Here is a 57,671-nt window from a genome sequence, read left to right as displayed (position 1 = left end):
CAAGCTTCGATGCTTCCTCGTCTAAGGCAGCCTTTCGAGTGAGATCCAGAAGTACGCTTAATTCCTCCCTTTTCATTCCAACTAGTCGCTTCAACTCCGCCGATGCTTTTGTATTTACGCGCTGTATCAATAAAGCCGCCCTTTCGAAATCGAGGGATTTCAGCGCCTCCTCAACTGACTCAGTCATTTTCCGCAAACCTGAAACATCAATACCATTATTTCTGAGTACCTGGATTTTCTTCTTGATTTCCTCACATTCTATTATTCTGCGATTCAAAGTCTCGTGTATGGATTTTAGTTCTTCCGAACAAGACATGCCGATGGCGAAAGCTTCTGAGAATGAACCCGCTTTCATCTTCTCCTCTGCATTTCTTAATTTTTCGCTAATGTGATCAACTTTGAGACCTTGTTCCCTTGCTTTGCTTACCTCAATTTTGATTTCTTCAAGGGTCTTCGCAGTCAAATCCCTCTGCTGGCGGAGTCTTTCCATCGTATTTCGAAGGGTGCTGATCATAGATCTTACTTGTTTGAATTGCCAGACGTTTGCAAGCCGGCGTATTTCCTCAATCGATGAGCTCAATGTTTTTGATTCAATCCCCTCCAGACCCTCTTTTCGGAAAAACTCCTCAATCTTTGCGAGTTCGTCCATAACCCATTCGATTGCTTTGCGGGTCGCTTGCTCAGCTGCGTTCTTTGCCAACTCTGATGCAACAACAAATTTTCCTTGATTCATCATTTTTTTGGCCTGATCGATAAGGTTCTTTGATGCCGTTACATCTATCATCGCTTCTACATCCCCAATGATTCTCTCAGCGAGCTGAACGTGCTCTGCTGCCTTCCGCTCTACGACAATTGCTTGATCAATCTCAGCTTTTGCCAGATCAATTGCCTTCAGTGCCTCATTAAAGCGTCCGTCTTTTAGCAGACTTTCAGCCTTTTGGATGACGCCTTCAACGATAGCGACCTCTTGACCTTTTTTCGTTGCTTCTGAGATGCTTGAGCGTATATTTTCAATTCGCATCGAAATTTCTCTGATCAAAGATGTTGTGGCAATCTGCTCTGCTTCCCTCGAAGAATTCAATGCTTCTAAAAATCGTTCGCTTCTCACAGCCTCATCAGCTTCTGCAAGCAATCGTTCCACTTGCCCCCTCTCCAGTCCTATTCTTTTCATTATTGAGAGGAGATCTCTAACTATGGGGATTCTCCTCGTGGCTATGAATGGTGCTACAATCTTCTCCGTAGATGCGTAACACTGGTCAATAAGTTCTTTTGCCTCTTCATATCGCCCGCTTTCAAAATTCCTCTTGGCCTTAAGCAGCAGGGACATTGCATCACTAATGTCCCTGCCTTGCTCCTTCGCCTCTTTGAGGAGATTTGATATCTCAACGATTTTATCATATATTTCAGCGTGGAGCGTCTTCGTCCCTTTGATAAGGTTTTCAATTTGATTGAGAACTTCGTAAGCCTTCATGAATTCTTTTTTTCCGATTGCCAGGGAAGCTTCTTCGATCATTCTTTCTATTTTTCCAACGGCAATTCCAGTTCGCCGCATCGACGATATATCCCTCAGCAATGGAGTTAATCTCCTCGTGAGCTCATCTGCGATTATTGATGCTGATAAATTGATGACTTCAACAACCGACTCAAACGCTTCGGAAAAATTCTCACTTTCTCTAAGTGCTGCAGCTTTTTTCAGTTTCTCGCGGAGTGTTACACTATCCGCTCCAAGATTCTTTGCTATCTCTAATTGCTTCTCTGCTTCCTCGAGCATTCTAGCTATTGCGTTTGTTTCGGATTTTCTAACATTTTCAAGAGCGCTCTTTCCCAGGCTATAAGCCCGCTCATACTCGCCTTTTTCAAGAGCCGCCTTTGCATCATTTAGGATTGAATTTGCCACAGATATGTCTATGTGTTCTGAACGAGTCTCAATGAATTTTAGTGCAGAGGCAATGATTTCTCTCGCAGCAAGCATCATTTTCTCATTGATGATTTCACGGCATTGCCTTATCGAGTCAGCAACTTCCTCGTATCTGCCCTCTTTCGCTGCGTTAATAATATCATCCAAAAGAGCTTGCACTTCGGCGATATCGGCTCCCATCTTTGCTACATCAGCAACCATGAGCTCTAGGTCCATGATATTTTTTGCAAAGTATTGTTGTAACGCTATGTGAGCTTCCCTCTGGGCTTCTTTCAATTCTTCAGCGGCCGCTTTGAAATTGTGAGAGAAAATGAGTCCTTTTAGGTTCTTTATTCTTTCTTTAGCCCTGCCCAAATCCACGGAATACTTGTTTCCTATTATGAGCAGTTGTTTGATTCTTGCAAATTCGGCCTCAATGCTTTCATATTCTTCAAGTGCCTTCTTTAGAGATGCATCGGCCTTGTGAATAAATTCAACGGCGTTTTCAAACTCCCCGCTCTTGTACGACTTTTTTGATGACTCGAGATATCTAGCAACCTCGTCGAGATCAATATTCAGTTTCTTCGCAATAACTAATCTGTGCTGCATTTTCAAAACCGATTGTAGGATAAATTCTCCCACAGCTTTAGACAGAGCTCTTGCAGCTTCTTCGTAGGCAATCTTCGCCTTTTCCAGTTGTTGGCTTTTGAGGAATTCTTGAAAATCACTTAGAATTTTTTCAGCATCGCCGATGTTGATGCTGTTGATCTCTAAAAGTTCTTTTATTTTCTGTAGTCGTATTAAACCATTCCTTAAACCTGATACCAACAGATTCTGAGCTTCTATCTCCGCGATCTTCAAGTTCCTCAGTGCAATTTCGAAATCGTTTTCTTCTACACGCCTCTTTATTTCAAGCAATATCTCATCAATTTTAGACGGGTCAAATCTGAGAGACAAAAGTGATGCTCTCAATTCCAATAGTTTGTTAAATTTCGATTCTATATATGTTCTGAAAAGATCCCGAATTCTGCTGAGGCATGCATGTAGTTCTTTGATCGTTTGGGAATATTGCGCCTCATCAAACCATCTTCTCGCGTGAGATAGCAGTTGCCGCTCCTCTTCAACTTTTAGTCCAACAGAATCTGCAAGCACCAGAAGTGACTGAACTTTCCCGAACAATTCTGCCATCTTTCGATTGACGTACTGTTCCGCTCTATCAGCAATTTTCTTGGCATTCTCGTATGCTTCGGTCAATTTTTTCTCTGAGACCAAGTTTTGCACGTTTCGCACGCTTTCCAAAATGGCTCCGTGATCTGCATCCCCACTTTCGAAGAGATTGACAAGCTCCGTAGCAGATTTCAGCATCTGATCGATCTTTTCACATTTGGCATTTTGGACAGAGTTAATGCACTGCACAGCGAGGCTTAAACTTGCCTCGAAATCTCGGCGAGCTAGTGCATCCTTAGCTTCGATAAAAAGTCGCTGAGATTCGGCAGATGTAATATCAAATTCCTTCATACTAGTGATCGCTAGTTCGGCTTCAGCTATCTTCTCTTCAGCTGCCCTCCGGCTTCTTGCTGCTTCTTTTGCCTTTTGCTCCAGTTGTTTTGCAAGCTGAAGCTGGCTAACGAAATCACCAGGCAAAGTCCTTCATCTCCGCTTTCGAACATGAAATGATGTGTTCTAAATTCAAGTTAATGAGTCTTATTGGCAGTGTAAGTCATTAATTTTTTTCTTTCCTGCATTCAGTTAGATGACTCTGTGGGATCTTGAAGTGTCAATATACGATTTACATTTCACTGGCATTTGCTACTTCGATCATTGAATCATCCTTTGATGAGATCCACGAACGCCACTTGTTCTAAAATTAGATCTTCTAGTTCTGAAGGCTCTAGGGATATTATATCGCGTTCATCAATGCCGAATGCCCTTAATTTCTCAACGGAGAATTCGAGGAGAGAGTCATCGCGTTGAAGTTCGAGAGTGCTTAAAACTTCATCTATGTCAACACAGCCGATAAGGACAATTGCGATCCTTTCATAGCCTGCTTTGATTCCCATTTTTTCCAAAGCATGCGAAATCTGTTTTTCCCCAGAAGCGTACAACAGGATTTCTGTTGCTAGATTGCCAGATACATTTTCCTGACGCTCAAAAGACCTCATGGCATGGTAAACTGAAGAGACTAAATGATCTTTCCCACAAACAAGATCTGCGTTCAACGGAATTCCTATACCATCTTTAAGGCTTTGCAGATATGTAATAACTGTATTGGGATCTTTGATATTACCCCTCGCGCCAATCACAGCGATCTCTTTCACGATCGCATATGATACAGACAGCTCTATAACATTCTTTCTGTCAGGATTCTGCGACTATGTTTTCTTGCAAGACCTTTAAAAAAATGCACAATACTCATCAACACCTATCATTGAATGAAAAGTTGCGTTAGAAAATATAAAGTCCTATCAGTCACGTGAAAATCATAGAATGTTGAGGAATAACCAATACACTGCCATATTAATTGCTGTCAATGGAATTCCTACCTTCGCAAATTCCAAGAATCCAACAGTTTCCCCCCTCTTCTCCGCATTCTGAATGATGATCACATTACTTGCAGCGCCCAATATTAGCAGATTTCCAGCGATCGTACTTCCCGCTGCCAGAGCCATTAATCCTTGCTCAGAGATGCCTGCTTCTACTAACAATGGAAGATACAGCGCTACAAACGGCACATTTGATATTAGTTGGCTTAGAATAACACTGATAATCAAGATTCCATACAAAGATGAAAAATCATAATTCGATTGGGCGATAAGGGACTGAAAGAATTCCGAATCCCATACGCTTTCCATAAGTATGAACATCGATGCAAAGAAAATGAGCGTATGCCAGTCAATATTCTTCAATATTTGAATTCTCTTATCACCTGCAATGAGTATGGGAAGTGACGCGATGATGGCGATATAAGTCAGTCTAAACTCCTCACCCATACCTAGGATTGACAATCCGATTCTTAGCATCACCAGCAATATTATGAGAATGATCGAGATTTTGCAGGCCGTAGCCAACCTAGGATCTGTTATCGATATAACATCATTATTCGAAATTTCTCTTTCAAATTCTTTTCGGTAGAAAAACTTTAGTACCAGATAACAGAGAAAAATATTGATCAGCGTAGGTATACCCAAGTATGTGAAAAAGGTGATGAACGGATTTTCGATTTTCCCGTTGATCGCAATAAGAAGATTCTGGGGATTTCCAATAGGACTCATGACGCTACCTGTGGTAACCGCAAAGGCCAGCGCGAGAAGCATCAGCTTTGGAGAAATCTTGAATTTGGCAGCAAACTGCAAAACAAGTGGTGTTCCGATGATTGCGAGGGTATCGTTCATGAGAAATGCCGACAGAAGACCAATTACGAATAAAACCATCAAGACAAGTTGGTCGGTGTTTTTTGCAGTTCTAAATATTTTATGACCAAGGTAGAATAAATAACCGCTTTGAATTAGCGCTTCTCCAACAACGAACATTCCAAAAAGGAATAACATCACATCGAGGTCGATAGCGAAGATCGCATCAATTGGACTAATCTGGCCTGTTACCAGTACACCTATTGCACCAAATGCCATAATTTGCCAGATCTTCAGGCGAAAGCGGCCTACCTGACGAACTGCGATCAATGCGAAGACGACAAAAAGAATGATTACTGGAATGCTTACTTGAGGCAGAGCGCTCATATCATCAAATTTGCTCGAGAACTTGTAATGGATTATTAAATGATTCTATAGTAGTAGAGTCATGCTCAAGTAGAATTATGGTATTCTTTGTAATTACAATATTTCAATGTGAATGAAGCGTGACTAGGTTTTGATCGCCTTTTCCTCAATTGCGCCATGATCTCATATTTTGAAAATGAGTAAATCGTAATGTGCGCTTGTTACAGAAGAATCGCCACAATAAAATCGACTTCATATACACTTATCGTAGACTCGTTCCTTCTTTTCCTTGCAAAAACACATCCGATGGGAAAATTTTATTTTAGTACATGGTTCTAGGACAGACCAGTTCGGTTAGAAAAGGTTGTTCAGATGCATGAAATGAATGTAGTGGTGGTTTCGCCTGCGACACTTTCGAACATGGGTCCAGGATTCGATGTATTCGGTTTAGCTCTCAGCGAACCGTATGATACAATTGAAGCCCGAAAAATCAAGGAAAAAGATGTTATCATCAAATCAATTACTGGTATTGGCGGAAATCGTATTACGTTCGACCCCTTAAAAAACTCTGCTAGCATCGCAGCCAGTGAAGTGCTTAGAGCTGGAAATGCGGATTTCGGACTTGAACTGACCATAAGAAAGGGGATAAGGCCTGGTAGCGGTATCGGCTCGTCAGGAGCATCGGCTGCGGGAGGAGCATTTGTTGCAAATCTCTTCTTGGAAAATCCTCTGCCACCACCCAAACTCATCGAATGTGCTGCAAGAGCTGAAGAAGTAACTTCCGGAGGCTTTCATGCAGACAACGTTGCTCCTGCAATACTAGGTGGTTTCACTGTGATTGCTTCATATGCTCCTTTAATTGTGGAAAGAGTTGAGCCCAGCATCAATATCGGCATCGTAGTTTCCATGCCAGATGTATTCGTTTCAACCAAGGATGCTAGAAGCATACTTCCCGAAAAGATTGAGCTGAAAAAAATGGTGCATCATGTCAGCCATGCATGTGGCCTTGTACTTGGAATGATCAGTGGGGATATGAATCTAATCGGTTGCAGTGCAACGGATGTTGTTGTAGAGCCAGCGAGGGCACATCTTATCCCCTACCTGAGTGAGGTCAAGCTTGCAGCGGTCCGTAGCGGTGCAAGTGCCGCATTTCTCAGCGGCTCAGGACCCGCTGTCGCCGCAATCTATGACCTGCGCCGATGTGATGGCAATGATATTGCAAAAGCTATGAAAGAGGTGTACATGGATAATGGTATCAGGTGTGATACATGGGTTACTAAGCCAGGTTCGGGATGCAGGAGGATAGGGTGAATGCCATATATTATAAAGTGCTGGGATTGCGACGGGAAAATCGAAGATCCATTCGCGGATCGGTGTCCCAGGTGTGGAGGACTTCTTGATATAGAGATGGATTTATCGTCTCTGGTGGGAATCGATCCTTACGAAATTCGTCGCAAACCACTCGGCGTATGGAGGTATGCAGATTTTCTCCCAGTTAGTGAGGAAAGGGCCATTTCGTTGAAAGAGGGAGGTACCCCCCTCTATGATTGCAGAAACATCGCCAAGATCACAGGTATTCATCGCATATTTGTCAAATACGAGGGTGCCAATCCTACTGGCTCGTTCAAGGACAGAGGTATGACCGTTGGTGTCACTAGGGCCACTGAGCTAGGTGTAAAGGTTGTCGGCTGTGCTTCGACGGGCAACACTTCTGCCTCGCTAGCTGCCTATGCTGCAAAAGCCGGACTCGACTGCGTTGTGATTTTGCCCGCTGGTAAGGTAGCAGCTGGTAAGCTGGCTCAGGCGGTGTTTTTCGGTGCAAAGGTCATTTCGATAGAAGGTAGCTTTGATGACGCTCTTAGGATAGCTCAGGAATTGGCAAGAGAAAAAGAAATATACCTTCTTAATTCAATAAATCCCTTTAGGCCTGAAGGCCAGAAAACAGTCGCTTTTGAGATTATAGACCAGCTTGACTTTCAGATTCCAGATCGAATTTTCTTGCCGGTTGGGAATGCTGGAAACATCTGGTCGGTCTACAAGGCGTTAATAGAATTAAGGGATGTTGGTTTAATCGACAGTATTCCAAAGCTTGTAGGTGTTCAGGCTTCCGGGGCAATGCCAGTCGTTATGGCGTATCGTGAGGGACGGAAGGACATTCTGCCATGTGATAATCCAGAAACCGTTGCCACCGCCATCAGAATCGGCAATCCTGTTAGTGGCAGGAAGGCGCTAAAAGCGATTTATGATACCAATGGGTGTGCAATTGAAGTGACCGATGAAGAAATTCTTGACGCACAAAAAATTCTAGGTCGTTTGCAAGGGATTGGCGTTGAACCCGCCAGTGCAGCATCGATTGCCGGTCTTCTCAAAATGGCTCAGGAAGGAGAAATCGATAGAGACGAGCGGGTTGTATGCATTTGTACCGGCAATCTGCTCAAAGACCCTGATTCAGTCATAAGATCGTTTGGTCCCACATCTACGGTTCCAGCAAATGTGGAGTCTGTAAGGAAAGTGATTCGGAGAGCTGTGATCTGAGAAATTCTATCTAGTTTCAAGTGATATCATTATTGAGGATTTCAAATGAATACCTCCGAAAATGAGATCAGGTACAGAACCTACATTCAAGGATTCGACGAGAACATTGGTGGCGGCATCCCAAAGGGTCACGTTGTTCTCGTTGCTGGAGAAACTGGCTCTATGAAATCTTCCATTGCATACTACATTCTTTTCATGAATGCAGAAAATGATGGTATCAGTGGTCTCTACATCTCACTTGAACAAAGCAAGAAAAGCATTTTGAGGCAGATGGAAAAGATGGGGTTCTGTGGTGAGACGAAAGGACTTATCGAAATCCTTGATATGGGTGAAATTCGCAAAAGGGCAGAGGGACCAAATTGGTTCGATACTTTTAGATTCGCAATCAACGAAACAAAACGCCGGTTAAACTATGAGTTACTCGTTATCGATTCTCTTGGCGCCCTCGAAATCATATCAAATTTCACGAGACCAAGAGAAGATATGTTTAGGCTTTTTGAGTGGTTGAGGTCGCTTGATATCACATCGCTTATCATTTCTGAAATGCCTTCGGGACAGTTTTCGTATTATGCCCCACATGAAGCCGACTTTCTTGCTGACGGTATCATACACTTGAGGATGAGTGAAGGGAAGTCAAACGAGGTGACGAGGCAGATCAGGTGTGTTAAAATGAGGGAAGTGGATCACGCTACTAGTTTCTTTACTTTGCTGAAAAAAGAAAAATATTTCCTTGTTACCCGAGCTTTGATCGATTTTTAGAAGTCAGTGAGCCTTTTCTGGCACTCCTGGCCGGTGTTAATTGAACGAGATTCCGCGCCTTTTGAAATGTGAGTATCGGGCATCTTGATTGATTCCAATTGCTCTTTTATGCTGCGGGCAAGTGATTCTCCTATGCGCGGTACTCTTGCAAGCTTTCCTAGGTCGGCATTTCTCAAATCATCAAGAGCCTTGAATCCGCTGTTATATAACATCCTCGCCCTTATTCTTCCAACACCGCGCAAAACAACGAGATCGAGGAGCTCTTTTCTTACGCCATACCTGACCCTCATCACCAAATCATTAAGTGCGGGGTATGCATCTTTATTGAAAATGTTTGCAATTTCTCTCATAGAGTATAAAAGCCACTCCGCAAGTTCCACCTTACTTCTGAGGTCTCCAGGTCCCATATTATACTTTTCCAATATGTCTTCCTCGCTTACCTCATCGATCCACTCTTCCAGTGCACAGGTAGTTTTCAATTCAGAGAGAAAGAACTCGTACTCGGCAAGGTCATCCGGAGCAGGGAGCAGCAGCTCTTTCTTTCTTAGATGATAAACCTCTTCGAGTGCCTCGTATTCTCCACGGCGGAGATACATATGTCTCATATCTGGAGTTGCGCATATGGCATGAATGAGTCCAAAGTCTGATGCTCCTTGTTTGAACGCCCTTATGGCGTCTCTCATCCTTACCGCTGAGAGTGGGTCGATATATAGATCAGAAACACGTCTTCCGAAAAAAGTCGGCAGGAGCTCGCCGTTCTCTCTAATCATTCCTTCCTTTGTGAGAAAATCAAGAATATTTTCGATCGCATCTTCCAGGGTGTTAATTGTCGTCTGGTGCGCATAAAAAGTCATGTCAAAGAAATCGAATAGGGCATCCTTGGAGTTTGCAAGTCCAGTGGCAATTGTCGACAAAATATGACTACGAAGAACCGTCTCGTTCCCAAGCTTCGAAAAGATTTCTTCGGGTTCATTAAGCAGATAACTCTCCATTAGAAGCGATTTCTCATCTTCATTACGGGCTATGAGTATAGCCTCGCCAAAGGAATCATATCGCGGCCGCCCAGCACGACCACACATCTGCTTGATTTCGAGTACTGGTATAGATACAAAGCCTATGTCTGATTCATATCGATGGACGTCCTTAATTATGACCATCCTAGCAGGAAGGTTAATCCCGGCCGCCAGTGTCGGCGTAGCAATAATGCACTTGATTGTGCCCATCTTAAAGTTCTTCTCAACGAGTCTTCTTTGCTCATTTGTCAGACCAGCATGGTGGAACGCAATCCCTTTCTTCATACAATTTCTCAGGCGTTTCGCTACGGATGTCGCCTCATCTTCTTCTATGACAAACTCTAGTTCCTCTATCTCCAAAGAATCTTTCAGAATTTCCCTCATTCTGGGTGCATATCGGATTGCCATGGATTCTGCGGACTTTCTCGTGTTGACGAAAATTAGGCACTGCCCACCTGAGAGGATGGAATCACAGATGAGACTCCAGACGACGTCTCCTCTGTCAGCAATTTCTCTCGTTGAATTGTCGGTGAAATGAATAACATTGTTGCACAACACACCCTCCTTTAAAGGTACTGGCCTCCAATTGCTCGCGATATGAACTGCGTCAAGCCACTCAGCGATTTCCTTTGAATTTTTTATTGTTGCAGAAAGAGCAATGAGTTGGATTGATGGATTGAATTTTCTAAATTTGGTTAGCGTGATTTCGAGTGTAGGTCCCCTTTCAGGGTCGTGTATCAGGTGAATCTCATCAGCGACGACAAGCGAAATTCTGTCGAGCCACTTGCTTCTATGGCGAAGCAGAGAGTCTGCTTTTTCAGATGTTGCAACAATGATGTCGAATTTCTCGAGTTCTGGATCGGGCGTATCGAAGTCCCCTATCGACATTTCCACCTTGATTCCTAATTCCTCGAACTTCTTCAAATCCTCATATTTCTCTGAGGCCAGCGCTCGCAAAGGTACTATGTAAAGCACCTTCCCCCTCTTTTCTATTACATGCTTCAGTGCTGCCAAGTATGCCACCAGAGATTTGCCACTGGCAGTAGGAACTGCTAGAACAATATTATCGCCCCTGAGCGCGTAAGGTATGGCCTGCTCCTGCGGCGGATAAAGTGTGCTGATACCTTCTTTTCTTAAGATGTCAACGACACGAGTATCTATCTCAATTTTTTCGATTCCCATTTCTCACCGACCTATTGCCTGGGGGATTGTATTGTGCAATCGCGACACCCGTAACAATAACTGCTCCAAAGAATATCATTTCTAAGGTAATACTTTCGTGAAGCAGTGGAATTGCCATCAATGTGGAGAAAAGAGGGATGAGATACAGGAAATATGAAACTGAGCTCAGCTCCTCGTCTTTAAGGATATAGTAGTAGAAAAGAAAAGCCAAACAGCCTGGAAAGATACCTAAATAGAGGATCAGAACTGCCACATCCAGTGATATCGAAATAGGTTCATGCACTTCGAGCGGTATTGCGAAGCAGAGCATCAACGAACCAGTAATGAGTCCCCAACAGGTGATAATAATAGGCTCGTTAACGGCAAGTTCCCTTTTCGAAATAACCCCTGATAGCGAATAAGAAACTGCAGAAAGAAGAACAAGTATGTTACCTGCCACCAAATCGTCGTTCACATTCCCTCCTTGTGAGAGAACAAGAAGTATTGTCCCGATAAGTGCGATTACCATACCAATCCATTTACGTATCGTTAGTCTCTCGTGAAGAATGACAACGGCTAAGAGAATTGTAAATGCCGGACCTGAGGCTTGTATGACCGACGATGTGGCAGCGGTCGTGAGCTCAAGGCCCAAGTTCAGAGCAGCATTTGGCAAAGTGAAGCCAACGAGTCCAATGACGGCCAGTCGTTTCCAACTGAGTAAGAATGAATTCATAACATGATCAAACCCTCTCATCACGATCGCAAGGACGAACATAAAAAGAGCTGCAATGATATAGCGTATGGCCGCAAGAGTGACTGGCGGAACATGAAGAATACCGAATTTCAGCAGAGGAAATGATGAAGCCCACATCAAGACCGCGGAAAGCACCGCGACGACCCCCAGTGCTTTTCTTTTCATTTTCATTAGGAATCAGATGAAAGGTACTTAACAACCTCCTTTTATCATAGCTTGCAGGCAAGATTCCTGTTTCATCTGTCTGGCTCTACACCAAAAATCTGTAAAGTTGGGGAAATGCTTAATTAGGGGTTGCGGATATGAGTGATGCGAGCTAAGTTGCCATGACAGACGAGAATGTTGTTGGTCAAGTTCCTGAGGTTGACGAATGGATTAAGACACAAAATTTCACGACAACAGCAGATATAAAAATTCCAGAGAAATTGGTCGATCAGGTCATTGGTCAAGATGCAGCAGTGGAAGTCATTAAGAAGGCAGCCGAGCAAAAGCGCCACGTGATGCTGATTGGAGAGCCTGGTACAGGAAAGAGCATGCTTGCTCGATCCATGACGGAGTTTCTTCCAAAGGGCGAATTGCAGGACGTCATCGCATATCATAATCCCGAGGATCCAAACGAACCTAAGATTCGTGTGGTGCCTGCTGGTAAGGGAAAGGAAATCGTGGCAGCGCAGAAGAGAGAGGCGATGCAGAGGAGACAGCAAAGGGCATCGATGGTCACGGGAATAGTCTTCATGATCATCATGCTCACGGTGCTACTTTACATCCAATCAGGCATGCACGATCCTGGTATTATACTCGTGGGAATCGTTGCAGCAGCGATCATTTTCTTCGCGATGAGGTATTCTGGCACGAGGCAAGAGAACATTATGGTTCCCAAGCTCCTAATATCGCATGAAGAAGGCGAAATGCCCCCGTTCATAGACGCAACAGGGGCGCATGCTGGTGCACTTCTGGGAGACGTCAAGCACGATCCTTTCCAGAGTGGCGGTCTAGAAACCCCCGCTCACGAAAGACTTGAGGTAGGGGCGATTCACAAAGCGTCGAAGGGTGTTTTATTCATCGACGAAATAAATATGTTGAGGATAGAATCACAGCAAAGTCTTCTCACAGCGCTTCAGGAAGGAAAGTTTCCGATCACCGGTCAGAGCGAAAGAAGCTCAGGGGCGATGGTGAAAAGCGAACCAGTTCCATGCGATTTCATTCTCGTGTGTGCGGGAAATCTAGATGCCGTTCAGGGTATGCATCCAGCGCTGCGCTCCAGGATTCGCGGATATGGTTACGAAGTTTACATGAAGTCTACTATGGACGATACGCCCGAGAACAGGGAAAAGCTCGTGAGATTTGTAGCGCAGGAAGTTGCAAAGGACAAGAAGATACCCCACTTTGACAAGAGCGCTGTTGCTGAGATCGTCAAAGAAGCGCAGCGCAGAGCTGGTCGCCGCGGTCAGTTGACTCTCCGGCTGAGAGAATTGGGCGGACTTATCCGAGTAGCAGGGGACATCGCACGAGAGGAAAACAAGCCGATAGTAACCGCCGACCATGTGGTCCGTGCAAAGAGAATCGCTAGGAGCCTTGAGCAACAGGTAGCAGATCGGTATATTGAGATCCGCAAGATGTATAAGACTTTCGTAACTGAAGGATCCGCGGTGGGAATTGTCAACGGTCTTGCAGCGCTGAATACGGAATCGAGTATGGCTGAGTATTCCGGCGTTGTGCTGCCGATTGTGGCTGAAGTCACTCCTGCGCAGACGAAGAACGGAGGAAAGATCATCGCTACAGGTAGGCTCGGTGAGATAGCGAAAGAGGCCGTTCAAAACGTGTCAGCTTTGATCAAGAAGTATACGGGCGAAGACATTAGCAACCATGATGTCCACGTGCAATTCGTAGGTTCATATGAGGGGGTAGAAGGTGACAGCGCTTCGATATCGGTGGCTACTGCAGTCATTTCAGCTTTCGAGGAGGTTCCCGTGGATCAATCGGTTGCGATGACGGGCAGCCTCAGCGTGAGAGGCAAGGTGCTACCTGTTGGTGGCGTTACTGCGAAGATTGAAGCGGCCGCCGAAGCCGGCATAAAAAAAGTTCTCATTCCTAAAGAAAACATGAAAGACGTTGTCCTGGAGGAAAAGTACATCGGGAAAATCGAAGTGATACCAGTGGAAAACCTCAGCGATGTGCTGAAGTATGCATTAGTGAGTGGGACAAAGAAGGAAGGTCTTCTAAGGAAACTTGCTTCGATGGTCGAATCGGCTACGGTTCCGAGTGGTCGCCCAACAACTCAATAACTTTTCTACCCGCTTTCCTTTTTGTTTTTATTTCTCTTGAAAAGATTGAATAATTCGAATCTTGATTACTGACCGTTCCGAGGAGATTTACGTGGAGAATGATGATTTCAACAGCCTCATCATAGGGCGCTTCCAGCCTTTTCATAAAGGACATCTTGAAGTCATTAAATCGATAGCGCGGGAATCCGATTATGTAACAATCGGCATCGGCAGTGCGCAGTATTCGCACACTTTTGAGAATCCATTTACTGCGGGTGAACGCCATCTTATGATCTCACGCGCTCTCAAAGAGGAAAAGATCGAGAACTATTTTCTTGTTCCAGTTATAGATATCAACAGATACGCTGTCTGGGTAGCCCATGTTGTTTCAATGGTTCCCCCTTTCAAAGCTGTCTACACGAATAATCCGCTTACCAGACGGTTATTCCAGGAGGCAGGATATGAAGTGAGGGCATCACCACTTTTCAATATTGAACTTTACTCAGGAACGGAAATTCGAAAGAGAATGCTCGAAGATAGAGAATGGCGTCATCTCGTGCCACCAGCAGTTGCGAGAGTAATCGATGAGATCAAAGGAGTTGAAAGACTTAAGGATCTCATGAAGGGACTGCATTAGTGATCCCATGACGGTGGGAGAAGATCTAGGAAGACTTCTGAAAGAACGCGGGAAATCTATTGCATTAGCCGAGTCAATGACGGGCGGTCTTGCATCTTCTTTGATAACAGATATCCCAGGCAGTTCGGAATACTTTCTTGGAAGCATCGTTGCCTACTCCAACGATCTCAAAATCAAGCTGCTAGGTGTCAGGCGATCAACCCTGGAAGCACACGGTGCTGTGAGCAAAGAAACTTCGATCGAAATGGCGCAGGGAATCAGGGACATGACGGGCGCAGATATAGGAGCGTCCCTAACGGGTATAGCCGGACCAAGTGGTGCAACTGATGAAAAACCAATCGGTTTGGTTTATTTTGCAGTGACCACGAAGGACGGAATTCTCCAATCTGCGCGGTGCGTGTTTAGTGGCGATAGACGTGAAATAAAGAAAAGTGCTTCGGAGTATTTACTGAGAATGATTATCGATCTCTTGCGCAACCAAGAATTTTCCTGAAATTCTTTGTCGTCGGTTCTATATTTTTAAAATCGAAGAAAATGAGCACTATCAAGAAGTCTCATTCACTTTATTTTTCTCGTTGAACCTTCCTATCGTGATATCATTTCATATGGAATTATCAGAGGTGAATTAGAATCATAAAAAACATAATTTGTCTTCTTGAGGTGCGAGAAGTCCTCAATAGGTCGATTATAATAAGCTTCTAAGTTAATCGTATTGCGCTACCTTAGAATGCCAAAAACAAAGGAAGCAGTAGACTTCCTAGAACACGTGGTATGGCCTTATTGCCGTAATCGTGGCTTTCCATGACTCTTCTTAAGGAGGTGATCAAACATTTTGAATAGTAAGTTCTTTATGCCGGTATATAAATACACACTCTGTCAGGTGTAGGGGATGGGTGCGCTCGTCAAGAGGATTCCTACTGGTGTATCTGATTTTGATTCGATCGTAAAAGGAGGCTTTCCCGCGGGCTCTGTGGTATTGCTACTCGGAGAGCTCGGTGCAGGGCAGCAGGAATTTGCCCTCACTTCCGCCGCAAAACTCGCGCTCGTGAGAGAGTTTCCTGACACTGCGAATTTCTTTTTAGGACGGAATGTGCGGATTGAGGATCTACCAGATCGTCTGTGCTACATAACCTTCTCGAGATCTCGAGAGGAGATATTGCAGGAAATTGCCGTTTCCTTTAACGAAGACTTCTATAAGGCTTTTGCGAAGCACGTTCTTTTCAAGGACTTTTCAGGTGCCTATTTTAGGCACACAGTGGTTCCCCCAGGTTGGGCGGGCGAAGAAGCGTCGCTTTTCAAGAGTCAGGCCGAAGATAATTTGCTGGAAGGCCTTGTGACATTCCTTGATGAAAACGCGCCTAACAGTCTGATCATAATCGACTCAATAACTGACCTTGCCGTTAATGCAAAGATCGATATCACAGACTTGGTATCTGTTTTGAGGGGAATGCAGAGGATATCAAAAAAATGGGGAGGGATCATTTACCTAATTCTCACCCAGGATATACTTGAGCCACGAAAGCAGAAGATGGTCATGGACAGTGTAGATGGTGCTCTCGTCTTTGAATGGAGTAAATTTAGTAAATCGTCGAAAAGGCAGAGGTATCTTTATGTTGAGAAATTCATGAGCATCTTACCGCACCTCGACAAGGAAAGGATAGCAAGATTTGCAACGGTTGTAACCGCGCAGAGCGGATTGGTGGTAATTGATACTGAGAGAGTCGGGTGATGAACTTGCCTCAGAATGATAGAGTTAAAACGGGTATAGTTGGCCTTGATGAAATGCTCAACGGCGGTTTTCCACGCGCTCATACAATTGTTGTGATGGGATCATTTGGAACTGGTAAGACTACTTTTTGCCTTCAATTCATATATGAGGGTTTAAAAAATGGAGAGAAAGGAATCTACATCACCTTGGAAGAAGATGAGCGATCCATCATCGAGGATGCTAAGGGGTTTGGATGGGATCTAACACCAGCGATCGAATCAAAGAATCTCGTTGTGGTAAAGCTAGAGCCGACCGATGCGAAAACAACTGTGACTCGGATAAAGAGCGAACTTCCTGAGTTTATCAAATCCTTCGGTGCAAAGAGGATCGTAATTGATTCTATTTCTTTGCTCAATATGCTTTTCGAATCTGAACACGAAAAAAGAACAAATCTCTTCAACCTTTCTCAAATGATCAAGAAGACCGGTGCGACTTGCATCATGACCGCGGAGGTAAAAGATAACAATCCCCTTGCCTCCCGTGATGGTCTAATCGAATACACTGCAGACGGTGTCATTTCTCTCCAGTACGAAGAGTCGCAAGAAAAAGGGGAAATTCGATTGACGCTGAGGATACTTAAGATGAGGAGGATCAGCCACTCGCGAAGGGTGAAGCCTTATTCGATAACAAACAAAGGAATCGAGGTACACGCCGGTGCGGAGGTCTTTTGAAAGGATGATTTCATCATTTTCCCCTTCATCTCAAAGAAGACACGGCGAAATTCTGGCTTTGCCTCATAAGTCAAACATTCCACTGTGCTTATTTGGCATCCGCACAGTTATACGGGCTAGGAGTATTACGATAATATGAAATAGCTGCGGATGAACAAATGATTATGCGCATTCGCGAAGACGATCTCTGGATATATGACTCTCGAGTTCTCACATGATGCGAGCGAATGAGGTATGTTTCAGACATCCGTCGACGAACCAAATGGGCGACCGTAAATAATAAGTGCATCAATCCGATTACTTAGCCGGTGGCTCGATGAAATTGGTACGTGTGGGTAAAGTCAAACAGGTTTATGAGGTTGATGAGCATACTCTTGAATTCGTTTTCACGGACAACATCTCAGTATTTGACAAAATCATACCCACACAAATTCCGTATAAAGGAGAGACGCTTTGCAGGACAGCGGTCTTCTGGTTTCAGGTTCTTAAAAAGAACGGTTTCAGATCTCACTTCAAAGAATTTGTCCCACCCAACCGGATGAGAGTCAAAAAGGTGGAAGTCATCAGCGACTACAGCAAGCTGAACTGCGCCAGTGCTAATTACCTCATTCCGCTCGAATTTATCAGTCGTAGCTATGTTGCGGGATCCCTGTACGATAGGGTAAAGGCGGGCCGGGTCCAGCCAGAGGAACTTGGATTTTCAAAAGGTCACAACGTCAAATATGGGGAAAAACTTCCGAAGCCCTATTTCGAAGTGACGACAAAACTTGAAAAATATGATAGGGAACTGAAAAGGGAGGAAGCGCTCCAGATTTCCGGTCTGACCGAAGAAGAGTTCGAAAGAATACTGGAAATCATCGCGAAGATTGATGAGATAATAAATGCTGAGGCCGAAGAGCGCATGCTCATACATGTCGATGGCAAGAAGGAATTTGCATTCGACGAAAAAAGGCGTCTGATGATCGTGGATACATTCGGCACGGCAGATGAAGACAGATGGTGGGATCAGGACGCCTATGCCGGTGGAAAATTCATAGAGCTGAGCAAGGAGGCTGTGCGACAGTACTATCGGGATATAGGTTATTACGACAAACTGATGGAAGCACGTCGCAATGGTCTGCCCGAGCCCGATATACCCCCGCTTCCCCAAGACAAGGTGGAAGAGATCAGCGAGATGTATATCGAGATGTTCGAGAAAATCACAGGCGAGAGCTTTCGCTGAGCGTCCGCCATATTCATTTACCGCGCAACAATAAGCCACAAACCCTTTGTATGTTGTTTATGCTACCAACCGAAACACTTATCATGGGGCGGCGAAAATGCTAATGAGGCTATCGAGGCGATCGCGTGAAGATAAAGATCAAATTTTTTGCAGCTTATCGCGATGTCGTGGGCAGACAGGAAATAATAATGGATGTCGAAGAAGGATCGAAGTTGCGCGATGTTGTAGAAGAGCTGAAACGCATTTACCCACGGCTGAGCGGATTCTCTGATAGTATTATCGCTTCCGTTAACAAGAAATATGCTGGGGAAGAAGTCCTACTCAATGAGGGCGATGAGATTGCGCTGCTTCCCCCCGTGAGCGGAGGATAGAGGAGAAGGATTTCATGATCGTCTTATCGAGGGAAGATTTTTCTGTCGGCGAGACTCTGAGCAGGATAAAGAGAGAGAACACTGGTGCTGTGGTTAGCTTTGTCGGAGTGGTGAGAGGCGAATACAATGGAAAGCGTTTGTTGAGGATGGAAATAGAAGTGTATGAAGATATGGCAAGAAATGAATTGACGCATTTGAGAGAGATCGCTTTAAGCAAATTCGATATTCAAGATGCAATCATATGGCACCGCTACGGCACGCTTTTTCCAGGCGATAACATCGTTATGATAGTCGTAGCGAGTGCTCACAGAAAACCTGCATTCGAAGCGGCTCAGTTCATCATCGATGAAATAAAAAGAATCGTGCCCATATGGAAGAAAGAATTTTACGAGGACGGCGAGATCTGGGTGGAGGGCAGTAGATGAGCGGTATGGTAGATATCAGCGAAAAACCCATAGTACGGAGAAAGGCAGTAGCATGTGGCAAAATAGTTCTTACATCGAAGTCCCTCGAGATGATCGTTTCTGGAAAAATCAAAAAGGGAGATGTTTTTGAGACTGCGAAAATTTCGGCTATACAGGCGGCCAAGGATACTTGGCACTCGATTCCATACTGCCATCCAATCCCAATAGAATCCATAGATGTATCCTTTGAGATCGGTGAGAATTCAGTATCGTGCTGTGTTGAAGTTCAGGCGCATTACAAAACAGGGGTTGAGATGGAAGCGCTTGCCGGCGTAACGGGAGCTCTTCTTACCATTTGGGACATGGTAAAATACATCGAAAAGGACGAAAAAGGGCAGTATCCCTTCACTCGAATAACTGATATCAGAGTTTTGGCAAAGGAAAAGGAGGAATGATTCTTGGGCTATGAAGATCACGAGAAACATGCGGTTTCCAATGTCCCGTGCGCTGTGCTTACGGTTAGCGACACGAGGACGAATGAGTCTGATGAATCAGGAAAGATCATCATCGGGATGTTGCAGTCATCAGGTCATCGCGTGACGGATTACCGGATCGTGAAGGACAACATAGCGGAGATCAAGAGTGCAATCACGGCAGACCTTGAAAACGATGATGTAAAAGTCATCATTATTAACGGCGGCACAGGTCTTTCGAAAAGAGATGTAACGATCGAGGCTGTAACTCCGTTCTTAGAAAAACGCATGGACGGATTCGGTGAAATGTTCAGATACCTAAGTTTTCAGGAAATCGGAAGCGCTGCTATGCTGAGCCGAGCGCTTGGAGGTGTCGCATTCAGAAAGATCATCTTGTGCATTCCTGGTTCTCCCCACGCCGTGAGGTTGGCAATGGATAAATTAATACTCCCACAGCTTGGTCACATGGTTTGGGAGGTGGATCGTTGAGACCGCTTGCTTCCTTGATCCCGCTTGAGGAAGCTAAGAGGCTTATCGAAGCAAACGTAAAGCCGATTTCGAAGAAGGAAACAGTATCACTTTCAAATGCCCCTTTCAGGGTGCTTGCAAAAGACGTCTTCTCTAATTTTGACGTCCCTCCATATGATCGATCCGCCGTGGATGGATACGCAGTTCGAGCTGAGGATACATTCAAGGCTGGAAAATTTGAGCCCGTCGAGCTTAGGTGTATCGGCGCAGTTCATGCTGGTGAACTTCCTCAGAGGTTGGTTAGGTCTGGAGAATGCATGCAGATTGCCACAGGTGCAATGATACCTGAAGGGGCGGATGCTGTAGTAATGGTCGAAAATACTGAAAGATCAAATAACACGGTCCAGATATTTAGATCACTTCCGCCAGGATCAAATATTTCAAGAAAAGGTGAAGACATTAAAGCAGGAACGGTTGTGTTAAAGGAAGGGGAGTTGCTGACCCCTTCTAAGGTAGGTGTTCTTGCTGCTATTGGAATGATCGAAGTTGAAGTCTACGCTAGGCCAAAAGTTCTCGTTGTGCCGACAGGGAATGAAGTTGCCGAGGTGGGGAAACCCTTACGGCCTGGACAGGTGTACGATATTAATTCCCACACGCTTTCATCAATCCTTATGGAAAACGGCTGTATCTATGTTCGCCACAGCATCGTCGAGGACACAGCGGATGCGTTGACCCGCGTTTTAGGGAGGGCGGGTGAATATGATATGATCGTTCTCTCGGGCGGGAGTTCTGCAGGAGACCGGGATGTACTTGAAGGAGTGATTAGTGATTTGGGAAGGGTAATATTCCACGGGGTTCAGATCAAACCTGGAAAACCCACTATTTTCGGAGTTATCGGCGACACCCCTGTATTTGGTATGCCTGGATATCCAACAGCATGTTTGACGAACGGATATGTGTTTCTGGCTCCAGCTGTCAGGAAAATGGCGAGACTGCCTAAAAAGCAAGAGACTATCGGAATCTATCCCATGGCAAAAAAGTATGCGGCGACGCTTGGAAGACACCAATTCCTTACGGTCAAAGTCATCGATGGCTATGTTTATCCAGCATTCAAGGAATCTGGAGCAATAACGAGCATGGCACATGCAGATGGATGGGTTGAGGTACCCCCAAATGTCGATATCTTGGAAAAGGGAACCAAAGTTGAGGTGCATTTCTTCTAGGAATTTTAGAAAGTATGGAATTTCAAGAAATATGGATCGGCTATAAAAGTTTTTCAAGATAATTCAATTTCAACAAGCTTATGCCCCTCAGGACATGCAATTTCGCCGATGATCTTTAGAATTTTCCCTTTACCATTTTTTTCCATTCCTATAGGATGGCAAACCCTATATCGGTCGCAACCGATATTCGAGCACTTGATCTCTTCAAGCGTGACAATGGAACCCTCCAAAGCGTACTTCTGAAGAACAGCACACCTGAGTGGAAGTTTTTCCACCTCAACTACTCTCACACCTTCCTCGTGTATTCTGCATTCGTGATGCACATCCCTGAGAGCCGTAATTTTATAAATTCCACCGGCATCAAGGTTAAAGCAGACAGCTTTCAGTTTGCAATCTCTGCAGTCTGTGATCGGTCCCCTATAGGCGAATTGAGCTCCCTCCTTTGCCAAGCGTTCTCCGATTAGTGTTATGATCACCATCATTTCACCTCTATCATGATTTTCCATAGACATCAAATTACACCAGTGATTCTCGCGAGTTTCTCAGCCGCTTCATATGTCAATCCAGAAGTTCCTAAGATCGTGAAACGATCAGGCCTGATCTTGTGAGCATTGACAAGGGCCTCAATGATTTCCTCTTTTGTAACTCCTAGCTGCGACGCATTTGTTGGTGCGCCAATTTTTGAAAGAGCACTCTTTATCCTCATCCAGTCTCCGCCATGAAGGTACATCATCATGATGCAACCTACACCGCACTGTTCTCCATGCAGCGCTTTGCCAGGCGCGATCATGTCAAGCGCGTGCGAAAACATGTGCTCGGACCCGCTCGTGGGGCGGGAACTGCCCGCAACGCTCATGGAGATTCCTGAGATGATTATAGGCCTTATGGCAATCCACACACTTTCTTCGAGATTTGGTCTTATCAAATCAGCATTTTCAATGAGCGTTTGAGCAGTGTAGCTTGCCAAAGCGTAAGCGGATCTGCTTACTTCCTCATTCCTGAGCCTCCTCGCAAATTCCCAATCCATTAGAGCCGTTGAATTCGAGATTACGTCAGCGCATCCCGATGCAAGAAGCCTATAGGGCGCCTGGAGAATTACCGAGGTATCTGCAACCACACCAAGAGGGACCCTTGCATCCACTGATACGTGACCATTCTTATCGTGAAGTGAAGCCCGCCCTGATGCTATACCGTCGTGTGAGGCTGATGTCGGAATGCTGATGAATTCAATGTTCATCTCTTTCGCAGTCATTTTAGCAAGGTCTATTTTGCTTCCACCGCCGATGCCAAGAATAAACGATGCTTTTATCTCTTTTGCTATGTCGATGACTTTTTCTAAATTCTCCTGGGTCGCCTCACCAACAATGGCGAACTGCACCTCAAAACCATTATCCATCAACTGATCTGCGACGCGATTGCCAGCAATCTTTCGTGTCCTTTCGCCCGCAACGATGAGGGCCGTGCCACTCAATCCAAAATCTTCGCACACCTGTGGAACGTTGTCGATCACTCCGTGACCCGCAAGGACATTCCTCGGAAAAATCATAGACCGGGCTTTCGTGAAAAGACCCTCATCCATCCAAGCACCTGAACGAAGCCTCATATACACCTTTTTCCTTTTCAATTTATCGGTGAAATCATCATTTTTTGGGTTGCTGGCAACTCTTAGTGGTCGTAGGAAGTTTCTTTTACTATTTGTGATCTGCTTATTTATTATTATTTTGATAATAATATTATCTCTGCAGTTTTATTTTATTATCTGGAATGACATATTTTACAAATATTTTTGGGGGCCAATAGAGGCTGACAAGGAAGGTCATCCAATTGACAACATAGTAGAAGGCTACAACTTCTTGAATACGATCGTTTATGCTGCACTCCTCATTTCATGCATTTTTCTCATGTACAAGGTTGTGAATAAATTCGGCATTGAAATTAACAATGCTTTTATTTATGTCTCGCTTCCTTTTTTTATATTTGGTGGCGTATCTAGATCACTAGAAGACGCTCTTTTGTTCGACGGCGCGCTTCAATACCTATTCATTTCACCGATCATCTATATTTTTATGATTTTCCTGTTCTCTGTTACGGCTGCAGTCGGGATTATCTCGGTGAAGACCAAATCAAAGTATGAGAAGTTCGCAAGCATTCCTTTTGTGATATTTCTTTTGTCAATTTTGGCTGCGACCATCCTGGTTTCCAACTTTTCATCGAACTATCTGAATTATAGCCTTCCCATGATTTTCCCTATCGCTTTTGCCTTATTTTCCATAATAGGCTTTGCGATTTTCTTTCACAAGAAATTCAATCCTTTTACAATCTCTATTTTCTTTACTGGCACATTCCTGCTGTCAATGTCAATGGCATATGCCTTGTCGTTCTTTGCCTCTACAGAATGGCAAAGCTTCTATCGTTCTGAGACCCTGGATACCATTGTGACCCAACCTGCTGAATTATTAATAATCCCCGCTATAGCCTTCTCATTCACACTGGGTCTGTATGTCGTTGATAGATTGTGCGATAAAAAACATGCGCTCCTTTCTACCCCAGTCAACATTGTTCTTGCTTTTTCTCAATTGCTTGACGGCGTAGCTACATATAGAGGAATTGATTTTTATGGCTATGGTGAAAAGCACGTTCTGCCAGAACTTGCGATAAATCTTTTTGGCAGTGCATTCGTTCTAATAATAATCAAACTGGTACTCATCATCATAATCGTATGGCTTATCGACGTTGCGTTTCGCTCGGAATTTGTGAAATATCCGAATTTGTCTAACATAGTAAAATTCGTGTTGATCTTTCTGGGTCTCGCGCCTGGCGTGAGAGATTCACTGCGCATAGCAATGGGAGTCTGACAAATTCTTCATCGATTGAGTGAGCAACAAATAACTCGCAGGAATTTGAATTTTCTATCAGCTTCGATCTTATCTTCATGTCTCTTGACTGTGGATCACTGTTGCTGGCATCGCACCTTATATTGGCAGAAATGTCCGCAAATCTTCCAAACATTTTTCAGTCCGCTTCCATTTCAATCAGGTTGAGTGAAAAAATTATTAGGTTAGAGATCTCCGGGAAGGCTAGTAGTAGAAGTCAAAAAACATCAAACTACTCAGGAGGAGATTTGGGGGTGATCCTCCCCGGGATCTCTTGGAGGGTGTGCAATTCTATTATTATATTTGAAATTTACGATCTGCTTGAGGGCGGCGTATCTAAAAAAATGCTTTTACAAAAGACGCAGAGCCTCCTGGAACAATACAAATCCTATTCCTCTTAATAAATTTTGGGAAATACTAAATTCTCATTTGTGGAAGAAGTAATGCCGAGATTTTTTTATGTGGTGTTATCCAATTCACAATATATCGTTTTGACTGGAAGTCACATATAATATGAAGTGGTACCGCTTTTCTTTTGCCGTTGAAAAGAAATTTAACCGCCTTATGATCACTTTTCTTAATAAAAAAATAGATTTACTAAAAAGGATAATACTTAAAAAATATACATTGCAAGTGAAAAGATTTGAAAGGTGAATATCATTGGAAAATAAGCCACAGCCGTTGAGAATTCTAATGGTCGATGACAATTCCGAGCATATAGCGCTGTGCGAAGAATTTTTGCCAAAAGATCAGTTCGTTATGGACAAAGCACTCGATGCGGCGGAAGCACTCAGAAAGATCGGTCGAAAGACTTACGATCTGATAGTTCTTGATTATTCACTTCCAGATATGAATGGTATCGAACTCCTCAAGAAAGTGAAGCCCCTCGTAAACGCTCCTGTGATCTTCACAACAGCCTACGACGATCCTAAGCTGAGTTTCGAAGCAAGACAACTTGGAGTCAAGGACTATGTCGTTAAGACTTTTGGATATTACAAAACACTTGGAAAAAGAATTTTGGACATTTTGGAACAATAAGCTTACTTATATGGATAAATGAGCAATTATACAGTGGATTTTATGCAATATGCGATGGCCTCATGGGGTGGAACAGTTGGTGAGAGTAGTCGGCATTATGGGTAGCCCTAGAATTGGCGGGAATTCGGATCTGTTGCTCGATGCCGCACTGGAGGGAGCAAGAGAAAACGGTGGATCGATTACCGAACTGGTTCTGGAAACAATGGATATAACTGGGTGCAAAGAATGCGATAACTGCATGTCTTCTGGAAAATGTGCGGTCAAAGATGACATGAAACAAATATATGAGCTATTGGAAACGCTTGATGTATTAATAGTGTCATCGCCCGTATTCTTTTCTGGAATTCCGGGGAAATTCAAGATTATGATCGACCGATGCCAGAGCATCTGGGCGCGCAAATTCATTAAAGGTGAATCGATCGGTGGTGGAAAGAAAAGAGTGGGTGGCGCTATTCTCGTTGGAGGCAGAGAACATTCGAATTTTGAAGGATCCCTCATTACACTGAGGGCTTTTTTTGTATCCGTGAATGTGAAATTTGTGTCTCAATTGACATTTCCAGGTGTTGATCGCAAGGCAGCCATTCTAAATCACCCGAGTGCGTTAAAGGACGCAAGACAAATGGGCGGGTATTTGGTGGAAGTTGCCTCGAGGGGATAAGATAATTTGCCGACTGAGAGATTGATGAGGAGGAGCAATTAATGCGGGGTATTTTTACCAGAATTTCCGCCAGACATATATATTGAGGAAATGATAGGTTAATGAGATCCTATGGTTGTCGTCAGTATCTCGATTTCGGCGAAGGAACTGCGGGAATTTGACGAAATTGCAAAAAAATTAGGCTTTACGAGCAGATCAGATGCTATCAGATCTGCCATTCATAAATTTGTTTCTCTTAGCAAATTGACGAGTGAAAATGAAGGAGAAGACTTGTACGTTGTATCGATAGCATACGAACATAAGAAAAAACACCAGGTAGCTGATGTGATGCACAAGTATTCCGAAATGATCAAGAGCTCGCTCCATAGCCATTTTAATGACAGATGTATAGAACAGATTATAGCAGTGGGGGAATACTCAAAGGTGAGGCTGTTTACACAGGAACTCTCATCGATAAGAGATGTGAGATATTCTATAAGCATCGTGTGAGGCCTGGGAACCGTTTATCGCTTGCGTGTATGTTGAATTATTAATTTATGAACTGGCTTTTAGCAAAAGTCAAAAGTGTTTGATAATGATTACTGGTTGCTCGTGGAAGAAAGAGAATCGCAACAGCTCGTCTGCAAAATTGATGGCATGGATTGCATTGAGTGCGCGAAAAAAATCGAAAAAGCTGTCAGTGAGATCGAGGGAGTCAAGCGAGTCCGTGTTTCCTACGCTCTTGGAAGGATGTCAGTTGAGGTGGAAAGGGGGAAAGTCTCTCATGAGAAATTGCAGGAATCGGTCGGACTCCTTGGCTATCGTCTTGAGCCTTTTGACTTGCGATCGGCCGATGAATTTTTCACTTTCAAGAACCGGAGGCTGTTAGCAACAGCTACCTCTGGCATTTTCCTTCTCTTTGGAATTTTGTGCGAAGTTATTTTAGCAATTGAAATTCTCTATCTCTTATTTTACGCCATCGCGATTGTAGTCGGTGGATATTACATTGCAAGGAGAGGCGTCGCTGCTGCTATCAAGAAATATCTGGATATCAACATGCTTATGGTCATTGCAATCGCGGGTTCAGTTCTCATAGGTTCATATGCTGAAGGTGCTGCAATCGTGTTTCTCTTCTCCCTGGCTGAAATGCTTGAATCATTCGCTATAGCCCGTACTCGCCGTTCCATTCATGAATTGATGGAATTTGCCCCGAATCTTGCCCTCGTTAAAAAAAATGGCAAAGAAGAGTACTACGATGTCAATGACGTCGAGATCGGAGATCTTGTCTTGATTAGACCTGGTGAAAGGATACCAATCGATGGTGTGGTTGTATCCGGCCAATCATCAGTTGATGAATCGACCGTCACCGGCGAATCAATTCCAGTGACAAAAAGAATTGGCGATCAAGTGTTCGCAGGGACGCTGAATTCATCGGGATATCTTGAGATTAAGGTCACGAAGAAATTTAAAGACACGGTGATCTCAAGAATTGTCCAGCTCGTTGAGGAGGCGGAAAGCGAGAAGGCCCCGACTGAGCGCTTAGTTGACAGATTTGCGAAGTACTATACGCCTGTCATCATTATTGCAGCTGTTCTCACCGTAATTATCCCAACTGTCATATTCGGCGAGCGATTTGAAATCTGGTTTTACAGGGGTTTGGTACTGCTTGTTATTTCTTGTCCCTGTGCGCTCGTCATCTCAACGCCAGTCACTGTGGTATCCGCAATTACTGGTGGGACCAGAAAGGGTATTCTATTCAAAGGTGGCATTTACCTCGAGCGAATGGGCCAGATCTCTACTATCGCCTTTGACAAGACTGGGACGATCACAAAGGGGAAACCCGAAGTTGATGAGATCATTCCGACCGGCAGCCAATCATTGAGCGAGCTCATCGCCACTGCAGCCTCCGCGGAGTTGCGGTCGGAGCACCACTTGGCCAAAGCAATAGTTTCAAAAGCAAAAGAAATGAATGTCCCAATTGGGTATGCGGAGACATTTGAGAGTTTTTCTGGTAAAGGAGTTGTGGCGGTTGTTGAGGGACATGAGATCTTGTGCGGGAATTATGATTTCTTAAGGGAAAGGGGAGTCGATCTTTCGTGTTGTGCAGATATCATTGTTCAGAAGAGCGCTGAGGGTAAGACGATTGTTGTTGTTGCAGTAGATGGTAAACTCGCAGGTATCATCTCAATTAGAGATAAGGTAAGACCAGAGGTTACAGAAGTTGTTTCGGACCTCAGACGCCTCGGCTTCATGAGAATTATCATGCTGACGGGAGATAATGAGAATGTTGCTGCAAAGGTCGCTGGTGAGATCGGCACCGATGAATACATGGCGAATCTGTTACCAGAGGACAAAGCAAAGGCTATTGAAAACTACCGGGAAAAATATGGTGCAATAATCATGGTTGGTGATGGGGTGAACGATGCTCCAGCGCTCGCGAAAGCGGATATTGGAGTTGCAATGGCTGCTGCAGGTACAGATGTGGCGATAGAAGCCGCTGATGTCGCACTCATGGGCGATGATCTGCGTGCATTGTCTTATGGTGTTAGGCTGAGCAAGAGGGCTTCAAGGGTGATCAAACAGAACATTTCAATTTCTCTAGTTGTTAAATCGCTATTCTTCGTTCTCGCATTTCCAGGTTTCATTACGCTCTGGTTAGCAATACTTATAGGCGATCTTGGAACCTCTTTTGTGGTCATTACGAATGCCATGAGGCTGGTGAAATAATCATTCCCTGCAGTTACATTGGAATCTTGATCTCACAGTCTCGTAATTGGAAATGGTATTGGATTGCGCGATTTGCCAGGCTCGATGCATCGCAATGAAGCCGATTATTTTATCGCAGTCTAAGATCGTTCGACGCAGCCTAGGATGTGCGTAGAAGAGATTTTTACGATCATCTAAACGAACTTCTAATCGCATTTCATCTCTTGTTTATGACAATTCTGCATATAGGGTCTCCATTTGCAAGCGCTTCCTTCAAGGCCACATTCTTATTATCGAGCGCCCTCTTAGCAAACCTTATGATGATACCTTTTGTTAAGGCACAAAGCACTGGATTTTTTCTGCGCTCATTGTCCCAGGGACACTTCGTTCCAATAATCTCAATCTTGTTTTCATCGTTTGTATAACTGAATCTTCCGCCAATATCTGCAAACAATCGAACGATCCCCGTGGCAAGAACTTCCGCTGATACGTCCTTTTCGCTTTGTATATATTTTGGATAAAGCGCTTTTTCAATTCTTTGTGAAATGATATTGATATACTCGTCTTTGTCCTCATCAGGAATGTTCCTCTTCAAGAGCAATGAAATTAGGTCCATCAGGGCTTCCCATGCAGTTTCATGTATGTGGGCGGTATGTGCATCGATATTGATCAATTCATCCAATAAAATAGATGTTCCGAGCGACATTGAAATCATAGCTGGTCCACTGGCGGACGAAATCACAGGCCAGAAACGCACTTCTGCTGCAGCTGTCGTTCCGTCTTTTCTTTCTATGAGCTCAATAACGGAAATTGGTCCTTCAATTGCTCTTTTGAAGTTATCTAGAATCTTATTGTGGCGGCTGGTCAGGAAGGGAATGAGATATGATCCTTTGGCCTCTTCTTGAGAGTAACCGCACTTCCTTTCGGCTTCATGACTCCAGTACTTTACTTTCCCTTCGAGATCGTATAATATCATTACTTGAGGAATATTGCCTAAGTCTTCTACAGCGGCAATCTCTCTTTCATCTACTGCTCGAGGGAAACATGAAGAATCAATGGCATTGTTGAAATCCCTCATGATTGATCGCAGGAATTCTAAATCATTGCTTGTAAGCGATATCATATTGTTGCTTACCAGTATGAGAGCGCCTCTTATTCGTTCACCGGCAAAAAGCGGAACGACAAGCCATGATCGCTTAACGTCTTGTTTTCGATCAGCAACGAACAAAAGAGGCGCCTTCTTTTTAGTCAATTCTAGGATGAGTGGATGTTGATCGCTCAAACTTGAAAAGCTCTTAACGAATTTCTCTGAAACATTGCGATATCTTTTCAAAATCCATTTTTCGCCGTCATTCAGATAAGCTGCACCCATATCGACATTGAAATGTTTGCGAATTTCTTCCAGCGCGTTTCCAAGCATATCGTCAACAACTTCCGTCTTCGAAATGTGATTCTGTGTAACACGTGCTTGAGGCATGCGCTCCGAAATATTTACCTCCCTTACTCCATGTTGAATTGATAAGAAACTTTCGATTGCCTGGGGAAAGTCTTCAATATTCACGCGTTCAATTTTGAATCCCGTGAATCTTACTCTTTCGGAACCTTGAAATTTCTGCAATGTATGATCAAAAATGATTATTTTGATTCTGTCTGGAAACTGCAATAGCACTGTTGGCAATTGATTCCCCCACAACTCAAAACTTTCCCTATCGACGGCGATAATGTCGAAAGTCAATCGTTTCTGTAACTCGATCGTCTCTTCCAGCGATTTTGCCACGAACACCGCATAATTCTTTTCATGGAGGATTCGGACGAGTTCAGAAGAGACTTCCCCATTGCAATTGATTACTAGTGCTTTCATCATCGGATTGCTTTCTTGAACAGTCATATTCTCTTCTGCATTGTGCATTATGAAAAACCACCGTATAAATATGGCGAGTTATTTCATGGCTGTACTTACAAAAACATTTGCGGAGAGTTTGATGAAGATAGGAAATTAAAAATGCCGCAGGATCATCGATAATAGGTATCTCTGAATTCTTGTTTTCAGGTCATCTGCAAATTTAAGGATTTGATGAAATCAGAAAAATCAAATTAGGAGCCGATGAAATTGAATTTCGCATCCAATTTTTCATCCGCGATAGTTGATCAGTTTCATTTTACACCTCGACCATCGAACCAAAAGAGAAAGTCATGCCATTGTTGCACGATCGTTAAGGTTTCCATAGTGTTCCTCATAATATTTTCTAAAATCGCCTGATTTGATCTCCTTCCACCATTTCTCATTGTCTATGTACCATTTTACAGTCTTCTCCATGCCCTCCTCAAAACGAAATCTTGGTTTCCATCTCAATAGGCTCCTGATTTTTCGTGAATCCACCGCATGTCTTTTGACATGCCCGGGTCTATCTGGGATGTGAACAATGAGATCAAGGGGTTTTTCAAGAAGCTCGAGCACGATTTCTGCAATCTCGAGCACACTCTTTTCCTCGCCTGTCCCGATATTGAATATCTCGCCGTTGAACTCATTTGTATGGAGAATAGTATCGATCGCTTGACAGTGGTCTTCAACATATATCCACTCACGCGTATTTTCGCCCGTGCCGTATATTGGAAGCAGTTCGTTTTCAATGGCATTTGTGACAAAAAGGGGAATCAATTTTTCGGGATACTGAAATGGACCATAATTGTTCACGCATCTCGTGATGATGACGGGAAGTCCATAGGTGCAGTAGTAGGAATATGCTAGCCGATCTGCACCTGCTTTGCTCGCCGCATAAGGACTTTTTGGCATAAGCGGATCGGTCTCTTTCGACGGTTGTTTAAGCGCCTCACCATATACTTCATCTGTTGAAATATGTACGAATTTCTTGATTCCGTGCTTTCTTGCTGCCTCAAGTAGGACATATGTTCCGTAAACGTCAGTTGTGATAAAATCTCCTGCGGATATAATCGACCTGTCTACGTGGGTTTCGGCGGCAAAATGCACAATTGCATCACACTTGGAAACCACATCTTCAACGAGCCTCTTATCGCATATATCGCCGTGGACAAATTTCATGCGATCGCCCTTTATATCCGCCAGATTTCGGAGATTACCTGCATATGTAAGTTTGTCTAGATTGATTATTTCCGTACGGGGATGTTTTTCCAGCATCCACCTTACAAAATTGCTACCAATGAATCCCATTCCACCGGTGACTAATACTCTGCGAAACATTGAAAAGTCAGTAATGTTCGTCAATAAATATACCTTCTGACTGCATGCCATGAGTGAAAAAATAGAATATTGTGGTGCGCGAGAGTTTGTCGGCGTATCACTAGGACAATTTTACCTTTTCCAGAACTTCAGGATTTACGCAGTTCAGAGGCTTTTTTCCAGATAGAACTCGTACAACTTCTTCTGCAGCAATTCTCTTCACTTCCTTTAGAGACCCCTCGCTGTAGAATGAGGCGTGGGGCGTTAAAACAACATTCTCGAATTTCAACAGCGGAAAGTCAGCTGGGGGAGGTTCGGACTCAAGAACATCCAAGGCTGCGCAACTTATCAGTTCTTCTTCAAGTGCTCTGATGAGGTCTTCGGTTTTGATAACCGCTCCCCTAGAAGTGTTTATAAGTACTGCTCCACGCTTCATTGTCTTAATTTTTTCGTAATCGATCATGTGTCTGGTTTCCTTCGTTAGAGGCGTGTGAATCGATATTACGTCAGAATTTTTCAAAAGATAATTGAGGCTAACCGGCTCGATTCCCAACTCTCTCAGTTTGTTCTCTGGTACATAAGGATCAAATGCGATGATTTTCATGCCTATTGGTTTCACTCTTTCTGCAACTGCTCTTCCGATTTTTCCAACGGCTATGAGACCCAGTGTAAGCTCTTTCAGTCTGTTTATCGGTCTTGCATCTCGCCAATCCCATTTCCCCCTCCTAATGGCGCGGTCATAAACAGTAATTTTTCTGAGAGCACAGAGCATTAACGCAAGGGTATGATCGGCTACTTCCTCGATGCAGTAGGATGGTATATTCACGACAACGATGCTTTTCTCTGTAGCAGCTTCTGTGTCAATGGTATCGTATCCGATTCCGTAACGGACTATGACTTTGCATCTCTCCAAATTTTCAATGACTTTTCTTGAGACGGGCGCATAGGTGTTCAGTATGGCATCAGCATCTTTAGCGGTTTCAATGACCTCCTTTTCTGTCTTACATTGGTGCATCTCGACCTCAGCACCAATCGTTTTCAGGATCTCGATTTCTTCAGTTGGCTCTCCATAGATGTAATCCGTAATGACAACCTTAAATGCCATGATCTCACATCTAATGCGACCTAGATTGAAGTCTCTACTAATTTTCATTTTGCAGGCAGACTAAAACACCTTTTTTATCTTTTTCGATTTTCATTTGATTGCATCAATCAATGTGCATGGTTCGCAGCAATGAATTGACATTTTTTTGGAGATCCTATGCGACTATGATGTAAACGCGGAAAGCCGAGATAATGTTTTTTGGCGTTATTCGTGAATGTCACATTGAGAAGCCTTTGGTTTTCTGCGCTTCAAACTTCTATAACGACAAGGCGTGAAGGTCTATGCAACGGAATTTTGCTTTTGCATTCATTCCGTTGGTAATCAATGGTGCGCTTTCAACTTGTTCTACAAGGAAAATGTCGACGGATGCAGTTTTTCGTCGTCGTTTTCAAGCAGGCTCCTGATCATTGGCGTATGCGGATCGATGAGTGCGCCAGTAGCACCTTCCTTTTCTAGCAGGTCCAGATCCGTTTCTACAACTCCTCCGCCTATGTAAACTTTCAAGTCGTTTGCAAGGGCTTTTTTGACAAAATCTTTCGAAACACCCTTACTGCTTCCAAGATGATTAATGTCAATGACCGCCATTTCCTCATAACCGATTTTCTTGAGCATATTAGCCATAGTCTTAAGATCTGCTGGACCTGAATTCCTCTTCGCCCATCTTATCTCCTTATCGAAGTAAATACACGGCATGCATCTATCTGAAAGTTCAAACGCCTCTTCAAAGATCCTCAAGCCATTGGCCGTTGATGTGTTGATGATAGCTCTTGAAACCTCCATTGCATAGGAATCAAACAAGTCTTGGAGTGTATGCATGCCAATGTCTAGCCAGATTTCTCGATTCTTTCTCGTCAATTCTTTAAGAACTTTGAAGTTAGGTTTTCCTTCATTGATCCCGGCAAGATCCATGAGCAAGATTGCGTTCGCACTATAATTCTTGCCAAATACCGTCTTCAAATATATGTCAAATGGAATACCCTCATTGATAGACGCCAACGCATTTCCCCGCCATACAATATTTGACACGCGAGCAACCTTTCCGATGGGAAACTCAATTCTGCCGATGGATAGAAAGGGTACGGTATCGATTGGAAGAACGGGTATTCGAAAGAAAGCTGACCCACTCTCGGAAGAAATGCCTACTCCCCCAAAGAATGAACTCCACTCCTCAAAAGTCCTGAAATGGAGCGGGACGGCTTCCTTTTCACATTTCTCGCACACATAAGTACCGTTCTTCGCATCGATTCCAGGCAGAGGTCCTCCGAAAATCACCTTCGGCACTATCTCAACGCTCCCGCAGTAAGGACATGCCAAGATTTTCTTTTCTTTCTTCATCTGCCATGCAGTAATGCAAAGAGTGATATTATAGTTCGGATGTCCGTTTTAGACTTTGAGTACCATAGCACAGTCGAGAAAGATGGCGTTGAAAGGGTATCCTACTTGTATCGTGTGTGTCTCTCAGTGTGTCCGTCCTTTACTATCCTCAATGAACCTCGAAGTCTCTTCGAACATTTGGCTCAGTGGAGTAGTTTTTGATACTTTCATTGGTTCTTGATCAATGCAAAAAACTGGAATGATGAACGAGCGCATATCTTCGCAAGCAAGTAGCTTTACGAAGATGTGGAAATATCTTACATTGAGGTGGTTGTACACAATATCGCCGTCCTTTCGCCCACAAGTGAAGACAATGATAGCTTTCTTCCCCTTGTTCAGACTGCTTTCAAATAATCCCTTTTCATTTGTGAATCTGAGAAATGCGTACAGTCGATCGATAAACGATTTGAATCTACCAGTCTCTGCACCCATATAAATTGGCGAGCCTAGTACTAAAAAATCTGACATCTGGATTTTATCATACAGCAGTTGCATGTCATCCTTTACGCAACATCTGTTACTGTCCTTGCAGACAAGGCAGCCTCGGCAGTCTTCAATCTCCAAAGATCCCAAATCAACCCATTCATATTCAATCAAATGATGTTCAAACATCCCGGCAATCTTCCGAAGTATTTTAGCAGTATTTCCATTCGTTCTGTAGCTTCCATTGAAAATGATTGCTTTCATCGACTGAGTATTCGATTCTGGATATAAATATCATCGTGGATCGCGATTTTTTGTTGTAGGATTAGGAATGCCTATGCATTTCAGGTGATCGAGGAGTTGATCAAAGATTATGCAGTTAATTTCTCATAAAGGATTTGCAGGATTATGCTGATTCCATTTTTTTTTCTGACATTTTGAAATCGAGGAGACCAATATATCATCTGTCATTGGCTATGAATTGGCATCATCTAGATCTTTGGTCGTATCCGAGATTCCACCAGGATTCGAGTATCCGCCAAGAGGTTTTTTGATCACAATGCTCTTTCGTATATCGCTTCGACATCGCTATGCATCAACCGCTTCGGATTTGTTATCATGCACGGATCCTTTAAAGCTGCATCTGCGAGATCAGGGATCTCAGATTTCTTCATACCAAGATCGCGAAGCTTTTGAACGATTCCGAGGCGCGATCGGAGTTTCGACAAAGCTTCGATCAAAGTGCGTTTCTTGTCTGGAAAATACATGCCCTCTAAATCGATTCCCATGAACTTGCCTATTTGCTCATACCTGTGTGGCGCTGCATCGAAATTGTAAGCAACAACATGTTCGAGAAGAATTGCGTTGCATTCCCCATGAGGTATGTCAAAGAAACCCCCGAGTACATGCGATATAGCATGAATGGCTCCCAACCCTGCATTAGAAAATGCGATGCCAGCGTGTAGGCTTCCGAGCATCATCTTGCTCCTCGCCTCGAGATTATCGCCTGTTTCAACGGCGAGCGGCAGAGTCTTACAAATTATACTTACCGCTTCTCTGGCATGAATATCAGTAATAGGTGAGCGGCCAGTCGAAACATATGCTTCAATTGCGTGGGACAATGCATCTAATCCTGTTTCGGCTGTTAATCGCGGAGGCATTGTTGTCGTTGTTACTGGATCGATAAGCGATACCCGAGGGATCAAATACTTGCTTATAACGCAGAATTTCCGCCTCTTTTCCAGCTCCATATAAACTGCAAACTGCGAGATATCCGCGGCCGTGCCGGCCGTTGTTGGTACGCATATGAGCGGGGGGAGTGGATTTACAACTCGGTTGGTTCCCTCATAATCTTGGATAATTCCACCATTTCTCGAGAGGATGCCGATTCCTTTCGCGCAGTCGATTACACTACCACCACCTATTGCAAGAAGAGAATCGCATTTCTCCTCGGCGAAGAATGTTGCGCCTTCCACTATCTCGTCAGTTCGCGGGTTTGGTGTGACGTTCGAATATTCTACGAAGCAGATCTTCGCGTTATTCAGCGTTTCCTTGATGTCTTCAACCCATCCGGCCCCTTTTATTCCCTCATCCGTCACTATAAGGACTTTTTTCGCAACAATTACTTTTGCATATTCTGAAGCAAGAAATCTCGAATCAAGCCCGAAAACAATTTCTGGGAGCAGAAATTTTCTAAAGTGAATTTCAGACGATGTATTATTCATCACCCCTCCTTCTTGTCGCTCAATTATTCTGAAGAATCGAGCAACATTAACGCCTTTAATTTTCCCACACCTACTATTTAATACTTTTCTATTATGCGATAATGTACTCGTAAGTCAAATTGCTCATCCCTTCCGTGTTGGCAGCAAAATGCCGTATTTAGAGCAGAACAAATTTTGAATTTTACTCTTGAGAAACTTCTCTTGGATCAGTTTGCATATTTGTTTGCCGAGAAATAGCGTTGTATGAGAAGCGATTCCAATGAAAGCACCGCAATTCAAGAAAAGCGCCTTTTTCGCAAATAGTAGGGCTATTTTGGCCGTTATCAAACCCTTGTAAATTGAGGGTTTTGTGCAAAATATGGTTGTGCGTTATTTGTTTTTGATTTCCCTTCAATCATCATCTGTTTTTTGGAGCCCAATCGTACGGAATCTCTTTCGAATCAAATGGTAATCTGTGTTCATCAGGGTTTATGTAGTCATAAACCTCAGTTGGAATATTCAGGACCCACGCTTCATCCCCACCGATTGCAGTGAAGCCGTGATAGACATTTGGAGGAATTTTCACTATGATGAAATTCCGCTCCCCCATAAAGAACTCATTGATAAGTCCTCTCGTTACAGAGCTTTCCCTGGAATCATAAAGAACGACCTTCGCCATTCCTTTAATACACACGAAATTATCTGTTTGCTTTTTGTGATAGTGCCAGCCTTTCACGATTCCCGGATAACAGACGGTGATGTATAACTGACCAAATCGTTCGAATTCTTCCCAATCGCTTCTGAATAATTCCATCAACCATCCCCGATCGTCGGGAATTGGATGTAACCTTCTGACGACGACGCCGTCGATCAACTTCTTGTCCATCTAGATTCCCCTAGGGAAAATTACATCATATCATTTTATAATTTTGACTTATATTTTTAATTAGGCATTCGACTCGATCGAAGAACTTTTAGAACACCTATTCAATCGTTCTTTTCATGAACAGAATTGCGGTCATCGGTGCCTCGGGACTTCTTGGGCAATATCTCGTGGAAGAAGCTGTCAAAAATGGGCACGAGGTTCTTGGCACGTTTAGAAATGTTCCTGTAAGTTTCCGCAATGCCGAAACGGAGTTCCTTGATATAAGAGACGCATTACAAGTCGAACAATTGCTTGGAAAGTTTGAGCCTGATGGCATCGCACTCGCAGCAGCAGTAACAAATGTCGACCTCTGTGAAAAGAACCCTTCTGAAGCGTGGAACATCAATGCCGAGGGAACACTCAATGTGGCAACCTCTGCTAGAAATCTTAGCGCGAAGTTGCTTTACGTATCAACGGATTACGTTTTCAATGGGCTAAAGTGTGGGAAATACGTCGAAACGGATATCCCAGATCCTTTAAATATCTACGCGCAGACGAAACTTGAAGGTGAAAAAATCACGCTCGATGCATCGGAAGCCAACTTAGTCTGCCGCGTATCGACGCTTTACGGATGGAATAGAATTTCACAGAAGGAAAACTTCGTGACTTGGATCATCAACTCCCTGAGGAGAGGCAATCCTATTTCACTCTTCACAGATCAGTTCGTTTCTCCTACATATGCACCGCACTGCGCCCATATTTTGTTAAGACTTTTGGAAAGTCGAGCAAATGGAATCTATCACACATCGGGTCCTGACTGTCTAAGTCGTTACCACATCGGCTTAAAGGTATCGGATGTTTTCAACCTGGATAAATCTCTGATACATTCGATGACTTCAAGGGATTCAAACCTTATAGCAAAGAGGCCACCACGTCCATGCCTCAGTGTTATGAAAACCGAAGTTGATTTGATGATGAAGACGCTCACCTTAGAGGAAGGATTGGAGGATATGCGGAGGAGTGAAGTGAAATGAAAGGACTGATTTTAGCGGGCGGTACGGGAACCCGGTTGAGGCCTCTTACCCATACGGGGCCAAAACAGCTGATTCCGATAGCCAATAAACCGAACATCATGTACTGCCTTGAAGATCTGCGCGATGCCGGAATCACTGATATAGGGGTTATTCTCGGTAACAACATGCCTGAGAAAGTGAGAGAACTTCTCGGCGATGGTTCAAGGTATGGAGTGAAAATCACGTACATATTTCAAGGAGATCCGAAAGGCATAGCGCATGCGGTGGGATGCGCTCAAGAATTCATCGGCGATGACCCGTTCGTAGTCTATTTAGGCGATAACATTCTCACTGGTGGAATTAAGTATATGGTCGAAGAATTTGCATCTTTAGACTGCGAAGCAATGATTGCTCTGTGTCCCGTTGAAAATCCAGAAAAATTCGGAATCGCGGAACTCGATGAGCAGGGGAATATCGTGCGGCTGGTTGAAAAGCCAAAAAACCCAAAAAGCAATCTAGCAATGATTGGCATTTATTTTCTGAAAAAGAGCATTTTCTCGATTATAAAGAACCTTAAACCTTCGTGGCGCAATGAAATTGAAATCACTGATGCAATAGATCAACTTAACAGGCAAACTGGTAAGGTGATTGCAAGAATCGTCCGAGGCTGGTGGAAGGATACTGGAAAACCTGAGGATATACTTGCAGCTAACCACTTGATGCTTGAAATGATCGAAAGCAGGAATGATGGAATCGTTGAGGATGATGTTAAGTTGATAGGCAGGGTCAATATTGGAAAGGGTACTTTGATCAAAAAACATAGCGTCGTCCGAGGTCCTACGATCATCGGGAAGAATTGCATAATAGGTCCAGACACCTATGTGGGACCCTATACATCAATCGGTGACAATACAACACTCATTGGATGCGAAATTGAATCGTCAATTATCATCGGCGATGTCTATATTGAGTGCAAAAAGAAGATCATCGACAGTCTCGTCGGTGCTGGGTGCAGGATATGTTCCGCCGAGAATGCGATTCCTAAGGGTTGCAGATTCATCATCGGCGAGAATTCTCAGCTGATTCTCTAATTTCAGCCATTAGTCATTCGGTTAATTCGAATCTCTCGATAATTTCTCAGCAAATTTAAAATAATGCTGTAAAGAAAACAATTGCCAGTATAGTCAGACTCAGAGAGTGTGAATCAAAGGGGTTGAACGTGATGATGAAGGCAAAGATGTTTAAATGTGCCCAGTGCGGGGAAACTATAGAGATCCCTTTCGGAATGCCTAAACCCACCTCATGTCCGAAATGTAAGGCACCTGCTGAATCGATACATCGCATGAATCCAGGCCCTCCAAATCAATCTCAGTAAACAGTAGGTTACAAGTGTCTGTGCTTAGCCCATATTGATGCAGCATCGATTCTGATGACACAAGATTAAAACGCAGAACCGTAACAAGTGAGACATAGATCTGATTAAATCTCTGGCATAGTCGCGAACAGTCCTAGTAAATGATAGCATTTGTACGAGTTTGAACGGGATAATGAATTTTCTTAAGCGCGGATAAATCTGAAAAATTCACGATCTTCCGAAAATGGAACAATTTTGTACGCTTATCGCCTTGCATTCAGATTCATCTCTAATTCCCTTTCTCTATCATCGACGCGATGCGCTTAGTCAGCCCACAATAAAATTAGGTGGAGTCCCGATTCATCGCTCAATTGTGTACCAGTCTTTCAATCATCATTGCGCGGAAATTCTCCAGCATAGCGGTTCTCGAATTAAAAATGCGATTAGAATGTACCATTCGCAATTCTCTCAGAAATGTACTAATAATTAAAAAATTAAAAAGACCATACGCTGATAGAACGGTGACACCCGATGACGAGCGAAACCATCTCAACTGGTACAATTTCACAGTGCGATCGGGACGATGATAAGAATAAGGGTGCAAGTCAAGATCATAGGGGAGCCGATCGAACATTGCAGAGAATAGGTATTTATCTATGCACCTGTGATGGTTGCATTAGCGGCATCATTGATCTAAATTCTATAGCAGAAGGAATCCGGCATTTGAAAGCTGTCAGAAGACTCGAGATTATGAACCACCTCTGTTCGAAACAATCGCTCAAATCAATTAAGAAAGATGCGCAGAGAAATGCTCTCAACCGTATTGTTATAGGGGCATGTTCGCCCCGAACCTATCTGAGGTATTTCCAATCGGAGTTGTCGCAGAACGGTACAGGAAGCGCAATAGTCGAAATAGCAAATATAAGGGAGCAGTGTGCGTGGATACACTGGGATGATCCGGCTGCAGCAACGGAGAAGGCCGCCACAATGATAAGCATGGCAGCGGCTAAGCTCCTCGCTTCTGAGCAGTCAGAAAGAGGATATATGGCAACTGTAAACGAGAAATTGTGCGACGGTTGTGGGATCTGTGCGTCGATATGCAGATTAAAGGCGATCAGCGTCGTCAACGATCCGAAAAGACCTGGCAAGAAGATAGTATCAATCAATGAAGACGTGTGCGATGGATGTGGTGCCTGTGTTGCATCGTGTCCGAGTGGAGCACTAGACCAAAGATACTTCTCAAATAGACAGATCATGGCGCAGATAGAAGCGGCGACTAAGGGAAGGATCATCGAGGACTTCTCTTCGCCGAACATTCTGGTATTTTCGTGCAATTGGTGTTCGTATGCAGCTGCCGATCTCGCGGGGCTTAAGAAACTCAGCATTCCACCCAATTTCCTGACGATAAGAACAATGTGTTCTGCGAGAATCGATCCTGAGTGGGTCTTAAGCGCTTTCTCTAAGGGAGCCGACGGGGTCCTTGTACTCCCAGGTAAACTTGGACACTGCCATTACGAGATTGGGAATTTCAGGACGACGAGGAGGATTGCTTTGCTGAGGCGTGTTTTATCACAACTTGGATTTGATGAGAATAGGCTCATGCTGAGTTTCATCGACTCAGAAGATGCCGAAGGCTATCAGCACGAAGTTTCATCGTTCATTTCAACAATAAGAAGTCTCGGTCCAAATCCACTGCGGGATTTGGATATGACTAAGAAACGTACCTATTAATGGGATTCTCCAGTAATCTTTTTCGACGCGGACAGCAGGAGATTTTGAAATCGCAAGTCGCCCGCCACTGAATTTAATTAAATAAACTTATTTCTGCTATTAGATCACGGAGTGTGCACCATGAGAATCATCGCGGTTGATATTGGTGTCGGAACCATGGATGTCATGTTAATCGATACTTCAAAGATTTTGGAGAACGGCACCAAACTTGTCTTGCCATCGCCAGCGCAGCTGCACAGGGCAGCGGTGTTAAGAGCTGCGAAAGCGAGAAAGAATCTCTATATCGATGGCGATACGGTTGGTGGAGGACCGTTCGCCAGTGCCGTCAAAGCACACATTTCTGCTGGTTTGAAGGTGAAAATGACTCCTGGGGCGGCGTATTCGATTAGAAACGATCTTTCAGAAGTGGAAGCACTTGGTATCGAGATCGTTGATTGTATAGACGCTTGGGATACTGATTTTCTTACTCTTTGGCTGCAGGAAGTTAGATTGAAGGAAGTTCTTCGGTTCTTGAGCGAATATGGCGAGAACGAGCAGGTTGATTGCGTTACAATCGCCGTTCAAGATCACGGCATCTCACCGAAGGGTGTTTCGAACCGAATGACGAGGATTGGCCGTTTTGAAACAGCTCTCTCGGAAAATCCATACCTTGAATTCCTTTTGTATTCTGAAAACTCAGTTCCAGATGAATTCTTAAGGATGAGATCTGCAGCTAGAAGAGCGCATGAGGAACTGCCCGATGCCGATGTGTATGTGATGGACACTTCGCCAGCAGCGGTGCTTGGCTGTTTGATGGATCCTTGCGTTCAGGATAGTGAAAAGGTCCTCGCAATCAATTTTGGCAACGGACATACTTTAGGTGTTCTGCTTGATGGTGGTGTCGTTCTGAGGGGATTTGAAGCCCACACCAGGCAGTTCGCCGATGCAAAATTGTTAAAATCATATCTTTGCGATCTTCTCAAAGGCAAGCTATCAAATGAAAGGGTTTTCAACGATGGTGGTCATGGCCTTTTCGAGGTGAGTCAAGTTCCTGTGGAGCCTGATAAGATTCTCGTGACGGGACCGAGAAGGTCTCTTATGAACGAATTAGAATTGGGATTTAGGTATGCAGCACCAGCTGGTGATATGATGATGACTGGACCTCTCGGCCTCTACCGTGCGTTGAAATCGCGATTCTTGTGATTAAATTTGAATTGCATGACGTTCTGGCTAGAATTCCCATTCACCTCGAACTCGAATCAACTTGTAAAGCTCAAATAATTGAATTTTGGGTATGGATTGACAATCCTCCAAACGAGATTTTAGAACCGCAAATGTATTGCTGGTTGAGGAATATATCTAGAAAAAGCGATCAGAGTGGTGCAAACGCCATTTCTGCCTCAGAAAACCTATTGGCAGTATGATCTTTCATTTCTATTTCGCTACCAATCTGTGATTCCTCTATCCTTATCCATTTCGAGAGACCTTCCATCATTTGCCACAGTTCGTATCGCTCCTCGGTCTCCTTGTACCCCAATTTTCTGAGGATATGCTTCGTCGCATCAAACGGACTTTCAATCCAGATGACCCTACTATCACTCATTGAAATGAAGTCCAGCATCATGAAGGTGCAGATGCCGAGACGTCTGAGATCTGGGATAACATAGATCTGGTGGAGTGTCAAGGGAAATACCACTTTCATTTCTGAGTACTTCGTCTCTTGAACACCCATCTCACTGTACATGTAGTATCCCGCCGGCACCCACACATTATCCTTATTTATCCAGGCAATCTTGCTTTTCCAATTTGCCTTTACATTCTTGAAACCTGGACATTCAACAAAAGCCTCTTTTTGAAGGATCTGAAGAATGAAACGATCCTTGTAATCATGAACTCTTGATATCCTCAAATCGCCTTCAGAAATCTTAACATTCAAATCATACCAACAAGCAGCGCCTTCACTGTCCAAAGAACAGTAATTATCTCCCTTTATTCCACCAATGAGTTTCATTGAATGGTGGAGGTGTTTTACCATGAAATTCCTCCGTCGGACGATTGTCGGACAATTGCTATTACAAAGAAGCCTTTATAATTTTTTCTTTCACGACGGAGGTGCAATGAAATGACGCTTGCGTTTTGGCTGCTTTTCCACTCACCATGCAGAAATGATATGATTTCTCATATATCAATGGCCCTTGGTTTTCCTTCGCACGGTTTCCCGCTCTTCTCTTTTTTTCAAATATCGCTCGATGGCCGATCTCACAGTGCCCTCAATCCCCTCAACAATCTCGATACCAGCATCTCTGAGAATGCGCTTTGCGTGCGGTCCCACGAATCCTGTCAGGACGACATCCACACCGAGACCAACAACGCTCTGAGCTGCCATGGCGCCTGTCCCATGGGGAGATCTTGAAGCCTCGTTCGGAATCGCCTTATAGTCCATTGTGTCGGAGTCCACTATGATGAAGTAGTCGCACATTCCAAATTCATCATCAACAATAGAATCGAGATCGTCGCCGATAGAAGATACGCAGATTCTCATGAAAGCAAATTAGGAACACCGTTCTATATAACCAATATGTTATTCGAGCCCTACCTCATCAAGTGCCAGATTCTATCGCTTTTCTTCACGATGAATAGATCGGCCTTAACCCACTCTGCACGCCTCATTTTTTAAGTGCCTATCACTAGATACATCCCCTCTCAACGAAGATTTTTGGGAAAACGTTTTTGGCTATATACGAGCCACACATCGTATCAAAAACTCTCCTTTAGTTGCAACAAAGAGCAGGAAATCGTGATCTATATAGTTCATTACGCTATGGAATGCTAATCGGCAGTAACATGATTCTCGGTGGGTTGAGGTTCTTTGCGAAGAGATTTTTGCAAAGGTATCTGATCGGCAGAATCCATGCAATTTTTTCCTTGTTGCCCGACCCAGTTCTATGGAATTAATTATTTTGTTTTCGAAAAATATCATCAAGCATACTCATATTTATGATCTAGAGGCGGAATTCAATTCCTAAATAGGTAATCCTGCATATTTGCTTACATGCCTCTTGGCGACCCAATGGGTGGTAATGAGGACTACCGCGAAAGGGGAAAGATCACAGGATTAGAAATGGTAATGATACCAGTAAGCGATATCGAAGAGGGCGTGGAATTTTACAACGGGGTTCTTGGGTTTGAGATCGTATCTGATCTGAGACGAGCTAACTGGATTGAACTCAAGGTTCCTGGTTGCGGAGGAAAAATTGCGCTGTATGGACCTCCTGATGGCAAGGAGCGAACACATGGAATCCATACTGGAATCGTGTTGGGGACCGATAGCATCTACGAACTGCACAGAAGGCTTGTCGATGAGGGAGTCAATTTTGTCATGAAACCCACGAGACAACCGTGGGGCGGATTGATGGCAGCATTTTTAGATCAGGATGGTAATGAGATCGCTATCCTGGAGACAGCCATTTCGTTAGCAAAAAATAAGTAATCCACTCTTGCGAAGTGCCTGACAGCACGGCAAAAGATAGGACACCGAAAATAGTAGATTTCCCGCACTGAGCGCAACTGGTCTCGAAATTTCAATGTGCTTTGAATGGGAATCTTAAAAAGAAGTTAGGATCAAAATCCTCCGAGGATCTCTTCTGATGCCTCAATGATCTCGTTGACTTTGTACTCTGGCAAGAGTTCTAGAAGGAGATCTCTTTCCATCACGGCGTCTTTCAGTGTGATTATCCCTTTGCTCAATAGAGCGTTCTTGATGTCCTTTCTGATTTGCAGAGTTGTGAGAGGATATAACTTGTAATTTTCTAGGAGACATTCGAGTCCTTTTGCTTGTGGAAACCCCCATCCTATGAGATTTAAGCCCACGCATTCTGCATACTTGACGACGTCGTTAGAGAATTTTGTATTTGTGACAAGCCATGGGGTAGAGGCTGCTGAAGTTTCCCTGAGATCGAGGAATCGGGCATATGTGTAGAGGGCAGTTTGAATTCCACACCTAGTGCCCGCGCGGTTGTGGAACTTGCATTCGACCATGTGTTTCACGCCCTCCTTTTCTACGAGAATGTCGACTTCGTGTGATACACACCGTCCTTTCGCACACTCTCTCACTCTGACAGAGTACCCAAGCTCCTCAAAAAGTCTACTGATGAGATCTTCAAAATAATAGCCTTCAGGTCCAAGTGAGAAGATGGCATCCTTCAAACTGTATCGCACTCGCCTTTTCCTGTCAAGCATCTGCCGTACGAGCCTGTAGATCTCTCTGGTGGGGATTCCGTCATATATTTTTGGCTGCAGCCTCAAGATGATGAGATTTGCTTCCTCGGGACTGGCGCCGGATCGTAAGAGAGCACTCATCACCTTTCTTTCGTCATAATCTTCCCTTTCTCCAGATTGCTTGATTACCCGCATAAGAGTCACTCCTATCTGATGCGATACTTAGTTCTTCATGCTTTCTCTTTTTTGTAAACAGAATGCTCCAATTGTGTGTGGAATTTTCGACGGTGTTTATCAACTCTCTAGTCTCTCAGTGTGCTAGCAAATAGATTCGATTCTTAACCTTGACAGTACAGCATCAAATTTCTGTTAAAGATGTCAATCCGCTTAGGCAGTCACCGCATTTTAACACTATTTTCAATTGATAACGAGATCATCAGTTGTATATACGATAACCGAAATTCCATGATCAAAATGAAGCGCATTATTAATTCGTAAGGCACCATACATATCTTGCTCGTCGAGGATGAAGTTCCCTTTTCTGAAATTGCAGAAGAGTTTCTTGAATTCGATTGCATTTCAGAGCTGATGCCGTCAAATCAGTTGAAGAAGCCCTCTGCGCAATCCGCAGAGGAAGATATAACGTTGGTGTTAAGGATTATCAAATGGGTGATAAGAACCGGCATCTCGGTTATCGCCTGCGGAATCGGCATAACTAGTTGAAGAGAAGTGATGGCAGAGTTCTAGAGGATAAACAAGAAACTTCGGCTCACAAGCCATCTTTCAAGGCACGATATTCGCAATGAGTTTTTCATAATATCCAGGTGCATTGAACTTGTGATGGGAGCATCTATCGATGCATGATGCATGTATGAAGAGTCATTTGAGTAGGATGCAGATTGCATGTAAGAATATTGAAAAAAATCCTCAATTCCACACGGGACTATGAGCGTCTTGGGTCTGCGGAGTTGCAATGGCAGCATGCAAGCTATCTTTTTGCATATGCTCTTGAAGCACTTGATGTAACGGTGATCAAATTTGACTTGCGCCTCGACGGATTGATGCTTTGCGTCGATCCTATCTTTGAGGAGGTTTTCTACAATCTCGTCGATACTTCTATAAGTCATGGAAAGCGCGTGAAGACAATATTTGGGAGTTATTAAATGATAGGTACCAGACTTGTTGTGAGATATGATAATGATAGCGTCGGTATACCGCTAGATATGAAAGACAAGCTCTTCGAAAATACGGGAGATAAAGGACCGCTCCTCATCAGAGAAGTATTGACGATAACTGATATGGACATTAAGGAAATGGGCGAATGTGAAAAAGGGGTTGTATTTCTTATCCACGTCCCTCCTAGTCGTTTCAAAATAGACACATCGCGAATGCAGAGAAATGGATCAGAATTTCTCGACTTTATCAGATTGTTCTATAAAACATGTAAAGTTAATTCGAAGGAATTTATCAAATCACTTAACCAGCAAGATAAAGCGGAAATTCATATTATTCGCTCGATTCCTTTTGAATATCGTGCAGTATTTCTATCAAAGAGATCTGAGTCGAGACGAATGTGTTTCCTCAGCTTTATCCGCCACCGAGCTCAGCAGCCGAAATTGCCTTATCAATTTCCATTTTGAGCTCCTCTGGAATACCCCTGATGCCGACCTCGAGGAACCCCCTCACAATGATACCAACGGCTTCTGCCTCACTCAACCCCCTCGACATGATGTATTCTACTTGATCCTTTGCGATTTTTCCGACAGCGGCTTCGTGTGTCATCTCAACATCAGGAACGCTTGCCTCGAGCTCAGGAATCGCGATTTGAATACCCTTCTCGCTGAGAATGAGGCCTTTGCACTCAAGGTGTGCCCTGATCCCAGGTGCTTCTCCGACGAGTTTTCCCCTTGCAATCGATTTTCCGCCAGTAGTAATGCTCCTAGATACAATTTCTGCTCTCGCCCCTGTTGCCGATAGGATAACCTTTGAACCAATGTCGAGCTCCGAGCCTGGATGAGCGATTGCAACGGTATTGAAACGGCCAAAAGACTCTTTACCTCTGAGCACCGCTGTTGGGTACATTTGGACGGATTTTACGGGTTTGAGGCATACATAATTATTCACGTAGGTCGCACCCTCGTCAACCATCACAACGGTTCTCGGCCTCACTCCTATTTGTTCAGCCCAGTTGTGAATCATCGTAAATATGAGCTTCCCGCCCTTTTTAATGTAAAATTCAGAGATTCCGAGGTGCAATGCTCTTTCCACGCCGGGTTTCGCGGCGCAGCCAGTAATGACTTCTAGTTCCGCATCCTCTTCAACAATGACGATATTGTGCACCGTCTGCGCCGCATTCCTGCTTCCGAGAAGGAGGCATGTCTGCACTGGCATCACAGCTTTCTTTCCTTGCAGAGCTCTGATAAAATACCCATCGGCATTCTCAAGAAATGTCGTAGCGGTGTATTTGTCCGCATCGGGCTGAACTGCCTTCCAGTAGTATTCTTTTACCCAGTCATACTTCGCTAGCGCCTGTTGCGTCGACATGACCTCGACGTTTTCCTCTCTTTGAGACCTGTGAACGACGGCATTATCAAGCAGAAGAAAACTTCCAGACCTCCCCTCGCCTGTTGGAATTACGCCAGCATTCAAAAGGGTCTGTTTGATATCTCCGCCAAGATCTTCAAGATTGTCGGTTTCTGAGGCATTTTTCGGCGCGATATCGAACTCGTCTAGGTCAAAATCTTCACCGTATGGTGCCTTTTTCTTCCGCGCCACTTCGGCCCTCTTTTTCAATCCACTCGAATCATCTTGCATTTTACGCACTCCTCGTATCCCTTTCTTCTTATTTCCTGCAACAATTCTCTTGGATTTCCGGAGCAAAGGATTGTGCCGTTGCACATCACATATCCCCTGTCTGCCTCGATATAATCGAGTATCTGCCCTGTGTGCGTGATGATAAGCGCCGATTTACCGTCAAGAGATTTCTTCCCAGCACATTCAAGGGCTCCGCTCAGCAACATCCTTATCGCGTTGCCGACAACCTCGATACTCTCGAGGTCAACGCCAGATTCGGGCTCATCGAGCAGGTACAAACATGGATTTTGAGCCGTTAGCTGTAAGAGTTCAGACCTCTTTATCTCCCCTCCTGAAAATCCGACATTGACATCCCTGCTCAGAAAGTTTGACATGTTGAGAGTAGACGCCAAAGAGTCGACGTCGATTGAGTTTTTGCCGACGACGCGAACAAAATCACCCAGTTTGACTCCTACCAAGTTGGGAGGTCTCTGCATCATGATGCCGATCCCTCGTTTTGCCCTTTCGTGCATTGGCAAATGCGTGACATCTTCACCTTTGAAAATAATCTTTCCTTCTTTTACCTTGTACTGGCTATATCCCATAATCGTCATAAGAAGTGAAGACTTGCCAGATCCGTTCGGTCCAAAGAGTACGCTGGTATATCCCGACATGAGACTTAAATTAACATCTCTTAGTATGGTATGTCCTCCGACCTCCACGGTAAGATTTTGTATTTCAAGCATGCGGCTACCCCATATAGATCGTGGAGAGGAGGCATAAAGATTTAATTGTATCGCTGACTGCTGTATTGCCGATTTTAAATGCAAGCATGTAGTTTTTTCGCCGTATCGAGGAGCCTTTTAATTCGTTGTTTCATGCTCGTCTTATTTGATCATCATATTTCACTTCTTCTTTTAGTTCCTGTTTTAGCACCGCAAATCATCGAACTGTTTTTATCGTAGCGAATGAATCCTAGTGCTCGCAAAAGGGATGGGATTGCATAGTTGAACTCAGACGCATCATCTGGTAGCTCAATTGCCAGTCCGAAAAGAGGAGCCTTCAGATTCATATTGCTACTCAGTCTTATCGGTCTCTCAGCCGATGTAGTTTATGAAGGAGCAAGAAGCATCTCTGGGAATTATTTGGCATTTCTAGGAGCAGGTGCTGCGGCAATCGCCTTTATTATAGGATTTGGTGAACTCGTCGGCTATACTCCAAGACTGTTAACAGGCAGCATGGCTGATCGCACAGGCAGGCACTGGAGTTTTCTCTTCCTGGGTTATGGTATTAACGCTTTTGTTGTTCCGCTAATGGCATTATGCGGAAACTGGACTACTGCGGCAGTTCTCATAATACTCGAGAGGGCAAGTAAGGCAATAAGGGCGCCAGCGAGAGACGCTCTTCTCTCATACGCAGGCGTGGAGGTCGGTCGAGGATGGGCCTTCGGTCTCAATGAAGCAATAACCTCTATTGGGGCTGTATTGGGGCCCGTAATCGTCTCTATTGTCATGATGGTTCAGGGCGATTACCAAGACGCTTTTCTCGTTCTCATGCTACCAGGCGTCATCGCTGTCATTCTTCTCCTTTTTGCGTGGAAATATTACCCGTCTCCTAAAGAAATGGAAAGAAAAACGCCTAGTGCGTCGGAAAATTCGCTGCCAAGGATTTTTTGGATTTACGTCGTGGGCGCATGCTGTGTCGCCATTGCCTATATAGATTTTCCGTTCCTTTCGTATCACTTTGATAGAATCGATTCTGTTCCCACAGTGTTGATTCCCGTCTTCTATGCAACAGCCAATGTTATCGATGCGTTCGGAGCGCTTTTCATCGGCAAATTTTACGACACCGCGGGCATGATGGTTCTTATAATTATCACTTTGATTTCCTCATTATTCGTATGTTTCGTCTTCCTCGATAATACCTTTCTTGTTTTGCTTGGAGTAGCGCTTTGGGGATTGGGTGCAGCCTCCCAGGAGTCGATCATGCGGGCTATTATCGCTGATATGGTACCAGCGAATAAGAGGGCATCAGCTTTCGGCATCTTCAGCCTTCTCTTTGGCATTTGCTGGTTCATCGGAACTGCGGCGATGGGGGTTATTTATAATTCATCGATCATTGCTGTTATCGTTTTGTCAATCACCGTCCAGCTGATAGCAGTTTGTGTATTCGCGTATGTTATGTTTCTGTTGAAGGGTTATTCAGGAAACCAGAAGAATACATCTTGAAGCACGGACAAGCGATATGTTACCGCAGTTTAGAGTATTGCGCTTCACATCAGTACATTCTCTTGATAAGAGTGCTGTCAACTCATTCCAGTAGTGCAAGGCTGAGGATCAAAAGCACCCCTATGATGATTGAAATCATTTGAATGACTGACTTCTTAATATTCGTTTCCTTGTGCATTTCTGGAACAAGATCGCTGCCTGCGATGTAAATGAAGCCGCCCGCAGCAAGCGGCAGCATGATCGTCGTGTACCCGCTGACGGTTTCACCGAGAATAAGAGATGCTACTGCACCGGCAATGGCCATGGTTGCAGCCAGGAAATTGAACATCAGCGCTTTCCACTTAGAAAATCCCGCATATATCAGTATGCCGAAATCACCTATTTCCTGTGGAATTTCATGCAAAATAATGGCAATTGTTGTTGCCACACCAACTTCGAAACTCGCGAGATATGATACGCCGATAAGTACGCCATCAATGAGGTTGTGAATTCCGTCGGAAACAAGATTGATATATCCTACTGGCTTCTTGCATATTTCCTGAAACTCGCACGTGTGTTCATGTCGCCAGTGCAGGAATTTCTCGAGTACAAAAAAAGCGAATATGCCAACTATTATGTACACAGAAATCCAAGGCTCCATACCATAGGTCTCAAAAGTCTCTGGTATCAAATGTACGAAAGCGTCGGTAAAAAGGGCGCCAACTGCAAGACCAACTAAAACAAAAACTGAGGTCTTGAGCACTTTATCGTTCATGATAAGAAACAGTATCCCAATGATTGAAATGACACTTACAAGAACAACACTGGCAATTGCGTAAAGCCATGCGGACATGTTTTATCCCCTTTGGTACTTTCAACGGCTTGATTTTTGAACAGAGTTAGTCGTATTTTGCCTCATTGTTTATTAATTTTTTCTTAATTTATTATTAACAATTATAATTTACACGGACCAAATCAAATCATTCAGGAATCTTAAATATGATTAAGGCGCAGGATTCATTGACAGAAAATCAATGCGTTCCTGCTCATTCCCGGCTATGCTAATGATTCATGGATTTGGCGGAACTTGCGTGCATATTAGCAATTAATTTCAGCGTAATTGATGGTGAAGAAACATTTGTCGGGACTGCACGAAATTCACTAAATGTGCGCCTCATCTAATTCTTTCGACAATCTCGATAAATTCTCTCTCTGTCAGCAATCCTTTTTTGCGTATCGATAGGTTTTTCACCTCAGTAAGAATCTTTTTTGCGTCCTCTTCACTAATCTTGAACCCAAGTTTCTCTGCCCAGTAAATAACAGATGCGAGTCCGCTCTTCTTGCCCAATACGATCCTAGGGGGATTCTGCCCCACAAGTGTCCAGCGGTATGGAAACATGGTCAGGGGCCTTTCTTTACCTTCCAGCACTTTCCACCAGCCAGCAACAATTCCTGATTCAACGGTAAATAGTTCGTTTCCCACTATAGGCTTGTTTGAAGGCTTTCTCATACCGCTCGCCTTTTCCACAGCATCTGAAAGTTCCTTAAACCTTGAGAAATTGAGATTTATTTCCTGTCCGTAAAGGAGTTTCAAACACATCGCCGTTTCTTCAAAAGATGCATTTCCCGAGCGCTCACCAATACCGTTGACAGTCGTGTGTGCAACCTCAGCGCCTGCCTTTATAGCTGCAAGCGTATTTGCGACTGCGAGACCAAAGTCATTGTGAGTGTGCACCTCAATCGGCACCCTGAACTCGCTTTTAAGTATGGTCACGAGATCAGCTATTCCCTCAGGCGTAAGAACTCCAAAGGTATCGACGACATTCAATGAATCCATATGTCCCTCCTTTGCAACCGCACTTATGATTTCAAACGCCCAGCTCGCATCTGCCCTTGAAAGATCAATGCAAAAGAACGAGACATAAAGACCGTGATCGTGAGCATATGCTGTAGCTTCAGTGGCTAGCTTTTTGGCCCTTTCCACCGACCATTCATAAGCATCTCCTATGAGGTGTGCGCTCGATGGGATTTCCATAATCACACCGTCAACATCGCAATCGACCGAAGTCTCGACGTCTTCCTTCATGCATCGGGTAAATGCAAAGATCTCAGCCTCCAATCCAGCATTTGCAAGTAGCTTCACAGCCTTCCTATCATCTTCGGATACGAGAGGCATCCCTCCCTCGATCCTATCGATTCCCACCTCACTCATAAGAGAACCGATTCTAAGTTTCTCTTCGCTGGTAAAAACCACGCCAGGCTGCTGCTCACCGTCACGGAAGGTCGTGTCATGGAATTTTATTTTCGGAAACCTGATTTCGTTCCTGAAATTGTAATGGCTCACCCAATAGTCATCGGTTTTCCACTTCATCATCTCACAAATGTATCGTACGCACCTCCAACGCTAAAAGCCTATGGATTTACTCGTGTTTTCCACTTTGTCCCAGAGGCATTACTCAATGCACAATTGGTTAAAGTGGAAATGAATAAAACCACCTCAAGACTCAGCGGTCAAAATTAATGTATGTGTGATTTTCACCATGAAAAAGCCTTTATCCATTCGTCTCTTTGCTCACATGATCAATATTTCCTTATCTTCGCATCAGGAGGGATCTTGTGGAGAAGTGTGACGATCAAAGAAAGCACTGGGATGAGGTGTACAACACCAAGCCTGAGTACTTTGGAGAGTTACCTAGCGAGTTTGCAAGAAGATCTCTCGAAGTTTTGAAAAAGAATCATGCGCAGCGTATTATCGAGTTGGGGTGCGGTGAAGGCAGGGATACTCTGCTCTTCTTAAAGGAGGGACTTGAAGTTATCGCTCTTGATTATTCCCCTGTAGCGATTAATCATCTGTTTCATAAAGCCAGGTACATGGGCCTTGCAGAAAATCTTACAGTGATGGTTCATGACGCAAGAAACGGACTTCCCCTTCAACGTGAATGTGTTGATGGCGTCTACTCCCACATGTTTTTCACCATGCAACTGTTTGAAAGAGAATTGGATTTCATCTTTCAGGAGTGTCTCAGGGTGATGAAAAGAGGCGCTCTCAATATTTATTCAGTAAGGAATATCAATGACCCTCATTACGGAAAAGGAATTCACAGAGGAGAGGATATGTGGGAGAGCCCGCAGAAATTTGTTGTTCACTTCTTCTCACCTGAAAAAGTGAGGCGTCTCGCGAGGGGATACGAGCTTCTCTGCGTGAATGAGTTCGACGACCCCTCGCCGACATATACAAAAAAGCTTTACGAAGTCGTTTTGAGAAAGTTATGAACAGAACTTCTGATGCGATGCACGAAGCCCTACTTAGCTAAACCGATTCAAACAACTAGGTTCTTTAAAAAATAAAAAAAGAATGATTTTATGAATCGTTTCTCAGTTATTTCACTGCTTTCTGCCCTTTTTAGACAATGCGACTGCGGCGCCTATCACAATCCCCACTCCGACCAGACCCGCAACGATCCAGGCGTAAGGAATCGGTGCAGATGGGAGGAATGCAATGTCGATGGTGTGCTCAGAAAAGTGGGGGACATAGACGAGGAGGTACTGCACACCATCGGCTTCCAAATGATAGTAACTTGCATCAGAGTCTGCGCTTCCAGTCTTATCGAGAATGTCATCGAGATTTCCAGCTCTCGTCATCTCATTGTTGTCGAGGGTGACCCTTATTTGATTCGTCGTTGTAGCGGTTTCATTATCGATCGCGAAAAGGAACAGACGCCCCTCGTGATTCTCAGAAGATACTTGAATTCTCAGCCTGTTCTCCTCAGCTGATACCAATCGCATGGTATATCTGTGATCATATACCTGGGCATCATATACAGCATCGCCATTGTGCATCATCACTCTCATTTCCGCACTGATGCGACCGTGCATAATTGCGTTCATGATCTTCTCATGCAGAGCTAGTCCCGTTTGTTGGAAATACGGTCGCATTCTAAAGAAAACATGCATGTCGAAACCGCTGATCATCATGTGAGTTGCGTTATTGATTTCCGCAAGTTCAACGGTGCCATTAGCCACGCCTATGATAGCGGAAAAAGATTCAGTTGAAATCTTGTAAGTGGCATCAAGGCAAGAATCATCGCAGTTTACTTGCTCCACATCAAGGTCTTTAGCTAGTGCCATGGAGATATTACCTGATCCATTAACCAGGATGTGAAGCATGGCAGTGGGATTGTTATGTGCGATGATGCGGTGTAATTCGTCATTCGCCATGAAAATTGAGCCAACAACCTTGACATTGCCTGATGAGAAGTTCTGGATGTTTACCTCATCAAAGACCTGAAGCATCGAGCTGATGCCATTGCGCACTGAGTAGTTCGTGATTGTCCCATCGGATTCGTTGAATTTGAATGCGATGAAGTATCCCTCAATAGAGCCGTTTGCGTAATTGAGGGGACCAAAAATCTTGCGCTGTAGTCCCATCTGGCACATTGCCCTTATTCTTTCGTTGATCTGCTCCTGCGTCATGTGTTTACCGCTTTCGAATCCATAGTAGTAGTTTTGATTGCCTTGAGGAGGCTGTCCCGCTTGATTGCTGATAACGTCTGAAATCCCCAGAGCCTGCACACCTGTCATTGCGAGCGACGTCGCAATGAGGCAGGCAATCGCAGCGACGAAAGCGCTTTTTGCAAAGCCTATTCTCATTTTTCTCACCATGAGTAGTAGACTATAGGGGTGATTTGAAGAGATTTTTGGTTCAAGAATCGAACTCTTTCGGACAAGTATCGAACAGCATCTGCGTATATATTGAGAAGCATGGGAATTTTATGGTGCATCTACTTTCACGCTTTCCCTGCTCGGCCAATGTATATGGTGCCATCTTTGATATCATTGACTTTATCCAGTACGCGAATTCACCATGAAATATGGAATTTTCAAGTTACATTGAAAATGAATATATGCAATATCCGATTGATCGCACAAGAGTAGATTTGAGTGGGCATGATGCTGGCATGAGCCTACAGGACTGTTCTAGCGTTACGAAGCAATTCTCACTAATCCGGGGTCGACATTTTTATATTATCAACTGTTGAGTTAGGGTACGGCATCGAAAAAATAGTGATATAGCATGAAAGGCGAAACGAAAAATGTTGAAGATAATAAGATCAGAAGTGCTGTGATTGACAGATACAAAACTGTGGCGAGAAAAGGCAAGTCATGCTGCGACGCATCATCTGGTCCGAGAGAAATCATTAAGATCTATTCATCAGAAGAGTTATCATCAGTGCCTGATGACGTGAAGGAATCGAACTGTGCATGTGGCAATCCTGTAGCTATTGCGGAGCTCAAGGAGGGACAGGTCGTTCTTGATCTCGGAAGTGGTGCAGGTCTTGATGTCATTCTCGCCTCGCAAAAAGTAGGGGATTCTGGATTGGTCATCGGGGTAGATGCGACTGATGAGATGGTAGCAAAGGCAAACAAGGTCGCGAAAACACTTAGTCTCAAAAATGTAGAATTCAGGAAGGGGCTTATCGAAGATTTGCCAATCTCCGACAATTCGGTAGATGTCATCATCAGTAATTGTGTGATCAATCTTGTAACAGACAAGCAAAAAGTGTTTCGCGAAGCCTACAGAGTTCTTAAGCCAGGAGGAAAATTGGCAATTTCAGATAGAGTCTTGATCGGTGAATTACCTGAGGAGGCAAAATCGAATCTAGAGTTGTGGAGTGCGTGTGTTTCCGGTGCCATCGACGAGAACGAGTATTTAAACATGATTCGAGAGGCTGGATTTGTGAATGTTAAAGTAACTGACCGCCGTGTATACTCCATTGATGAAGCGAAGTCGCTTGCAAAGACGTTGATTGAAGAAGCAATCGAATCAGGCAAGTCTCCTCCAGATGAGCAATCGGCGGTGAAAGCGTTTTGTTCAATTGCGAATGATCATATCGTCGCATACAAACCCAAAATTACAGATAAGAAAGTTGCATTATGAGGCGATTAGTAAGCGAACTTCTGTCAACTGTTCAATTCGACTTTGTCTTTTCTCCCTATGCGCTATATCTCATCTCGCGGTAATCGTAAACAATGGTACTATGTGTCGTTTCTTAGCGGTTTCTCACGGATGCTCACGACGATCATTATAAATTCTATGATCATTTTTTGATTTCAAAATTGAAAAGGAATTTTATACTGTAATCTTTGTGGATTGAGTGAAATTTTTTGATCAAGCGATAGGATGTTGATGGCAAAGATATTTGATTAAATTACTTCGCCGAATTTACCGCCTTTGAGCAGTGCATCGATAAAGAATCGCTTCTTTTCCTCGCTATCGTATGAGATGTAACCGATGATGGGCTTATTAAACTGGCCTTTGTTTTGAAGGATCTCGATGATACCTACGCCACTCCCTTTCCCTTCAATAATTCTCAATTGAAGTTTCACGCTCTCACCTCATTTTGAAAGCGATATTATCGATCCATGCTTGCCGCCTTCTAGTATTGCGTCGATAAAGAATTTCTTCTCCTCCTCATTGTCGTATGTTATCAATCCTATCCTAGCTCTGCACGTGATTGTTCTCTGCTCCAGGACCTCAATCACACCCTTTCCTGTTGAGGGATCCTGAATCATCCTCAAATAGAGCTGCATAATTTACCTCCAATCGAATCCAGTTTGACGCATCCCTGGCAAATGCCTTTGGTGATCAATCGTTAAACAGGATATATAAGTTTGCTAGACATTCCTATAACGTAAATTCCTTAAAGCCAGAGGAGACTACCGTTTCCGAAATCCGAACGCCCAGAACGATAAACAGTTGATTGCGAAGAACAAATTATTAATCCCGATTCCTATTCGCTCTCGAGGTTCGATCTTCTCAAGGTGATTAGATGAAGGTAATTGCGTTCAATGGAAGCCCGAGGAAAAACGGCAATACATTCCAAGCACTACAGATAGTGCTTGAAGAGTTGAAGAATGAGGGAATCGAAACGGAACTTGTTCAAATTGGAAGCGAACGCATTGAGGGTTGCACAGCATGTATGGCCTGCGCCAAAAACAAGAATGAAAAATGCATCATTGAGACCGACAACATCAACAAATATATCGAAATGATCAAACAGGCCGATGGCATTATTTTGGGCTCACCTGTTTACTTTGGGTCTGTTACCTCTCAAAT

Annotated in this window: 56 protein-coding genes (1 of these 56 running past the window's edge); 32 read left to right on the top strand and 24 right to left on the bottom strand. The window is 44.0% G+C overall.

The genetic code is table 11. The features are described 5' to 3' along the window. The 3 genes from QW087_07390 to QW087_07380 all read right to left on the bottom strand — a co-directional run. Positions 1-3,541, bottom strand: partial view of a hypothetical protein gene (locus QW087_07390; protein ID MEM2944545.1) — the 5' portion only. It extends 809 nt beyond the left edge of the window; the window shows 3,541 of its 4,350 coding nt (coding positions 1-3,541); its start codon is at positions 3,539-3,541; its stop codon lies beyond the left edge, outside the window. A 182-nt stretch (positions 3,542-3,723) separates the two neighbouring features. Then, on the bottom strand, positions 3,724-4,215 hold the full coding sequence (gene cgi121, locus QW087_07385) for a KEOPS complex subunit Cgi121 (protein ID MEM2944544.1): 492 nt from the start codon (positions 4,213-4,215) through the stop codon (positions 3,724-3,726). Positions 4,216-4,377: 162 nt separating this feature from the next. After that, positions 4,378-5,634, bottom strand: a complete 1,257-nt coding sequence (locus tag QW087_07380) for an anion transporter (protein MEM2944543.1) — start codon at positions 5,632-5,634, stop codon at positions 4,378-4,380. 351 nt (positions 5,635-5,985) lie between these two features. On the opposite strand from QW087_07380, the gene QW087_07375 reads away from it, so the two are divergent. From QW087_07375 to QW087_07365, 3 genes are read left to right on the top strand one after another with little or no spacing between them, the layout of a single operon-like run. Further along, complete coding sequence (locus tag QW087_07375; protein MEM2944542.1) at positions 5,986-6,924, top strand: homoserine kinase; 939 nt, start codon at positions 5,986-5,988, stop codon at positions 6,922-6,924. Beyond that, positions 6,925-8,148 carry a threonine synthase gene (gene thrC / locus QW087_07370; protein MEM2944541.1) on the top strand — a complete coding sequence of 408 codons (1,224 nt, stop codon included), beginning with the start codon at positions 6,925-6,927 and terminating at the stop codon, positions 8,146-8,148. A 45-nt stretch (positions 8,149-8,193) separates the two neighbouring features. Continuing rightward, entirely contained in the window at positions 8,194-8,907 is a 714-nt protein-coding gene (locus tag QW087_07365; GenBank protein ID MEM2944540.1) for an ATPase domain-containing protein, read from the top strand. On the opposite strand, the gene QW087_07360 is transcribed toward QW087_07365, so the two are convergent. Together QW087_07360 and QW087_07355 are read right to left on the bottom strand one after the other, a co-directional pair. Beyond that, positions 8,904-11,102, bottom strand: coding sequence for a DEAD/DEAH box helicase (locus tag QW087_07360; GenBank protein MEM2944539.1), 2,199 nt, complete (start codon positions 11,100-11,102; stop codon positions 8,904-8,906). The two genes, QW087_07365 and QW087_07360, sit on opposite strands and share 4 nt — an antisense overlap. Next, complete coding sequence (locus QW087_07355) at positions 11,083-12,006, bottom strand: DMT family transporter (GenBank protein MEM2944538.1); 924 nt, start codon at positions 12,004-12,006, stop codon at positions 11,083-11,085. Before QW087_07355 ends, QW087_07360 begins: the two co-directional genes overlap by 20 nt. Before the next feature lie 155 nt (positions 12,007-12,161). Here QW087_07355 and lonB point away from each other — a divergent pair, with 155 nt between their 5' ends. The 11 genes from lonB to QW087_07300 all read left to right on the top strand — a co-directional run bounded on the left by lonB (position 12,162) and on the right by QW087_07300 (position 21,336). Next, positions 12,162-14,120, top strand: a complete 1,959-nt coding sequence (gene lonB, locus QW087_07350) for an ATP-dependent protease LonB (protein ID MEM2944537.1) — start codon at positions 12,162-12,164, stop codon at positions 14,118-14,120. Positions 14,121-14,211: 91 nt separating this feature from the next. Beyond that, positions 14,212-14,736: a nicotinamide-nucleotide adenylyltransferase gene (locus QW087_07345; GenBank protein MEM2944536.1), complete on the top strand. Its 525-nt coding sequence runs from the start codon at positions 14,212-14,214 to the stop codon at positions 14,734-14,736. Positions 14,737-14,743: 7 nt separating this feature from the next. Then, the gene (locus QW087_07340) at positions 14,744-15,229 is read left to right on the top strand and encodes a nicotinamide-nucleotide amidohydrolase family protein (protein ID MEM2944535.1); all 486 of its coding nucleotides are present in this window, start codon (positions 14,744-14,746) and stop codon (positions 15,227-15,229) included. Positions 15,230-15,625: 396 nt separating this feature from the next. Beyond that, positions 15,626-16,465: a hypothetical protein gene (locus QW087_07335; protein ID MEM2944534.1), complete on the top strand. Its 840-nt coding sequence runs from the start codon at positions 15,626-15,628 to the stop codon at positions 16,463-16,465. Between the two features lie 5 nt (positions 16,466-16,470). Further along, positions 16,471-17,175, top strand: a complete 705-nt coding sequence (locus QW087_07330; GenBank protein ID MEM2944533.1) for a KaiC domain-containing protein — start codon at positions 16,471-16,473, stop codon at positions 17,173-17,175. Positions 17,176-17,491: 316 nt separating this feature from the next. Beyond that, the gene (locus QW087_07325; GenBank protein ID MEM2944532.1) at positions 17,492-18,397 is read left to right on the top strand and encodes a phosphoribosylaminoimidazolesuccinocarboxamide synthase; all 906 of its coding nucleotides are present in this window, start codon (positions 17,492-17,494) and stop codon (positions 18,395-18,397) included. A gap of 125 nt (positions 18,398-18,522) precedes the next feature. Further along, a complete protein-coding gene (locus QW087_07320) occupies positions 18,523-18,768 on the top strand; it encodes a MoaD/ThiS family protein (protein MEM2944531.1) in 246 nt (81 codons plus the stop codon). 14 nt (positions 18,769-18,782) lie between these two features. Beyond that, entirely contained in the window at positions 18,783-19,193 is a 411-nt protein-coding gene (locus QW087_07315) for a molybdenum cofactor biosynthesis protein MoaE (GenBank protein ID MEM2944530.1), read from the top strand. After that, the gene (gene moaC / locus QW087_07310) at positions 19,190-19,627 is read left to right on the top strand and encodes a cyclic pyranopterin monophosphate synthase MoaC (GenBank protein ID MEM2944529.1); all 438 of its coding nucleotides are present in this window, start codon (positions 19,190-19,192) and stop codon (positions 19,625-19,627) included. Before QW087_07315 ends, moaC begins: the two co-directional genes overlap by 4 nt. 3 nt (positions 19,628-19,630) lie before the next feature. Beyond that, complete coding sequence (locus QW087_07305; protein MEM2944528.1) at positions 19,631-20,134, top strand: MogA/MoaB family molybdenum cofactor biosynthesis protein; 504 nt, start codon at positions 19,631-19,633, stop codon at positions 20,132-20,134. Further along, the gene (locus tag QW087_07300) at positions 20,131-21,336 is read left to right on the top strand and encodes a molybdopterin-binding protein (GenBank protein MEM2944527.1); all 1,206 of its coding nucleotides are present in this window, start codon (positions 20,131-20,133) and stop codon (positions 21,334-21,336) included. Before QW087_07305 ends, QW087_07300 begins: the two co-directional genes overlap by 4 nt. A gap of 53 nt (positions 21,337-21,389) precedes the next feature. Here QW087_07300 and QW087_07295 read toward each other — a convergent pair whose 3' ends face one another. Both QW087_07295 and QW087_07290 read right to left on the bottom strand, forming a co-directional pair. Beyond that, positions 21,390-21,848: a UPF0179 family protein gene (locus QW087_07295; protein ID MEM2944526.1), complete on the bottom strand. Its 459-nt coding sequence runs from the start codon at positions 21,846-21,848 to the stop codon at positions 21,390-21,392. Beyond that, entirely contained in the window at positions 21,848-22,939 is a 1,092-nt protein-coding gene (locus tag QW087_07290; protein ID MEM2944525.1) for an NAD(P)-dependent glycerol-1-phosphate dehydrogenase, read from the bottom strand. Before QW087_07290 ends, QW087_07295 begins: the two co-directional genes overlap by 1 nt. A gap of 118 nt (positions 22,940-23,057) precedes the next feature. Here QW087_07290 and QW087_07285 point away from each other — a divergent pair, with 118 nt between their 5' ends. The 6 genes from QW087_07285 (at position 23,058) to QW087_07260 (ending at position 28,611) form a co-directional block, all read left to right on the top strand. Further along, on the top strand, positions 23,058-24,191 hold the full coding sequence (locus QW087_07285; GenBank protein ID MEM2944524.1) for a DUF63 family protein: 1,134 nt from the start codon (positions 23,058-23,060) through the stop codon (positions 24,189-24,191). A 182-nt stretch (positions 24,192-24,373) separates the two neighbouring features. Continuing rightward, positions 24,374-24,610 carry a hypothetical protein gene (locus QW087_07280; protein MEM2944523.1) on the top strand — a complete coding sequence of 79 codons (237 nt, stop codon included), beginning with the start codon at positions 24,374-24,376 and terminating at the stop codon, positions 24,608-24,610. Positions 24,611-24,869: 259 nt separating this feature from the next. Beyond that, positions 24,870-25,247 carry a response regulator gene (locus tag QW087_07275; protein MEM2944522.1) on the top strand — a complete coding sequence of 126 codons (378 nt, stop codon included), beginning with the start codon at positions 24,870-24,872 and terminating at the stop codon, positions 25,245-25,247. A 79-nt stretch (positions 25,248-25,326) separates the two neighbouring features. After that, a complete protein-coding gene (locus QW087_07270) occupies positions 25,327-25,905 on the top strand; it encodes a flavodoxin family protein (GenBank protein MEM2944521.1) in 579 nt (192 codons plus the stop codon). A 111-nt stretch (positions 25,906-26,016) separates the two neighbouring features. After that, entirely contained in the window at positions 26,017-26,394 is a 378-nt protein-coding gene (locus tag QW087_07265; GenBank protein ID MEM2944520.1) for a ribbon-helix-helix protein, CopG family, read from the top strand. A 102-nt stretch (positions 26,395-26,496) separates the two neighbouring features. After that, a complete protein-coding gene (locus QW087_07260) occupies positions 26,497-28,611 on the top strand; it encodes a cation-translocating P-type ATPase (protein MEM2944519.1) in 2,115 nt (704 codons plus the stop codon). A 196-nt stretch (positions 28,612-28,807) separates the two neighbouring features. Here the strand turns inward: QW087_07260 and QW087_07255 are convergent, their stop codons facing one another. The 7 genes from QW087_07255 to QW087_07225 form a co-directional block, all read right to left on the bottom strand. Next, positions 28,808-30,499 carry a methanogen output domain 1-containing protein gene (locus tag QW087_07255; GenBank protein ID MEM2944518.1) on the bottom strand — a complete coding sequence of 564 codons (1,692 nt, stop codon included), beginning with the start codon at positions 30,497-30,499 and terminating at the stop codon, positions 28,808-28,810. A 282-nt stretch (positions 30,500-30,781) separates the two neighbouring features. Continuing rightward, the gene (gene rfbB / locus QW087_07250) at positions 30,782-31,810 is read right to left on the bottom strand and encodes a dTDP-glucose 4,6-dehydratase (protein ID MEM2944517.1); all 1,029 of its coding nucleotides are present in this window, start codon (positions 31,808-31,810) and stop codon (positions 30,782-30,784) included. A gap of 100 nt (positions 31,811-31,910) precedes the next feature. Next, positions 31,911-32,942: a C-terminal binding protein gene (locus tag QW087_07245; protein MEM2944516.1), complete on the bottom strand. Its 1,032-nt coding sequence runs from the start codon at positions 32,940-32,942 to the stop codon at positions 31,911-31,913. A 297-nt stretch (positions 32,943-33,239) separates the two neighbouring features. Beyond that, complete coding sequence (locus QW087_07240; GenBank protein ID MEM2944515.1) at positions 33,240-34,229, bottom strand: HisA/HisF-related TIM barrel protein; 990 nt, start codon at positions 34,227-34,229, stop codon at positions 33,240-33,242. A 123-nt stretch (positions 34,230-34,352) separates the two neighbouring features. Then, on the bottom strand, positions 34,353-34,955 hold the full coding sequence (locus QW087_07235) for a flavodoxin family protein (protein ID MEM2944514.1): 603 nt from the start codon (positions 34,953-34,955) through the stop codon (positions 34,353-34,355). A 290-nt stretch (positions 34,956-35,245) separates the two neighbouring features. Further along, positions 35,246-36,415, bottom strand: a complete 1,170-nt coding sequence (locus QW087_07230; protein ID MEM2944513.1) for an iron-containing alcohol dehydrogenase — start codon at positions 36,413-36,415, stop codon at positions 35,246-35,248. A gap of 397 nt (positions 36,416-36,812) precedes the next feature. Beyond that, positions 36,813-37,280 (bottom strand): dTDP-4-dehydrorhamnose 3,5-epimerase family protein, encoded by a 468-nt coding sequence (locus QW087_07225; GenBank protein ID MEM2944512.1) that lies wholly within the window; start codon positions 37,278-37,280, stop codon positions 36,813-36,815. A 116-nt stretch (positions 37,281-37,396) separates the two neighbouring features. Here QW087_07225 and QW087_07220 point away from each other — a divergent pair, with 116 nt between their 5' ends. From QW087_07220 to QW087_07205, 4 genes are all read left to right on the top strand, one after another. Further along, positions 37,397-38,293, top strand: a complete 897-nt coding sequence (locus tag QW087_07220) for an SDR family oxidoreductase (protein ID MEM2944511.1) — start codon at positions 37,397-37,399, stop codon at positions 38,291-38,293. Continuing rightward, positions 38,290-39,363: a glucose-1-phosphate thymidylyltransferase gene (locus tag QW087_07215; protein MEM2944510.1), complete on the top strand. Its 1,074-nt coding sequence runs from the start codon at positions 38,290-38,292 to the stop codon at positions 39,361-39,363. Before QW087_07220 ends, QW087_07215 begins: the two co-directional genes overlap by 4 nt. Before the next feature lie 794 nt (positions 39,364-40,157). After that, the gene (locus tag QW087_07210; protein ID MEM2944509.1) at positions 40,158-41,357 is read left to right on the top strand and encodes a hydrogenase iron-sulfur subunit; all 1,200 of its coding nucleotides are present in this window, start codon (positions 40,158-40,160) and stop codon (positions 41,355-41,357) included. Positions 41,358-41,477: 120 nt separating this feature from the next. Then, positions 41,478-42,539 carry a DUF1786 family protein gene (locus tag QW087_07205; protein MEM2944508.1) on the top strand — a complete coding sequence of 354 codons (1,062 nt, stop codon included), beginning with the start codon at positions 41,478-41,480 and terminating at the stop codon, positions 42,537-42,539. A gap of 169 nt (positions 42,540-42,708) precedes the next feature. Here the strand turns inward: QW087_07205 and QW087_07200 are convergent, their stop codons facing one another. After that, the gene (locus QW087_07200; protein MEM2944507.1) at positions 42,709-43,371 is read right to left on the bottom strand and encodes a hypothetical protein; all 663 of its coding nucleotides are present in this window, start codon (positions 43,369-43,371) and stop codon (positions 42,709-42,711) included. Positions 43,372-43,521: 150 nt separating this feature from the next. Beyond that, positions 43,522-43,878 (bottom strand): NifB/NifX family molybdenum-iron cluster-binding protein, encoded by a 357-nt coding sequence (locus QW087_07195; protein ID MEM2944506.1) that lies wholly within the window; start codon positions 43,876-43,878, stop codon positions 43,522-43,524. 510 nt (positions 43,879-44,388) lie between these two features. Between QW087_07195 and QW087_07190 the strand changes: the two genes are divergently transcribed. Next, on the top strand, positions 44,389-44,826 hold the full coding sequence (locus tag QW087_07190; protein MEM2944505.1) for a VOC family protein: 438 nt from the start codon (positions 44,389-44,391) through the stop codon (positions 44,824-44,826). A gap of 131 nt (positions 44,827-44,957) precedes the next feature. Here QW087_07190 and QW087_07185 read toward each other — a convergent pair whose 3' ends face one another. Then, positions 44,958-45,749, bottom strand: coding sequence for a restriction endonuclease (locus QW087_07185; protein MEM2944504.1), 792 nt, complete (start codon positions 45,747-45,749; stop codon positions 44,958-44,960). Between the two features lie 318 nt (positions 45,750-46,067). On the opposite strand from QW087_07185, the gene QW087_07180 reads away from it, so the two are divergent. From QW087_07180 to QW087_07170, 3 genes are all read left to right on the top strand, one after another. Continuing rightward, positions 46,068-46,277 carry a hypothetical protein gene (locus tag QW087_07180; protein MEM2944503.1) on the top strand — a complete coding sequence of 70 codons (210 nt, stop codon included), beginning with the start codon at positions 46,068-46,070 and terminating at the stop codon, positions 46,275-46,277. Between the two features lie 176 nt (positions 46,278-46,453). Then, the gene (locus QW087_07175) at positions 46,454-46,717 is read left to right on the top strand and encodes a hypothetical protein (GenBank protein ID MEM2944502.1); all 264 of its coding nucleotides are present in this window, start codon (positions 46,454-46,456) and stop codon (positions 46,715-46,717) included. Then, positions 46,718-47,194, top strand: coding sequence for a hypothetical protein (locus QW087_07170; protein ID MEM2944501.1), 477 nt, complete (start codon positions 46,718-46,720; stop codon positions 47,192-47,194). It abuts the gene before it with no gap. On the opposite strand, the gene QW087_07165 is transcribed toward QW087_07170, so the two are convergent. Together QW087_07165 and QW087_07160 are read right to left on the bottom strand one after the other, a co-directional pair. Beyond that, positions 47,142-48,368 (bottom strand): SufD family Fe-S cluster assembly protein, encoded by a 1,227-nt coding sequence (locus QW087_07165; protein MEM2944500.1) that lies wholly within the window; start codon positions 48,366-48,368, stop codon positions 47,142-47,144. The genes QW087_07170 and QW087_07165 overlap by 53 nt on opposite strands. Beyond that, positions 48,344-49,093 carry an ABC transporter ATP-binding protein gene (locus tag QW087_07160; protein ID MEM2944499.1) on the bottom strand — a complete coding sequence of 250 codons (750 nt, stop codon included), beginning with the start codon at positions 49,091-49,093 and terminating at the stop codon, positions 48,344-48,346. The genes QW087_07165 and QW087_07160 overlap by 25 nt, the downstream gene beginning before the upstream one ends. A gap of 261 nt (positions 49,094-49,354) precedes the next feature. Between QW087_07160 and QW087_07155 the strand changes: the two genes are divergently transcribed. Next, a complete protein-coding gene (locus tag QW087_07155; protein MEM2944498.1) occupies positions 49,355-50,575 on the top strand; it encodes an MFS transporter in 1,221 nt (406 codons plus the stop codon). A gap of 82 nt (positions 50,576-50,657) precedes the next feature. Here QW087_07155 and QW087_07150 read toward each other — a convergent pair whose 3' ends face one another. Continuing rightward, positions 50,658-51,407, bottom strand: a complete 750-nt coding sequence (locus QW087_07150) for a ZIP family metal transporter (GenBank protein MEM2944497.1) — start codon at positions 51,405-51,407, stop codon at positions 50,658-50,660. A gap of 321 nt (positions 51,408-51,728) precedes the next feature. Next, positions 51,729-52,925, bottom strand: a complete 1,197-nt coding sequence (locus QW087_07145) for a hypothetical protein (GenBank protein ID MEM2944496.1) — start codon at positions 52,923-52,925, stop codon at positions 51,729-51,731. A 245-nt stretch (positions 52,926-53,170) separates the two neighbouring features. Here QW087_07145 and QW087_07140 point away from each other — a divergent pair, with 245 nt between their 5' ends. Continuing rightward, positions 53,171-53,827 carry a class I SAM-dependent methyltransferase gene (locus QW087_07140; GenBank protein MEM2944495.1) on the top strand — a complete coding sequence of 219 codons (657 nt, stop codon included), beginning with the start codon at positions 53,171-53,173 and terminating at the stop codon, positions 53,825-53,827. A gap of 111 nt (positions 53,828-53,938) precedes the next feature. Here the strand turns inward: QW087_07140 and QW087_07135 are convergent, their stop codons facing one another. Continuing rightward, positions 53,939-55,204 carry a hypothetical protein gene (locus tag QW087_07135; GenBank protein MEM2944494.1) on the bottom strand — a complete coding sequence of 422 codons (1,266 nt, stop codon included), beginning with the start codon at positions 55,202-55,204 and terminating at the stop codon, positions 53,939-53,941. 424 nt (positions 55,205-55,628) lie between these two features. Here QW087_07135 and arsM point away from each other — a divergent pair, with 424 nt between their 5' ends. Then, on the top strand, positions 55,629-56,492 hold the full coding sequence (gene arsM, locus QW087_07130; protein ID MEM2944493.1) for an arsenite methyltransferase: 864 nt from the start codon (positions 55,629-55,631) through the stop codon (positions 56,490-56,492). 266 nt (positions 56,493-56,758) lie between these two features. Here the strand turns inward: arsM and QW087_07125 are convergent, their stop codons facing one another. Continuing rightward, positions 56,759-56,941: a hypothetical protein gene (locus tag QW087_07125; protein ID MEM2944492.1), complete on the bottom strand. Its 183-nt coding sequence runs from the start codon at positions 56,939-56,941 to the stop codon at positions 56,759-56,761. A 9-nt stretch (positions 56,942-56,950) separates the two neighbouring features. Then, positions 56,951-57,145 carry a hypothetical protein gene (locus QW087_07120; GenBank protein MEM2944491.1) on the bottom strand — a complete coding sequence of 65 codons (195 nt, stop codon included), beginning with the start codon at positions 57,143-57,145 and terminating at the stop codon, positions 56,951-56,953. Between the two features lie 239 nt (positions 57,146-57,384). On the opposite strand from QW087_07120, the gene QW087_07115 reads away from it, so the two are divergent. Further along, positions 57,385-57,671 (top strand): flavodoxin family protein (locus QW087_07115; GenBank protein MEM2944490.1); only part of this gene is annotated, 287 nt, incomplete at its 3' end.

The sequence above is a fragment of the Methanomassiliicoccales archaeon genome, assembly GCA_038850735.1.
Classification (GTDB): Archaea; Thermoplasmatota; Thermoplasmata; order Methanomassiliicoccales; family JACIVX01; genus JACIVX01.
This window is presented reverse-complemented; position numbering and strand designations above follow the sequence as displayed.

What these genes read in the sequence shown, in the direction of transcription:
- QW087_07380 (MEM2944543.1), bottom strand. Translation starts at nt 5,634, where the DNA reads ATGAGCGCTCTGCCTCAAGTAAGCATTCCAGTAATCATTCTTTTTGTC.
- QW087_07375 (MEM2944542.1), top strand. Translation starts at nt 5,986, where the DNA reads ATGCATGAAATGAATGTAGTGGTGGTTTCGCCTGCGACACTTTCGAAC.
- thrC (MEM2944541.1), top strand. Translation starts at nt 6,925, where the DNA reads ATGCCATATATTATAAAGTGCTGGGATTGCGACGGGAAAATCGAAGAT.
- QW087_07365 (MEM2944540.1), top strand. Translation starts at nt 8,194, where the DNA reads ATGAATACCTCCGAAAATGAGATCAGGTACAGAACCTACATTCAAGGA.
- QW087_07360 (MEM2944539.1), bottom strand. Translation starts at nt 11,102, where the DNA reads ATGGGAATCGAAAAAATTGAGATAGATACTCGTGTCGTTGACATCTTA.
- QW087_07355 (MEM2944538.1), bottom strand. Translation starts at nt 12,006, where the DNA reads ATGAAAATGAAAAGAAAAGCACTGGGGGTCGTCGCGGTGCTTTCCGCG.
- lonB (MEM2944537.1), top strand. Translation starts at nt 12,162, where the DNA reads ATGACAGACGAGAATGTTGTTGGTCAAGTTCCTGAGGTTGACGAATGG.
- QW087_07340 (MEM2944535.1), top strand. Translation starts at nt 14,744, where the DNA reads ATGACGGTGGGAGAAGATCTAGGAAGACTTCTGAAAGAACGCGGGAAA.
- QW087_07335 (MEM2944534.1), top strand. Translation starts at nt 15,626, where the DNA reads ATGGGTGCGCTCGTCAAGAGGATTCCTACTGGTGTATCTGATTTTGAT.
- QW087_07325 (MEM2944532.1), top strand. Translation starts at nt 17,492, where the DNA reads ATGAAATTGGTACGTGTGGGTAAAGTCAAACAGGTTTATGAGGTTGAT.
- QW087_07315 (MEM2944530.1), top strand. Translation starts at nt 18,783, where the DNA reads ATGATCGTCTTATCGAGGGAAGATTTTTCTGTCGGCGAGACTCTGAGC.
- moaC (MEM2944529.1), top strand. Translation starts at nt 19,190, where the DNA reads ATGAGCGGTATGGTAGATATCAGCGAAAAACCCATAGTACGGAGAAAG.
- QW087_07295 (MEM2944526.1), bottom strand. Translation starts at nt 21,848, where the DNA reads ATGTCTATGGAAAATCATGATAGAGGTGAAATGATGGTGATCATAACA.
- QW087_07290 (MEM2944525.1), bottom strand. Translation starts at nt 22,939, where the DNA reads ATGAGGCTTCGTTCAGGTGCTTGGATGGATGAGGGTCTTTTCACGAAA.
- QW087_07265 (MEM2944520.1), top strand. Translation starts at nt 26,017, where the DNA reads ATGGTTGTCGTCAGTATCTCGATTTCGGCGAAGGAACTGCGGGAATTT.
- QW087_07255 (MEM2944518.1), bottom strand. Translation starts at nt 30,499, where the DNA reads ATGCACAATGCAGAAGAGAATATGACTGTTCAAGAAAGCAATCCGATG.
- rfbB (MEM2944517.1), bottom strand. Translation starts at nt 31,810, where the DNA reads ATGTTTCGCAGAGTATTAGTCACCGGTGGAATGGGATTCATTGGTAGC.
- QW087_07245 (MEM2944516.1), bottom strand. Translation starts at nt 32,942, where the DNA reads ATGAAAATTAGTAGAGACTTCAATCTAGGTCGCATTAGATGTGAGATC.
- QW087_07240 (MEM2944515.1), bottom strand. Translation starts at nt 34,229, where the DNA reads ATGAAGAAAGAAAAGAAAATCTTGGCATGTCCTTACTGCGGGAGCGTT.
- QW087_07235 (MEM2944514.1), bottom strand. Translation starts at nt 34,955, where the DNA reads ATGAAAGCAATCATTTTCAATGGAAGCTACAGAACGAATGGAAATACT.
- QW087_07230 (MEM2944513.1), bottom strand. Translation starts at nt 36,415, where the DNA reads ATGAATAATACATCGTCTGAAATTCACTTTAGAAAATTTCTGCTCCCA.
- QW087_07225 (MEM2944512.1), bottom strand. Translation starts at nt 37,280, where the DNA reads ATGGACAAGAAGTTGATCGACGGCGTCGTCGTCAGAAGGTTACATCCA.
- QW087_07220 (MEM2944511.1), top strand. Translation starts at nt 37,397, where the DNA reads ATGAACAGAATTGCGGTCATCGGTGCCTCGGGACTTCTTGGGCAATAT.
- QW087_07215 (MEM2944510.1), top strand. Translation starts at nt 38,290, where the DNA reads ATGAAAGGACTGATTTTAGCGGGCGGTACGGGAACCCGGTTGAGGCCT.
- QW087_07210 (MEM2944509.1), top strand. Translation starts at nt 40,158, where the DNA reads ATGACGAGCGAAACCATCTCAACTGGTACAATTTCACAGTGCGATCGG.
- QW087_07205 (MEM2944508.1), top strand. Translation starts at nt 41,478, where the DNA reads ATGAGAATCATCGCGGTTGATATTGGTGTCGGAACCATGGATGTCATG.
- QW087_07200 (MEM2944507.1), bottom strand. Translation starts at nt 43,371, where the DNA reads ATGGTAAAACACCTCCACCATTCAATGAAACTCATTGGTGGAATAAAG.
- QW087_07195 (MEM2944506.1), bottom strand. Translation starts at nt 43,878, where the DNA reads ATGAGAATCTGCGTATCTTCTATCGGCGACGATCTCGATTCTATTGTT.
- QW087_07190 (MEM2944505.1), top strand. Translation starts at nt 44,389, where the DNA reads ATGCCTCTTGGCGACCCAATGGGTGGTAATGAGGACTACCGCGAAAGG.
- QW087_07185 (MEM2944504.1), bottom strand. Translation starts at nt 45,749, where the DNA reads ATGCGGGTAATCAAGCAATCTGGAGAAAGGGAAGATTATGACGAAAGA.
- QW087_07170 (MEM2944501.1), top strand. Translation starts at nt 46,718, where the DNA reads ATGATAGGTACCAGACTTGTTGTGAGATATGATAATGATAGCGTCGGT.
- QW087_07165 (MEM2944500.1), bottom strand. Translation starts at nt 48,368, where the DNA reads ATGCAAGATGATTCGAGTGGATTGAAAAAGAGGGCCGAAGTGGCGCGG.
- QW087_07160 (MEM2944499.1), bottom strand. Translation starts at nt 49,093, where the DNA reads ATGCTTGAAATACAAAATCTTACCGTGGAGGTCGGAGGACATACCATA.
- QW087_07150 (MEM2944497.1), bottom strand. Translation starts at nt 51,407, where the DNA reads ATGTCCGCATGGCTTTACGCAATTGCCAGTGTTGTTCTTGTAAGTGTC.
- QW087_07145 (MEM2944496.1), bottom strand. Translation starts at nt 52,925, where the DNA reads ATGAAGTGGAAAACCGATGACTATTGGGTGAGCCATTACAATTTCAGG.
- QW087_07135 (MEM2944494.1), bottom strand. Translation starts at nt 55,204, where the DNA reads ATGAGAATAGGCTTTGCAAAAAGCGCTTTCGTCGCTGCGATTGCCTGC.
- arsM (MEM2944493.1), top strand. Translation starts at nt 55,629, where the DNA reads ATGAAAGGCGAAACGAAAAATGTTGAAGATAATAAGATCAGAAGTGCT.
- QW087_07120 (MEM2944491.1), bottom strand. Translation starts at nt 57,145, where the DNA reads ATGCAGCTCTATTTGAGGATGATTCAGGATCCCTCAACAGGAAAGGGT.